Source organism: Streptococcus porci DSM 23759 (assembly GCF_000423765.1).
Classification (GTDB): Bacteria; Bacillota; Bacilli; order Lactobacillales; family Streptococcaceae; genus Streptococcus; species Streptococcus porci.
In genome coordinates, this window is record NZ_AUIP01000001.1 from 114,624 (window position 1) to 171,831 (window position 57,208).

Genomic DNA, 57,208 nt, shown 5'->3' on the forward strand with positions numbered 1-57,208 from the left:
GATTTGGACAGCCTAACAGTAAAACGAATTCTAGATTGGTCTTCTCGTCCTTTCAGCATGCATGATTACACTAATATTGTTAGTCAACTATATCCTGAATTAATCACTCAAGTAAAAGCACAGGCAAGAAAAAATGCCGATGTGAAGTTACTTACTGATAAGTTACAAGAAACCATTCAGAACAAACTGGGTGAATTGCTATCAGAGCAAGCTAGAAGAGATTTACTGCAGGCAACAATGACCTATTATTATCTTTACGAACTCAAGGATGATAATGCCTACCAAGACTGGGCCCATAAAGGAGGCTTTTGATAAATGGCGCTAGAAACATTAGCAAAGGTGGCTGTTGAAGCCAGAGAGACAATAGGTGAGGTTGGTAAAAAAATTAGTGAATTCTCTGGAGATAAGATTGATTCAGATAAGAGGATTAATCCGATAGAAAAGACGTCGGATAAAGAATATTCTTATGACGGATTAAGTTCAATAGAGAAAATAATTGGACTAGCTTGGGGATATCCTAAAGGTATATTAGACAATATTTATAATTTTTCTGAATTAAAGCATTATCATGATTTAGGACTTATAGCAAAAAAATTCGGTGAAACTGTAGACGGGAAAGACCGTTTTATACTTGTTCCAAAAGATTTGGATATGAAACGGGTTGTGGATTCGCAAGGTCTAACAAATGAAGATAGAGCTAAACAAGGTAAATCACTAATAAAAGATGGTAAAATATTGGAAGTTCATCATATAGGACAAAAAGAAGGCGGTCACTATGCATTATTGACAAAAGCAGAGCATACTCAAAACGGTAATGACAAGATATTACATGATTACAGTAAATCAGGAGTAGATCACGGAAATTCTTTTTTATCTGAAAAAAAGGAAATATTTAAAACATTAGCGGAAGGGGTTTAACATGAGTATTATAGAAAAAATAAAAGAGATTCCAAATCTGTATAAGTCTAAATCTGCTACGTTGGAACAGGTTTCAAATTCAGAAGACAGATTAACCTTGAAATTTTCCGCTGAATTTACAGATTATTTGATGTGTTTTGGATCAATTAGTTTTTACAGTACAGAATGGATGGGGCTTAATACGGACGAATTCTGTGATGTTGTAGCAACCACTTTGGAAGCTCGTCAGTTATATAACCATTTTCCAACAGATAAATACATTATTGAAGATTTACACTATGATGATGTTTTTATTCTGTCGGATTCCAATGGAAAAATTTATAAGTGGACACCTACTTCTGAGAAGATGATTTATAATACTCTCAGCGAGTATCTAGATGAATGTGTTCAACGCGAAAATCAATAATTTATGGGAACTATATACCAGTTTACACCAGACACAAGATATAGAAAAATGCGACTTTTATGAGGTCGCATTTTTCTTTTATAAATTATTCCCATGTGGAAGTGTTTTTATGTATTTTTCCATAAATTCCCAATCTGGTTCAATTTTCCCTTTTGAATCAGATTTTGCTGGTAACTTTATCATAATCTTTGTTAAGTTTGTTTTGTATTTTCTTCCAAAAGAATAGCGATATAGTTCCCTAAATTAAAATGGCTGTTCAAAGTGTTCAGTCATTTTATCTTGTCTAAATTCTACATGTGTAATTCTATAACTTGCTTTAAAAAAGTTTATAGAACTGATTGTGATGATAAAAACGACACTCAAAAGTAATTTCGTGAGTAGCCTGTTTTGTGTGAAGACGAGAAAGACTTGCCCCTGATTATATTTTTTACAGTAAAATTTTAAAATTTTCACTGGTGTGACTTTTGATAAAAATGCTGAGCTAATTAGTATTTTCACCATAATGTTGTGCAGTTTTTCTAAAGTTAAACTTAGCTAATACCTCTCATAAAGTAATTAATTGAAAGAATCATTACATTTTTAGAAAACAAGAGACCTGCTCATTACTTGGCGAGCAGGTTTACTTTCTTAATTCCGATGGTTTCATTCCAAATTCTTCTTCAAATTTTTTATAGAAAAAGGTGCGGTTGGAGAAACCAACTTGTTGTGCGATGTCTTGTATGGGAAGTTGGGTGGATTTGATGAGGAGCTTGGCTTTAGAAAGTCGTTTCTGGTGCAACAGTTGGGTAAAGGTCTTGCCACTGCGAGCTTTAACCAAGTTGCTTAGGTAGTTTTTATTAAAATTGAGCTTATGCGCAGCCTGGTTTAAGCTCAGATTGGTAAATTCTTGATCGATAAGCTCTAGGATTTTGGTATAGGGATCACTAGATTGATTTAACAGTTCTTCTTGATTGACTTGAGAAAGCGTCCGGGCTAAATGATACATGAGGATGGAAAGATAGTTTGTGATAATTTTGTCAGAAAAGTCTTCTGGAAAGAAGTATTCTTCAAGTAGCTGGTTGAGAATTGGCAGGACTGCTCTCGTTTTTTCAGCAGGAAAAATGGCAAAATTGCTCTGCTTTTTCTCCGAAAGGGTCTCATTAAGAAGAAGTTGGTAAATCAAGGAATTGTGGCTTTGGAGCTGAGTTAGCCAGTCCAAAGAAATGGCCTTATCTCGAAAAAGGATGTTGATGAGAATGTCCTCCTCACCGAGTGCTTTTATAAAATGTACGCTATCGGTGTCCATAAGGATAATATCACCAGCCCTGAAGTCATAAGGTTTACCATTGATAACTTGTTGGCAAGTCCCGTGGTAGACATAGTTAATTTCTAAAAACTGATGAGAGTGAGCAGGGTAGTCCGCAAATCGGCTATGTTTGCTGATGAAAACATCTTTATTGGTACCAAAAATCTGTTGGCTGATGACAGGAATGCCCTTACTGTTCACTTGCTTTAGTTCTGGGAAATCAGAGACAAAGTGGTGCTGACTCTTTTGTAATTCTTCATGCTGAGTATTGGTAAAGAGGAAATGGTCTAATCTATTCATATCTTTCTCTAATCTGTAAATTTGATACATTTATACTGTTCATAAGATATTGTATCATAAGTCGTCAGGATGGTAAAATTAAAGATGTAAACGATACCAAATAGAAAGTAGGACGAAGACATGGCTTATCACGTTGCCATTGATATTGGTGCTTCAAGCGGTCGCGTCATTTTAGCAGACACGACTGAAGGATTGAGGCTGACTGAGTTGCACCGCTTCAAAAATGGCTTTACTAAAGTAGGCGAACACGACCGCTGGAATGTCACGCGTTTAGTGACTGAGATTCTAAGTGGATTAGAAAAAGTTAAGGCAGCTGGCATTGAGACCTGTACCGTTGGTATTGATACTTGGGCAGTTGATTATTGTTTGCTGGATGATCAGGGAAATCTTCTTGCAGAACCCATTGCCTACCGTGACGCCAGAACTCAAGGTCTTATGGAGCAGGTATTTGAAACAATTCCTAAGGAAATAGTCTATGAAAAAACAGGGATCCAGTTTCTGAACTTTAACACTCTCTATCAGCTGTTTGCTGAAGATAAGGACATGCTTGGACAGGCTCAGGATATTCTGCTGATTCCAGATTACATCGCTTATCATTTGACAGGAAAGAAGGTCGGTGAGGTGACTAACGTCTCAACGACTCAGTACCTCAATATTCACAGTCGTGATTACGATAAGGATTTACTGAATGTGGTGGGGCTTTCTCGCGATAAATTGCCAGAGCTGATGGAGACTGGGCAAGTTATCGGTGAGCTGAGACCAGAGCTTTATGAGAGCTATGATTTACCTCAGGCGACGGTCATTGCGGTGGCGACTCACGACACGGGTTCTGCTGTTGTCGGCGTTCCCGCTACAACTGAAAATTGGGCTTACTTATCCAGTGGAACCTGGTCTCTGATTGGAGTTGAAAATGCGCAGCCTATTACCAGTCAAGCAGCCTTTGAAGAAAATTATACCAATGAATGGGGAGCGTACAAGACTTACCGTTTCCTCAAAAACATCACAGGTATGTGGGCGATTCAGGAGATTGCTCGCATGTTAGATAATAGGTATTCTTTTGCAGAAATGGCAGAGCAGGCCTATCAAGTCGAGCCGTTCTTGCAGTATATCAATCTTAACGATGACCGTTTTACTAATCCAGATAACATGATTGAAGAAATTCAAGCCGCGTGTCGTGAGAGCAACCAAATCGTTCCCGAAAGCGTTGGTGAATTAGTCATGTGTGTTTACTCTAATCTTGCCCTTGCCTATGCTCACGAATGGAAAGTCTTGGAAAGCTTAACAGGCAAAGAGTTGGAAGTTCTTCATATCGTTGGAGGTGGCAGCAATGTTAAGTTACTTAATCAATTAACGGCGGATCTTATCGGAAAACCAGTTATCGCTGGTCCTGGTGAAGCGACAGCTATTGGAAATATCATGGTTCAGATGATTGCATCTGGAGAATTGAAAGATTTGGTAGAAGCGCGAGCTTGGTTAGCTAAAAACCAAAGACTAGAAGGCTTTGAACCACAAGCTATCGCAGACCGTGACCATTTGAAGAAATATCAAAAAATCGTATAAATGTTAAGGAGACAATTATGACAACAGTTGAACAACGCTATCAAGAAGCCAAAGCAAAATACGCAAGTATCGGCGTAGACACAGACGCCGTTTTGAAACAGTTACAAGATGTGAAAATTTCTATGCACTGCTGGCAAGGAGATGACGTCAAAGGTTTCTTGACACCGGAAGGTGAATTGACAGGTGGTATCATGTCAACTGGTAATTATCCGGGTGCTGCCCGTACGCCAGACGAACTTCGTGCTGACCTTGAAAAAGCTTATTCGCTAATTCCGGGTAATCACAAGCTCAACCTTCATGCCATTTATTTGGACACGGAAGAAGCAGTTGACCTTGACCAAATCGAGCCTAAACATTTTGAAAAATGGGTGGCTTGGGCAAAAGAACAGGGTCTTGGACTTGATTTTAATCCAACTTTCTTCTCACATCCAATGATGAAAGATGGCTTCACACTATCTCACCCTGATAAAGCGGTGCGGGATTACTGGATTGAACACGGGAAACGTAGCCGTCGTGTGGCTGAATATTTCGGTAAAGAACTGGGTCAGACTTGCTATACTAACTTCTGGGTTCCAGATGGTTTCAAGGACAATCCTGTTGACCGCCTTTCACCACGCAAACGTCTCATGGAATCGTTGGACGAAATCTTCTCAGAAGAAATTGATGAAGCCTATAATGTTGATACTGTTGAGAGCAAACTCTTCGGGCTAGGGGCAGAGGCTTACACGGTCGGTTCTCACGAATTTTACATGGGTTATGGCTTGACTCGCAACAAGGCTATCTTATTGGATGCTGGTCACTTCCATCCAACAGAAGTTATTTCAAATAAACTATCTTCACTATCACTCTTCAGCAAGAAAAACCTCATGCTCCATGTGTCTCGCCCTGTCCGTTGGGATTCTGATCACGTGGTGATTATGGATGATGAGTTGCAAGATATTGCCAAGGAAATTGTCCGCAATGACTTACTTGATAAAACCGTTATCGGACTTGATTTCTTCGACGCGACCATCAATCGTGTTGCTGCTTGGGTTATCGGTACTCGTAATACACAAAAAGCACTCTTGAAAGCCATGCTGGAACCAACCGCTGACTTGAAAAACTTTGAAAATAACTTTGATTTTACAAGCCGTCTTGCTTATACAGAAGAACTGAAAGACTTCCCATATGCTGATGTATGGAATTACTTCTGCCAGCAAAACGATGTTCCAGTCGGACTTGACTGGCTTAAAGAAGTTCAAGACTATGAAAAAACAGTTCTTGCAGGACGTAACTAAACAGCACCTCATGGCGAATTTTGTGAGCCAAGAATCGATAGTTTTGTAGTGGTGAAAATAGTAGCTCAGCACGGTTGAGAAACGATACGGGACTGTTAAAACTGTTAGCAACGAAAGATCGAAGCTAATCGCAGGCACCCGCACCACTTCAGAAAAATATCAAAAAGAAAGAGAGAAATATGACTAAATTTGTTGATTCATCATTTGTAAAAAACATGCGTGAAGTAACGCGCGAATCTTATCTGCGCTACTGGGATGAGCGCAATGGTGGTAACGTTTCTTACCGTCTATTGGCAGAAGAAGTAGAAGCTTTTGAAGATGTAACGGACGTTAAAGCCACATATGAACTTGGTTTTGACGCATCAGCTTTGGCAGGTTTTTACTATCTTGTTACTGGAACTGGTCGCTATTTCCGAAATGTCTACGACCGGCCAACCCTTGACCTTGGCTTAGTAAAAATCTCTGAAGATGGTCTGAAATATGACGTCGTTTGGGGTTTTGAAGATGGTGGTAAACCAACTTCGGAATTTCCAAGCCATTTGATGAGCCATATCGAGCGACTTAAAGTCAATCCAGATCAGCGTGTGGTTTTCCATTGTCACCCAACAAATCTCATTGCAATGTCCTTCACACAAGAACTGTCAGAGCGTCATTTGTCTCGTATTCTGTGGAAAATGCAGGCTGAATCAATCGTTGTCTTCCCAGAAGGAATAGGAGTTATTCCTTATATGACTCCAGGGACAAATGCTATCGGTGAAGCGACTGCAGGCAAAATGTCTGAATTTCAAGCGGTTCTTTGGCCTCATCACGGACTCTTCGCTTCAGGAGTGTCACTTGATGAAACATACGGCCTAGTCGAAGTGATTGAGAAAGCAGCCATGATTTTCTCACAAGTAGGAGCACAAGGCGGAAAAATCCTTCAAGAAATTACAGATCAAGAATTACAGGAAATTGCCAATTACTTCGGTCAAACCCCTCATGCAGGATTTCTTGACTTGTAAAAAGCAGAGCTGACAACAGTAACCGAAATACGACCTCATCGTAGATACTTTTAAACCTATCCTAGTATGTGATTCTTATAACAAATCTTGATTTTAAAATAATATTATAATATAATAAAAACAAAAAGGAGTTTTTCTATGTCAACCTTTTACGTACCTTCTGTCAACCTTATTGGTCGAGGTGTCATCAATGAATTTGGTTCTCAAGTTTCTGAACTAGGTTTCAAAAAAGCCTTGGTTGTAACAGACCATTTCATTGCTTCCAGTGACATCTTACCAAAAGTGACTGCTTCATTGACTGCGGCAGCTATTGACTTTGTTGTCTTTGAAGATGTAGATCCAAACCCTTCTACCAAAAACGTCTATGATGGCCTTGCTGTTTTAAAAGAAAATGACTGTGACTTTATCGTGTCAGTTGGTGGTGGTTCTCCGCAAGATGCTGCCAGCTGTATCTCAGTCATGGCAACCAATGACAAGACGCCACAAGAACTTGAGGGGCTTCACAAATCTGACAACAAAGGTCTGCCAGTTGTAGCTATCAATACAACGGCTGGTACTTCAGCTGAAATTACCATTAACTATGTGATTACCGATGAAGAACGCAAGGTTAAAATGGTTATGGTGGATAAAAACAGTCTAGCCCTCATGTCTGTCAACGACCCTGAACTCATGCTGTCTAAACCGGCTGCCTTGACAGCTGCTACTGGTATGGATGCTTTGACTCATGCGATTGAGGCGTTAGTAACACCAGGTGCCTACGATGTCACCAAAAAACTATCTATCGGTGCTATTGAGCTAATCAACGAATATCTGCCACGTGCAGTAGAAAATGGTCAAGACATTGAAGCGCGTGAAGCCATGGTTAATGCCATTTTCCTTGGTGGTATGGCCTTTAATAATGCAGGGCTAGGTTATGTACACTCTATGGCTCACCAGTTGGGGGCTGTTTACCACTTGCCACACGGCGTCTGCTGTGCTATGCTCCTTCCAGTTGTAGAACGTGAAAACGCCAAACGTGTGCCAGCAGCTTTTCGCAACGTTGCCAAAGCTTTTGGACTTGTGACGGAAGGAAAATCTGATGAAGAATGCGCAGCTTTTGCTATTGAAAACATCGAACGTTTGTCAGAAACAGTAGGGATTCCTAAGAAATTGACTGAGTTGGATATTAAGGAAGAAGAGTTTGACTTCGAGTACCTCTCTAAAAACGCTCTCATCGATGCTTGTGCACCAGGCAATCCTTTCATGCCAACCCTTGAAGAAACTATTGCTTTCTATAAAGAGTTATTCTAATAGGCCAATCAAAAACGAGGTGAGGTTACTCTCCCTCGTTTTTGATATCGAAACAACCACAATATCTAGTAAAATTTCATTGACATTACCCTATATATTGTGTTAACATTAATTTTCGGAGGTGAGTACAATCGTGATTATATTAGCTGGCATGATTGGAGTAGGAAAGACAACTTATACTGCCCGTCTGTCTGAGGCCTTGGGAACGGAAGCTTTTTACGAGCCGGTGGAAAATAATCCCATTCTGGATAAATACTATGAAAATCCGGATAAGTATGGTTTTGCTCTGCAAATTTATTTTCTCAATAAGCGCTTCAGGTCCATTAAAGAAGCCTATTATAACAATGACAACGTTTTAGACCGCTCCATTTATGAGGATGCGCTCTTTACTTACATCAATTCTCTTGAGGGAAATATTAGCCAGGAAGAGTATGAGATTTATCTTGATCTTTTAGATAATATGATGGAAGAACTGGATGGAATGCCCAAGAAAGCACCAGATTTGTTGGTTTATCTTGATGGATCTTTTGACCATATTATGAAAAATATCAAAAAGCGCGGTCGTGATTTTGAGCAACCAACAGATGAGAATGGTCTTTTAGATTACTACCGACTCTTGCATGGACACTATGGGGATTGGTATGATAATTATGCCTATAGTCCAAAGATGAAGATAGATACAGATCATTTTGATGTGACGAAAGATGAAGACTGGGAAAAGGTCTTCATTCAAATCAAAGAGATGCTCAGTAGCTTAGAAAGATAAGAGAAAAGACAAGGTTTTGATTGACCTTGTCTTTTTCCTTATGCAATTTTTATTTAACAAAAGCGTTGATTTCAGCTTCGATGTTGGCAACTTTTTCTTCTGCGACAGCAAGTGTTTCACCAACTGTTGCAATATAGAATTTAATTTTTGGTTCGGTACCTGAAGGACGAACGGCAAACCAGCTATCATCAGTCAATGTGTATTTAAGAACGTCAGATGGTGGTGTTGTCAATTCAGTTGTTGTTCCATCAAGAGCAACTGCTTTTTGTAAAGCAAAGTCTTCGAAGAGGGCAATGTCAGTCTTGTTGAATTGCTCAGGTGCATTATCACGGAATTTAGCCATGATTGCCTTGATTTGCTCAGCGCCATCCTTACCTGATAGTGTAACAGAAATGGTTTTTTCTGCGAAGTAGCCGTATTCTTGGAAGATTTCATCGATACCGTCAGCTAAGGTCATGCCACGTGAGCGGTAGTAGGCAGCAATCTCAGCCACCATAAGGACTGCTTGGATGGCGTCTTTATCACGAACAAATGGCTTAACCAAGTAGCCAAAGCTTTCTTCAAAACCAAACATGTAAGTATGATTGTGTTTTTCTTCAAATTCTTGAATTTTCTCAGCGATGAATTTGAAACCAGTTAAGACATTGAACATGGTTGCGCCGTAGCCTTCAGCAATCTTAGTAACCAGTTCAGTTGATACGATTGATTTAGCAAGGGCAGCATTAGCTGGAAGAGTTCCAGCTTGTTTGTGAGCTTCAAGGATATACTTAGCAATAAGGGCACCGATTTGGTTACCTGAAAGGTTCCAGTATGTTCCATCAGCTTGACGGACTTCAACCCCTACACGGTCAGCATCTGGGTCAGTTGCAAGAAGAACGTCAGCACCGACTTCACGACCCAATTCTTCAGCAAGAGCAAAGGCTGCTTGACTTTCAGGGTTTGGTGAAGCAACAGTAGAGAAGTCTGGGTCAACAGTGGCTTGAGCTTCTACGATTTGAACGGATTCAAAGCCAGCTTCGGCAAGGGCACGACGGGCAAGCATTTCACCTGTACCATGAAGTGGTGTATAGACAATCTTCATGTCTTTACCAAATTCTGCAATCAAGTCTTTATTGATATTGATTGCTTTGAGTTCATCAAGGTAGAGGCGGTCGGTTTCTTCACCAAGAACAGTAATGAGTCCGTTAGCTTTGCTTTCTTCCAACTCAGCCAATTCAACTGCAAATGGATTGTCAATGCCACGAATGTAGTCTGTCAAAGCAGAAGCATCTGCTGGTGGCATTTGTCCGCCGTCTTCACCGTAAACTTTGTAGCCGTTGAACTCTTTTGGATTGTGGCTTGCAGTAACCATAATACCAGCGACTGTACCATAGTGACGAACTGCAAATGAGAGTTCAGGTGTTGGGCGTAGACTTTCAAAAACGTAAGACTTGATGCCGTGTGCAGCCAGTACTTGAGCAGATTCAAAAGCAAATTCTGGAGAGAAGTGACGAGTGTCATAAGCGATAGCAACACCACGTTTTTTAGCTTCTTCCCCTTTTGATTCTACCAGTTTAGCCAAACCTTCAGTTGCTTGACGCACAACATAGATATTGATACGGTTTGTACCAGCGCCAATATAGCCACGCATACCAGCAGTACCAAACTCAAGGTTTGTATAAAAAGCATCTTCTTTTGTTTTTTCGTCCATGCTCTCCAATTCTGCACGAAGGTAGTTTGGAAGTTCAGAAAAATCAAGCCATTTTTGGTAATTTTCTTGATAAGACATAGCGTTCTCCTTTAAGTATTTTAAATCGCTTTCATTATACCATTTTCATGTAAAAAAATCACGAATTTTCGTGATTTTTCATCATTTTTTTAAATTTTCTAGACGTGGAACGATAACTGTTGTCAAAAAAGCGGAAATTAGCATCTCAGCAATGGCATTTGTTCCTAAAACAGTTGCTAACATAGCCTGGATATTTCCATTGTAAACATTTGAAAAGAGGAGAAAAATACCACTGAGGACAAAGATAGTATTGGTCATGGAACCAATAGCACCAGCCAGCAAGAGTCCAGAACGACTTTTTAAAAGTTTGTAGACAAAGTAAGGCGTGATTCCAATCAGAACTCGGGGTACAATAGCAATAATCAGGGAGTTGAGGTTTCCATTTTCAACCAAAGGAGAGAAGAGATAGCTGGTTGGAATTTGAAAAATTGTATTATGCGTTACGCTGATGATACCCATTAAGCCGCCCAAAGTGGCTCCAATCCTAGGTCCGTAAAGAATAGAGGCTACGATAACTGGAATGTGAACCAAGGTCGGTTTGATGGGGAAAGGTAGGATGTTAAATAAGATAGAACTGAGGATGTTAATGACAATCATGACAGCAAAGAACATAGCCACGGTAGCCGTTTGATTTGATTTTTTTCTATTCATTGAGTGCCTCCTTAATGCTTTCTATTATCGAACCGAGGTCAGCTAAAGCGCCCCGCCCCACGTCTCCACAAGCCAGAAGGGCTGATTTTGGCGTGATTTCCTGATAACCAACTTCTTTTAAGATGGACAGGTTGCGCTGAGTTAGCGGATTGTCGTACATCTTGGTATTCATGGCTGGCGCGATTAGTTTGGGAAGGTCAGCCGGCAAGGCTAGGGCGGTAGCTGTGACCATGTTATCAGCTCTGCCATGGGCTAGAGAAGCGATAGTGTTAGCAGAAGCAGGTGCCAGAATGAAAAGGTCAGCTTCCTTACCAAGGTCAATGTGATTGATACGCTCTGCTCTTTTTTCCTCCATCACATCCAAATGGACGGGATTTTTAGAGAGAACCTGTAGGGTCAGAGGTGTGATGAATTTGGTAGCTGCTTCAGTCATGAGGACATGGACTTCGTAACCACGTTTAGATAGTTGACTAGTCAAATCAGCCGCCTTGTAGGCAGCGATAGAGCCAGAGACAGCAAGTAAAATCCGTTTAGCCATGGGAAATCACCCTTTCGTAAATCATTTCAGCGATATTTCTCTTGCTATCCGCTCTAGTTTCACTCGTTTGATCAACAAGATAGGCCACATGTTGCTCTGAACTAATGTCCCTAAGATCGTTAGCGACGATAAACTCTGCATGGTTTTTGGCAAGACTGGCACGCGCCACCTCAAATAGCTCTGCCTTTTCCACATTGACTAAAAGCTTAAAGCCAATCAGGCAAATATCGGGATTCCACTCCTTGACAAGGCTGATGACTTTGGGCGTTTTTTTGAGAAAGAGAACTTGATAGTCGGAAGTCGAGGAAATTTTGGTCTCGCTATTTCTTTTTGACAAAAGCTGAGCTGGTGAGTCAACTTGCTCCAGTTCTTCCAGAGTGGTCATATAGACGGGGGTGTAGTCTGATACCGCCATGCTATGGATGAGGACGTCGTGACTCATTACCAGAGGTTCTAAAGCTTTCAGAAGACTGTCTACGTTGCTGATGAGGTGTATCTTTAGGTTATCGTGTGCAGTAGGCTTAACAGCATGCTTTGTCGTAATCAGAGTCACCTGATGACCACCATTTAAAAAACGCTCTGCAATAATTTTGCCAAGATTCCCAGTCGAATGATTGGTAATACCGCGAACACTATCAATGTTTTCAGTTGTGCCGCCAGACGTAATCAAGATTTTCATTGCAATATTATACCAAAAAAGCTTTGGTGAGTAAATAATTTAGACAATTATGAAGTAGGATCGTTCACTAATAATTGTCAAAAAAAGACTATCTGAATATAGCAGACAAACTCTATTTTGCCACTTCCTTAGAATCAGACGCTAGCAACTTCTTGTTAGAGTGCCATGCTTACATTCAAGCCTAAGTCTTAAAAATTTTAAACCACATAAAGGTTGGTTTTGGTGGCTCTCAACACAGTGGAAGTGATAAGTCGTATCTTGGTACAAGCAGATGCCAGTGAGGCTAGCAAGTTTTTTATAGCAGTGCTAGAAGCTAGAGACAACCAATGAGCCGAGAGCAAGTAGTCTAAGATGATGTGCAAGATGTGATTTAGTGAAGATTTTAGTTATGCTTGGCTTGGTAGTCTAACCCCCAAGCCTTCATCGAATCTAAAATCGGCTGAAGAGATTGTCCTAGCTCAGTCAGAGAATATTCTACTCGGGGCGGGACTTCTGGATAGACCTTGCGTTTCACAATGCCTTTTGCTTCAAGGTCCCGCAGGTTGCTGGTCAGGACCTTCTGGCTAATGGAGCCAATGGAACGTTGTAATTCGCTAAAGCGTTTGGTACCATCCATCAGATCGCGTAGGATGAGAATGTTCCACTTGCTACTAATCAGTAGTAAGGTTGTTTCAATAGGGCAAGCTGGCAAGTCTAATGGTAATTTTTTACTGGTCATGGTTTCCTCCAAAAATTTTTTTCAAAAAACTTTAGTCTAATTTTCCTTGAAAGTATACATTTCTTACCTTAAAGTAACTACCCTACTTTAAGGTGCATACTTTCCAAAAGATACTGTTAGTGTTAGTATAATGACAGAGCTGAAAAAATGCAAGAAAAGAATAGAGAGAGGGCTGCTATGATAGAAGATAGAAAAATAGTCAAGGCCAAAAAATTGCTTGCAGAAGCGGATGCAATTGTGATTGGAGCGGGTGCTGGTCTGTCCAGTGCTGCGGGCTTGACCTACTCAGGCCAACGTTTTGAGGAACATTTTGCCCCTTTTATCCAGGTCTATGGGCTGACAGATATGTATTCCGCTGGATTTTATCCCTTTGCGACTGAGGAGAAGAAGTGGGGCTACTGGAGCCAGCACCTCTACCTCAATCGCTATCAGACAGACAGCTTGCCACTCTATCAGGATTTGTATGAAGTAGTGGGAGATAAGAATTATTTTGTTATTACCACCAATGTAGATAGTCAGTTTGAAAAGGCGGGATTTGACAAAGAAAAACTCTTTGAAGTTCAGGGAAATTACGGGGAGTTTCAATGCTCGGTGCCTTGTCATGATGGCGTTTATAATAACCAAACAGCCTTGGAAATCCTGCTTGCCAACCGTCAGGGTTTGGAGGTTAGAACTGAAGATATTCCCAAATGTCCTAAGTGTGGGGCAGACATGATGAGCCGTTTGAGAATTGACCATCGTTTTGTCGAAGATGCTAATTGGCACAGGCAAGAAAAGGCTTATCTGGATTTTTTGCAGGGCAATGCTGACAAGAACATTGTCTTTTTGGAACTGGGTGTTGGCTTCAACACGCCAACTATTATCAAATTCCCCTTTGAACGTTTGAATGAGGCTCTGCCAGCTGCTAGTCTGATTCGGCTTAATCTGGAAGATCCAGAACGTGAGGGTATTATCACCATTAACCAAGATATGCAGGAGGTTATCAGAGCATGGAAAGACTAGAAAAATTGATTAGCTATCTTGCACCTGACATAGACCTGCCTCGGACTCAGGAAGAGCAGGAATGGGTCTTGCGAGCCTTGATGAACATCTGGGAGCCCAAGGTCATGCCTGCAGAGTTTTGGACTTTGCAAGATGCCTATTTACAGGAAACATTAGCTCAGAAAAGGGTGACAGGCCTTTCTGACTTACAGGAAGTGGAGCCACAGATTTATCTCTGGCAGGGAGACATTACTAGCCTAGAAGTTGATGCGATTGTCAACGCAGCAAACAGTCAGCTCTTGGGGTGTTTTGTGCCTCATCATCGTTGTATTGATAATGCGATTCATTCGCAGGCGGGGCTTCAGCTGCGGTTGGCTTGTTATCAGCTCATGAAGACTCAAGGGCACTTGGAAGCAACAGGTCAGGCCAAGATTACACCAGCCTACAATCTGCCAGCCAATTATGTCATTCATACAGTTGGGCCGATTATTCAGGCGGAGGTCAGTCCTCAAGATGAGGCATTGCTCGCCTCCTCTTATCAAAAAAGTTTGGAATTAGCAGTGGAAAAGGGGCTGACCAGTATTGCCTTTTGTTGCATCAGTACGGGTGAGTTTCGTTTTCCACAAAAACGTGCAGCGGAAATTGCAATCAAAACTGTGAGAGCGTTTGTCTATGACCACCCACAATTACAGGTCATTTTCAATGTCTTCAAAGATGAGGATAGAGAGATTTATCAAGAATTGCTAGGAAGTAGATAGTCAAAAATATTGACTATTTTTCTTTTTCTGCTATAATAGTAAAAAAAATTGACTAATAAGGGGGGAGTTCCTATGAAGGCTGTTGTGGTTTCACAGGCTGGTGGGCCAGAGGTTTTGGAAGTAAAAGAAATTGCCAAACCGCAGGTGAAAACAGGCTGGTGTTTGGTAAAAATCAAAGGATTTGGTATAGTCATTTGAATTAACTTTGATACATCGTCACTTTCGGCTTGCCGTACTCTAGTACAGCCTGCACCTCAGTTCCTTGTCTGAAAGCTAATTCATTCGACTATATCAATCATTCGGAGATTTTTACTAGACAGGGTCTGTCACCAAGTGTAGTATTTCCGCGGATTTTGGGGATTGAATTGGTCGGTGTCATTGAGGAAACGACGGAGCCAGACAGGTTACCAGTCGGGCAAAAGGTTGTATCTATCATGGGCGAGCTGGGTCGAGCCTTTGACGGTGGTTATGCAGAGTACGCTCTGGTGCCTAATCAAATCCTCTACCCTATCCAGACGGATTTGGGCTGGGCGGAACTAGCTAGCGTCCCTGAAACTTACTACACCGCCTACGGTTCCATGAAAAATCTCAAGCTGGAAGCGTCAGATCGAATCTTGGTGCGTGCGGGGGCTAGCGGGGTTGGACAGGCCTTTGTCAAATTGGTGCGGAGCCAGTTTCCAGACCTGTCTATCTACGCTTCTGTCCGCAAGCTAGAAAAGACCGATCAACTGTTGGCCTCTGGTTTCAGCCAAGTCATCCTCGAAAAAGAGGGGTGTTTGCAGACGGATTTGACCTTCAGCAAGATTCTTGAGCTGGTTGGTCCTGCTACTCTAGCGGATTCCTTAGCTCATCTGGAGGAGGGTGGTATTGTCTGCTCGACGGGGCAGCTGGGGGGCAAGTGGTATCTGGAGGACTTTGACCCCATTGAGCAGTTGCGGCAGAATGTCTATTTGACTACGTTTTATTCGGGCAATGTCAATCAGGACAAGTTGCAGGAGATGTTTGACTACCTAGCTCGTTATCAGGTGCCAGTTGGGCCTGAGAAGATTTTTAGTTTGGATACCATACAGGAGGCTCACCGCTATTTAGAGGGGGTGGAGGCTTTTGGCAAGGTGATTGTGCTCAATAGGGAGGAAGATGATGACAGAATTGAGACAGCGGAGTAAGATACTTGCTCGGATTTTTTACAATCAGGATGGTCTATATGAGGACTATGCAAGGAGGCATGGGCTAAACGGCAAGTCCTTATCCATTTTGATGTTTATTTATTATATATCCAGAGGTGTGACGCAGAATTGGATCAGTAAGAAGACTTACTCTAGTAAGCAAGTGGTCAATGCCACCATTAAGAAATTTCTGGACAAGGGCTATGTCTTTTTTGAGGAAAATCCAGCAGACAAACGGCATAAGAAGGTCAAATTGACCGAGGAAGGTCGTGTCTATGCCAGTCGGATTTTGGACCCTTTAGAAGAGGCAGAAAAAACAGCCCTGTCCCAGTTCAGCTTGGAAGAACAGGAGCAGTTACTAGACCTCTTTGGTCGCTATGGACAGGCCTTGACAGAAATCATAGGAGGAGAAACCAATGATTGATTACCAAAATGTGTCCTTGACCTATCAGGTCAACGGACCAATCTTGAAAAATTTGACCTTTGACATTCAAGAGGGAGAATTCTTTGTCCTGATTGGACCAAGCGGGAGCGGAAAAACAACGACGCTGAAGCTGATCAACCGCCTGATTGAGCAGACAGACGGAGATATTCGGATTCAGGGCAAGCGGCTGAAAGACTTTGACCTGCGTGAGCTACGCTTGGAAACAGGCTATGTCCTTCAGCAGATTGCTTTATTTCCAAATATGACAGTGGCTGAAAATATTGCCCTTATTCCTGAGATGAAGGGCTTGAACAAGACTGGAATCTTAGCCAAAACCAGGGAACTCTTGACCAAGGTAGGCTTGGATCCAGACAGTTACCTGGACCGTTTGCCCAAGGACTTATCTGGAGGAGAAAAACAGCGGATTGGGATTCTGCGAGCGATCATTGCCAATCCCAAGGTCTTGCTGATGGATGAGCCTTTCTCAGCCCTAGACCCTATTAGTAAAGGGCAGTTGCAGGACTTGATCAAGGACTTGCATGAAGAATTTAAGATGACAACGGTTTTCGTCACGCATGATATGGACGAAGCGGTTAAGCTGGCAGACCGTATCTGCTTGATGAAGGCAGGAGAAGTGGTCCAGTTGGGCACACCTGATGAACTTCGTAACCAGCCTGCCAACGACTTTGTCATCGAATTTATGAAAAATAGGGGAGGTGCCTAATGGATCAGTTGATTACAACTTTTATCGAACGCAAGGACGAGTGGGGAATCGCTCTTTTTGAACACCTGCGGATTTCCCTTCTGGCCTTGATTATTGCTATTGCCATTGCGGTGCCTCTGGGCTTGGTCTTGTCCAACAAGAAAAAGCTGACCGAGTGGAGCTTGCAGGTGACAGGCGTTTTCCAGACCATTCCATCCCTGGCACTGCTGGGGCTCTTCATTCCTTTTATGGGTATCGGAACGCTGCCTGCGGTGGTGGCCCTGGTTATTTATGCCATCTTCCCCATTTTACAGGGGACTTTGACGGGGCTTTCGGAAATTGATCCCTCGCTGGAAGAGGCTGCGACGGCTTTTGGAATGACCAAGCTAGAAAAATTGCGTAAGTTTCAGTTGGCTCTGGCCATGCCTATTCTCATGTCTGGTATTCGGACGGCGTCCATTATGATTATTGGAACGGCAACGCTTGCTGCCTTGGTCGGTGCAGGCGGTCTAGGCTCCTTTATCCTCTTGGGAATTGACCGCAATGACTCGGCCCTGATTTTGATTGGGGCGGTGTCGTCGGCAGTCTTGGCAGTCCTCTTTGGCTCAGTCATCAAGTTCTTGCAGGACAAGAAGCCTCGCACCATTCTGGCGGCTCTCTTAGTGACACTTTTGGCAGTCGGAGCTAGCTATGTTCCGCTCAACCAATCGTCATCGAAAAAGCTAGTCATCGCTGGGAAATTGGGGGCAGAGCCTGAAATTCTTATCAATATGTACAAGCTTTTGATTGAAGACCAGACGGATATCGAGGTGGAGCTGGAGCCAAACTTTGGCAAGACCAGCTTCCTCTATGAAGCTCTCAAATCAGGCTCGATTGATATTTACCCTGAGTACACTGGTACCATTACGACCACTCTTTTGATTAGTCCACCGTCTGACCTGTCCAATAATCCTAAGGAGGTTTATACTTACGCTAAAGAAGCGATTTTGGAGCAGGATGGTCTGATGTATTTAGCACCAATGGCTTTCCAGAATACCTATGCTTTGGCTGTGACAGAAGACTATGCTCAAGATTATGGTCTTGAAAAGATTTCGGATTTGGCAAAAGTGCAGCAGACAGCTGTCGCAGGCTTCTCTTTGGAGTTTAATGACCGTGAGGATGGGAATGTCGGTCTGACCAATCTTTACGGGCTCAATCTTAATGTCAAAACCATGGAGCCTGCCCTTCGCTACGAAGCCATTAAAAATGGAGATGTGCAGCTAGTTGATGCCTACTCAACGGATAGCAAGATTGTTTCTTACAAGCTGAAAATCCTGGAAGACGACAAAGAGCTCTTCCCACCCTATCAGGCCGCTCCGCTATTGACCAAAGAAACCTTAGACAAATATCCCGAGTTGGAGCAAGTCCTAGGGGTCTTGGCAGGCAACATCTCGACCGAGGAAATGACCCAGATGAACTATGCGGTCGATGTGGAAGGCAAGTCGGCAGAGCAAGTGGCGAGGGAATACCTCGAGAAAGAAAATCTACTAAAATAGGAGAAAATTATGATTAATCAACTAGAAAATGCCAAAAATCTTTACCTTCGTGGCATTCGCGATGGCGAAATCAAGGAAGTTCATGAAAACTATATAGGAGTCAGCTACACCCAGCACAGTACGGGTGTGCCTGATGAGAAGGAGGGCTTTGCGGCTTTCTTTGAGGACTTTTTCAAACGCAATCCCAAGCGGGAAATCAATATTATTCGTGCCATTGAAGACGGAAATTTTGTCTTCGTCCATGTCCACCAGAAACTCAATGACGGTGAGGCTGAGTGGGTGACGGCGGACATTTTCCGTTCAGATGAAAACGGTCGTATCGTTGAGCATTGGGATGTCATTGATGCCTATCCCAAAACCATTGGCCAAACAGACCCGATTTATGCCGACTTTGAGTTGACAGACCTAGACAAGACCGAGGACAACAAGAAAATCGTCCGTCGTTTCTTGGTCGATGTCCTTCAAAATGGGGAAATCGAGAAGTTTGACGACTATGTGGCAGCGGACCTGATTCAGCACAACCAAGAGATTACCCAGGGCGGTGCGGCCTATAAGGACTATCTTGTCGACAATCAAGTCAACTACGACTTTGTCTTCAAGGTGATGGGACAGGGTGACTATGTGGTGGCTTACTCGAAAGTCTGGATTGCAGGTCGGGACTACGCCGACTTTGACATCTACCGCCTCAAAGATGGTAAGATTGTCGAGCACTGGGACAATAAGGAAGTCATGCCAGACAAAAAAGATTTAACAAATCTAGGGAAGTTTTAAGAGGGGAAAAAGAGAAGCAGGCAGATTGAACAGCTCCCTGTCAAGTGGACAATGAAATAATAAAAGATTAGGCGACTGCCTTGTTCCTCATTTCAAGAGGTGCGAGGCCGTTGTTGCGTTCTTGAAAACGTTGATGATTATAAAAATAGATTATTTCTACGAAGTGTATGCGAGCGCAGAAGCCTATGAAGACCACCGCTTAAGACCACATTTTAAACGCTACATTCTAGAGACTCAGGACTTGGTGGAAGAAAAAATCTTACTGGACTTAGAAAACAGTATCGCTATCTCGAAAGGGCAATTAAGAAGCTTACTATCTTGATTTTGACAATGATGTCAAAACGGAGCAAAAACTCCTAGAAGAAAGTGATTGCATTGTTCTCCAGTTCCCAATTTATTGGTACCAAACGCTTCCATGCTAGGATTGAAGAGATTTTAAAACCTATCACGATTATTCAGTATTTGACAGCTCTAACATTTTTGGAAGCTTTTATTATAACTGGTAATTTAAACATGGCTCAAGACTTGCTAGCACATAAAATTAATGAGTATCTTAGACTATTGTAATTACAATATGACTCTCTCGTATGATTCTATTTGATCGAAATAGTGTATAATAGCATTGCAAGAAAAGGAAAGGATATCGATATGTGATTAATCTTGAAAAATATCATCAGCTGGCCCTGCAAAAGCAGGGAGAGCATCGCAAGTTTTTAGCTGGTTTGAAAAAGAAGGCGCCTAAGGATTTGGACAGGATTGTTCAGCAGGTTCATCGTGAAGTCTTTCTTGAAATTGATTGTACAGAATGTGCCAACTGTTGTCGCAATCTGGGGCCACTTTTTACCGAAGCGGATATTACGCGAATCGCCAAGCATTTTCGCATGAAATTGCCAGCGTTTGAGGAGGCATTCCTGAGGACAGATGAAGACGGAGATAAGGTTTTTCAAGCTATGCCATGTCCTTTTTTAGGAGATGATAATCTTTGCAGTATCTACGATGTGCGCCCCAAGGCTTGTCGAGAATTTCCCCATACAGATCGTAAGAAAATTTATCAGATCAACAACCTAACCATCAAAAATACCCTTTTTTGTCCTGCAGCTTATCTCTTTGTCGAGAAACTAAAAGAACGCCTCTAGCAAAAATGGGAATATTTTGATAAAATAAGAAAAAAAGCGGAGGTATCTTATGATTGTCACAACATCAGGAAATGTTGACGGACGCCAAGTAACATCCTATAAGGGAATTGTCTTTGGCGAGGTGATTACAGGTATCAATATGTTCAAGGATATTGGTGCAGGTTTGCGTAATATCTTTGGTGGGCGCTCAGGTTCTTATGAAAATGAGCTGACGCAGGCGCGTGAGTCTGCCTTAGCAGAAATGGAGGAACGTGCTCGTCAACTAGGAGCTGACGCTATTATTGCTGTTAAGATGGACTATGAAGTTCTTGGAGCAGATAATGGGATGCTTATGGTGACTTGCAGCGGAACAGCGGTCTCGCTAACCTAAAATTAACCATGGAAAGATTGGGAAACCAATCTTTTTCTTTATCTATGATAAAATAGAAGAAAATAAGAGTTAGAGGACAGGAAATGATAGACAGAAGAGAAGACAACCAGTTCAAATTGGTTTCAAAATATCAGCCGTCTGGTGATCAACCGCAGGCCATTGAAGCTTTAGTAGATAATATTGAAGGTGGGGAGAAAGCCCAAATTCTCATGGGAGCGACGGGTACTGGTAAGACCTATACCATGAGTCAGGTTATTGCTCGCGTCAACAAGCCGACTCTGGTTATCGCTCATAATAAGACCCTTGCTGGTCAGCTCTACAGTGAGTTCAAGGAATTTTTTCCTGAAAATGCGGTAGAATACTTTGTGTCTTACTACGATTACTACCAGCCAGAAGCCTATGTCCCATCTAGTGATACTTATATCGAGAAGGATAGTTCAGTTAATGATGAAATTGACAAGCTCCGCCATTCAGCCACATCAGCCTTGTTAGAGCGAAACGATGTTATCGTCGTGGCGTCGGTATCTTGTATCTATGGTTTAGGTTCGCCAAAAGAATATGCCGATTCAGCCGTTTCCTTGCGTCCTGGGCAAGAACTTTCCCGCGATCAGTTGCTCAATCAACTGGTAGATATTCAGTTTGAGCGCAATGACATTGATTTTCAACGAGGGCGTTTCCGTGTACGCGGTGATGTGGTGGAGATTTTTCCAGCCAGTCGCGATGAACACGCCTTTCGTGTGGAATTTTTCGGGGATGAGATTGACCGCATTCAGGAAATCGAAAGTTTGACTGGGCGACCGATGGGGCAAGTCGACCATTTGGTGCTTTTTCCAGCCACTCACTTTATGACCAATGAAGAGCACCTAGAACAGGCTATCCAAAATATCATGGATGAGATGGAGGTGCAGGTCAAAACGTTTGAAGCGGAAAATAAATTGATTGAAGCACAACGCATTCGACAGCGGACAGAGTACGACGTTGAAATGTTACGTGAAATGGGCTACACTAACGGCGTTGAGAATTATTCTCGCCATATGGATGGGCGTTCTGAGGGTGAGCCACCCTACACACTTTTAGACTTCTTCCCAGAAGATTTTCTGATTATGATTGATGAGAGCCACATGACTATGGGGCAAATTAAGGGGATGTACAACGGCGACCGTTCTCGCAAGCAGATGTTGGTAGATTATGGTTTCCGACTGCCAAGCGCTCTAGATAATAGGCCCTTACGCCGAGAAGAATTTGAGAGTCATGTTCACCAGATTGTATATGTTTCTGCCACACCGGGTGACTACGAGATGGAGCAAACAGATACCATCATTGAACAAATCATTCGTCCGACAGGGCTTCTTGATCCAGAAGTTGAAGTCCGTCCAACTATGGGACAGATGGATGACTTACTTGGTGAAATCACTCTGCGGGCTGAAAAGGGAGAACGAACCTTTGTCACCACCTTGACCAAGAAAATGGCAGAAGACCTGACAGATTATTTCAAAGAAATGGGAGTCAAGGTCAAGTATATGCACTCGGATATCAAGACCTTGGAACGTACGGAGATTATCCGTGATCTTCGCTTAGGTGTTTTTGATGTTTTGATTGGAATCAATTTGCTGCGCGAGGGGATTGATGTCCCAGAGGTTAGTCTAGTGGCTATCCTTGATGCGGATAAGGAAGGTTTTCTACGCAACACACGTGGACTAATCCAGACCATCGGTCGGGCGGCCCGTAACTCAGAAGGTCATGTGATTATGTATGCTGATCATATTACTGATTCCATGCAGAAGGCCATTGACGAAACAGCCCGTCGTCGCGAGCTTCAGATGGCGTACAATGAGGAGCACGGCATTGTTCCACAAACCATCAAGAAAGAAATTCGAGATCTCATTTCTATCAGCAAAGCAGAGGACAGCGATGTGGCAGAGGCGACTGTTGACTACTCTAGCATGAATAAAGCAGAGCGCCAAGAAGCCATTAAGAAACTGCAAAAACAAATGCAAGAAGCAGCTGAAATATTGGACTTCGAGCTGGCTGCACAGATTCGAGATATGATTATCGAGCTAAAGAACATGTAGAAAATAGGAGTGGTTGTCATGACTTTGAGAACAGCTCAAATGTGTCAGGCAGTTGGCTTTTTTGTCCTTGCCAATCTTTTTATGCTGATGGGATCTGATTTTCCACCATCAAAAGGATTTATCTGGATAAGTTTAACAGCCTTGCTTCTAGCACTCATTCAGTATGTTTATTCTGGCCACCTCCTTCCGAAAATTGATCAATCTAGCATGCTATTGATAACACTAATTTTTTATGCCAGTTTAGGGACTCTTGTTGCGTATCTTTTCATATCCTTTAATGCTCAAGTACAAGGAGACAATAGCGGCAAGGGACTTTGGATTAGTATCATTTCACTTGTATTTACTGGCTACGGATTAGTTTTCTGGAGTCTTAATAAGCTGATAAAGCCATATATAAAAGACTTTTAGAAATTCACCTGAACAAAGAAGCTGGATAAAAGTCCTAGCCTTAACATGATTTCAGATAGGCGCCTTGGCGCGGTGGTAGATTAGAATGCTAAAATAATGGATAGTAATCCTTCGAATCAACTGTTCGGAGGTGAGTTCAAAAGGTCTGAAAGGCCTTTTGAAAATGGGAGATATAAGCTGACGGTCGTCAGTTCACATCATTCAAGGTCTGAGGTTAGACTGTTTCAGGTTGAACACCTGAAAAGGGGGAAGTGGACAATTTTCTGACTTTTGTCCACTCTCTTTTTTCTACTCCAACAAGTGCTATATTTCTTCCTTTATGGTAAAATAGACAAGATACTAGGAAAGTATGGAGGTGTCATTTTGGCACAGTTATATTATCGTTACGGCACCATGAATTCAGGCAAGTCCATCGAGATTCTCAAGGTTGCCTATAATTATGAGGAGCAGGGCAAGCCTGTCACTCTCATGACATCAAGCCTAGACACGCGCGACGGTGTAGGCTATGTTTCTAGTCGCATTGGCATGAAGCGCCAGGCCTATCCGATTAGTGCAGATACAGATATTTTTGGCTTTGTTAAATCGCAGAGCCCTAAACCTTATTGTATTCTGATTGATGAGTGTCAGTTTTTGACTCGGTCAAATGTCTATGATCTAGCACGTATTGTGGACGAGCTGGATATACCAGTTATGGCATTTGGATTGAAGAATGACTTCCGCAATGAACTTTTTGAAGGCTCAAAGCACCTGCTTTTATTAGCAGATAAAATCGATGAAATCAAAACCATCTGTCACTATTGTAAGAAAAAGGCGACCATGGTTCTTCGTATGGAGGACGGCAAGCCAGTTTATGATGGGGCTCAAGTCCAAATTGGTGGCAATGAGAGCTATACTTCGGTTTGCCGAAAACATTATTTCACCCCTCCCCAAGAAGCGTAGCTCTGCTATGTTCAGAAAAATAAAAAGAAAGAGATAAGAAAGTGAATATTTACGATCAATTACAAGCAGTGGAAGATCGCTATGAGGAGCTTGGAGAACTTTTGTCTGACCCAGATGTGGTCAGCGATACCAAGCGCTTTATGGAATTATCAAAAGAGGAGGCAGGTACGCGTGATGTGGTGACTGCCTACCGTGAATACAAGCAAATCCTCCAGTCTATCGCTGATGCCGAGGAGATGATTAAAGAGGCAGGCGGTGATGCCGACCTTGAGGAAATGGCGAAAGAGGAACTCAAAGAGTCAAAAGCTGCCAAGGAAGAGTACGAAGAAAAACTGAAAATCCTCCTTCTGCCAAAAGACCCTAATGACGATAAGAACATTATCTTGGAAATCCGTGGTGCCGCAGGTGGTGACGAGGCAGCCCTCTTTGCAGGCGACCTCCTCAATATGTACCAACGTTTTGCGGAGTCACAAGGCTGGCGCTTTGAAGTCATGGAGGCGTCTTACAATGGTGTCGGCGGTATCAAGGAAGTTGTTGCCATGGTATCCGGCCAATCTGTCTACTCAAAACTCAAGTATGAGTCAGGCGCTCACCGTGTCCAACGTGTTCCAGTGACTGAAAGCCAAGGCCGTGTTCATACTTCGACGGCAACCGTTTTGGTCATGCCAGAAATCGAAGAAGTGGAGTACGATATTGATCCAAAGGATCTTCGTGTTGATATTTACCATGCCTCAGGTGCTGGTGGACAGAACGTCAATAAGGTGGCAACAGCCGTCCGTATCGTCCATTTACCAACTAACATCAAAGTTGAAATGCAGGAAGAACGTACCCAGCAGAAAAACCGGGACAAGGCCATGAAAATTATCCGTGCCCGTGTTGCTGATCACTTTGCACAAATTGCTCAAGATGAGCAGGATGCAGAGCGAAAATCAACTATCGGTACAGGTGATCGTTCCGAACGGATTCGCACTTATAATTTCCCACAAAACCGTGTGACAGACCACCGTATTGGTCTGACGCTACAAAAACTGGATACCATTTTGTCTGGTAAGATGGACGAAGTAGTTGATGCCTTGGTCCTCTATGATCAAACTCAAAAACTTGAAGAGTTGAACAAATAATGACATATGCCCAACTTTTTTCTGCCTATGAGGCAGAGCTTTTGGCAGTCGGAGAGGAAGCAGAAAGCCTCTCTTTTGTCTATCGCACACTGAAAAATTTAGATTTGACGGCTTTTGTTTTTCAACTTCGCCAGGAAGTTTCTGATGAGGATAAAGAATTTATTGGGCAGATTTTCCAGCAGCTTAAGGCTCATACGCCTGCTCAATACATTATTGGTTTTGAGGATTTTCACGGGCTCCGATTTAAAGTGGATGAGCGTGTGCTCATCCCTCGTCCTGAGACTGAGGAGTTGGTGGATTTGATTTTGAAAGAAAATGGCAGAGCAGACCTGCGAGTTTTGGATATTGGTACAGGAAGCGGAGCTATTGCCGTTTCACTTGCTCAGGCTAGACCAGACTGGAAGGTCACTGCAAGCGACATTTCTGCTGAAGCTCTGGTACTTGCCAAGGAGAATGCGGAGAAAAACGCGACACCTCTTCACTGTGTCCAGTCAGATGTTTTCAGTCATATCACTGGGACATTTGACATTATCGTCTCCAATCCCCCCTACATTTCCTACGAGGATGTCCATGAGGTAGGGGTGAATGTTTTGGAGAGCGAGCCTCATTTGGCCCTCTTTGCGGAGGAAGATGGTCTAGCCATCTACCGTCAAATCATTCAAGAAGCGGTAGCTTTTCTGACAGAGACTGGGAGACTCTACTTTGAAATTGGCTATAAGCAAGGACAGCAAGTAGCGGATTTACTGCGCCAGCATTTTCCCAAAAAACAAGTCCGCGTGCTTAAAGATACTTTCGGTAAGGATAGGATGGTGGTCTGTCATGACTAATTTGAAGGAGATTTTGGAAGCAGGTGGAGCAGTTGTTTTGCCAACCGAGACGGTCTACGGGCTATTTGCAAAGGCTTTGGATGAGAAAGCAGTCAATAAGGTCTACGCTCTAAAAAAACGTCCCCGTGACAAGGCAATGAACCTCAATGTTGCGTCGTTTGAAGATATTTTAGCTTTTTCTCAGAATCAGCCTGCTTTTTTGAAAAAACTCTATCATGCCTTTTTGCCAGGTCCTCTGACCATTATCCTCCAGGCAAATGATGAGGTACCTAGCTGGATTAACTCTGGACTTGAAACCATTGGTTTTAGGGTGCCAGACCACCCAGTCACACAAGAGATGATTAAGGCTTTTGGAGTTCTAATCGGACCCTCGGCCAATATCTCGGGAAAAGAGAGTGGTCAGGTTTTTAAGGACATCCTAGCTGACTTTGAATATCAGGTGACTGGCTACGAAGATGACCAAGTCCTGACAGGTCAAGATTCGACCATTTTGGACTTGTCTGGCGATTTTGCCAAAATCCTGCGTCAAGGTGCTGTCACCAAGGAAGAACTCGTGTCATCTATACCAGAGATAACGTTTGAGGAAGACTGATGAAAGTAACCAAAGTAAAGGCTTTTAGCGCTTTATCTTATAGAATTTGGAAACTCTATCGCCTCTCTTTCCCAAAAGAGGAACGTTTGCCTTACTGGTTTTTACTCTTTCAAATCCTGCGTACCAAGGCTGATTTTCAGGCTTATCGTGACGGGAAAAAGGTCATCGGATTTTCTTACAGCATTGCTGGAAAGTCAGCAGATTTTCTACTTTTTCTAGCGGTTTCTCCTGAGTTTCAGTCTCAGGGCTATGGCACAGCTATGTTACAAAATGTGAAGAATAGCGCTGGGGAAAAACCCTTGATTGTGGCCATTGAACCGCCATTTGAACTTTGTGATAATGCAGAGCAACGCTTGAGACGTCTGGCTTTTTACGAAAAAAATGGTTTTCAGTTGACAGAGCATTTCTATCAGGAAAATGTAGAAACCTATCAGGTCATGACGACCAAGTTGCCTTTTAAGGCTAAGGCTTTTGCTGAAGATTTGTGTCGTTTTTTTGGTAACTATATACGGACGAAAGTGGTGTAAGATGAGAGCAAGTGTCGTTTTGCTAGATAAGAGTAGTCAATTTATGGTTTTAATTAAGCGGGTTAAATTAGGCAGAACTTATTATGTCTTACCGGGTGGGACGGTGGAAAGTGGAGAAAGTTTTCAGCAGGCCGCCATTCGTGAAATCAAGGAAGAGCTCAATATTAGCCTATCGGACACAATGCTTAAAAGTAGTCAAACCTGTGAGGATGGATACGTGTTTCTCGCTCAGACAGATGTGGAGGTTTCGCCTTTACAAATTTTTGGCGAAGAGTTTGGGCGAGTAAGCCAAGATAATCACTACCAGCCATTATGGTTGTCCTTGTCAAAGGCAAAGAAAATGACTTTTTACCCGGAGATTGACTTAGAGGGATTTTTGGAGGTGTGATATGCTAAGACCCTTAAGGATAAGTGACGCTAAAAATATCAATCGTATCAATGAGTTGGCGCTGGGTTATCTTTTTCCTTTGGAGAAGACTGAGAGTCAGCTGACAAAGTTTTTATCTGACGACCAACACCTCTTGATTGGAGCTATTGATGAGAGAAACGGTGTGGTTGGTTACGTTCATGCACAGATTTATGAGACGACGTACTCAGAGACTGGGCTAAATATTCTGGCACTAGCTGTCTTGCCCGACTATCAGGGAAAGGGGTTTGGACACAGGCTCATGGCGGAGCTAGAAAATCAGGCTAAGCAAAGAAATCTGGCCTTTATACGCCTTAACTCTGGAAGCCATAGAACTCAGGCGCATGCTTTTTACAAAGCCATAGGTTATCAAAACGACAAGACTCAGGAACGTTTTTTGAAGGAGATATGATGGCAAAAATTGGAGTGTTATCTGATATTCATGGGAATGTCACAGCACTAGAAGCCGTAATTGAAGATTCTAGAAATCAAGGTGTGACCGAATATTGGCTATTGGGTGACTTGGTTTTACCTGGACATGGGGATAGAGACTTGCTTGACTTGGTAGCTAGCTTGGATGCTTCTGTGTCAGTTAGAGGAAACTAGGATGACTGTTTTTTGGAAGCACTTGATGGCCAGTATGGTTTAGAGGATTGTGAAGAAGTTTATTTGCTGAAATTGTCGCAATATTTGTCTCGTAACATTTCGTCTAAGCACATTCAGACGATTCGAGAAACGCCTCTTCATGTCATTAGAGAAGTTGAGGGCATAAGTTTCAGCATCTCCCACAATCATCCTGACAAGAACTGGGGTGGAGATCTCATTCATCATGCGCCACAAGAACGAATAGATGAACTTTTTGAAAAATATCCCTGTGATGTTGCAGTTTATGGGCATATTCACGAGCAAATGTTGCGATATAGCAGTAAGGGACAAATGCTGATAAACCCTGGTTCGGTGGGAAATCCTTATTATCCTTGGGATGCCTTACGAAAGGATTTTCGTGCCCAGTATGCTATTTTAGAAGTGAATGAACATGGGGTGAGCATCAATTTCAGGAAAGTTTTCTATGATAGAGAAAAAGAAATTGAACACGCACGACAAAAAGAACTTCCATTTTTTGAACTCTATACTGAGCAAATTCGCACCAGTATAAACCAAACGCATAATCGTACCCGACTAGAGGAGATTATTGCCAGAGAAGCTTATATAAAAGACTTACAATAAAGAGGAGAAAATCATGATTTTTGACAAAGAAGATTATAAAGCATTTGACCCAGAACTTTGGGTAGCGGTTGAGGCAGAGGAGACACGCCAGCAGAATAATATTGAACTTATCGCCTCTGAGAATGTGGTCTCTAAGGCTGTCATGGCAGCACAAGGTTCTGTTTTGACCAATAAATATGCGGAAGGTTACCCTGGAAAACGCTATTACGGTGGTACAGATTGTGTAGATGTGGTGGAAAATTTGGCCATCGAACGCGCAAAGGCAATTTTTGGCGCTACCTTTGCCAACGTGCAAGCTCATTCAGGTTCACAAGCCAATGCGGCTGCCTATATGGCTTTGATTGAGCCTGGTGATACCGTTCTGGGAATGGATTTAGCTGCAGGCGGTCACCTGACTCATGGCTCACCAGTCAATTTCTCTGGGAAAACTTACAACTTCGTTGCTTACGGAGTTGATAAAGAGACTGAGGAATTGGATTACGATGCTATTTTAGCCCGTGCCAAGGAAGTGCAACCCAAACTAATCGTTGCTGGTGCATCAGCTTATTCACGCATCATTGATTTTGCAAAATTCCGTGAGATTGCCGATAGCGTTGGTGCTAAACTCATGGTCGATATGGCTCATATCGCTGGTCTTGTAGCAGCGGGGCTCCATCCAAACCCAGTTCATTACGCAGATGTAACCACATCAACAACTCACAAAACACTCCGTGGTCCACGTGGTGGATTGATTTTGACAAATGACGAAACGCTAGCTAAAAAAATAGATTCAGCTGTTTTCCCTGGTATGCAGGGTGGTCCCCTTGAACATGTCATTGCGGCAAAAGCGGTGGCTTTCAAGGAAAATCTTGACCCTGCTTGGAAAGATTATGCTGCTCAGGTCATCAAGAACTGTCAAGCCATGGCTGATGTTTTTGCTCAAGACGACAATTTCCGAGTAATTTCAGGCGGAACAGACAACCACGTTTTCTTGGTTGATGTCACTAAGGTCATTGAAAATGGCAAAGCTGCTCAAAATTTGTTGGATGAAGTTAATATTACCCTTAATAAAAATAGTATTCCCTTTGAAACCCTATCACCCTTTAAAACCTCTGGTATTCGTATCGGAACAGCAGCCGTAACCAGCCGTGGTTTCAAAGAAGAAGAATGTCGCCAAGTTGCTCAACTGATTATTAAAGCCCTTGAAAATCACGACAAGGAAGAAGTCCTTAATCAAGTGCGAGCAGATGTGCGTAGTCTGACTGATAAGTTTCCATTATACTAAAGATTTGGCTTAGTCCAAATCAAAAAAGAGGAGGACACATGCTAGATTTGTATCTAAAAAAAATAATCATTCATCAGTTTACACCTGATGATACTGAACTCATTTTAGCGGAGGAACCGCTTGTTTTGACACCTCGGATTGATGAGTATTTCCGGAAAAAGCTTTCTAAGGTCTTTTCAGACGAAGCAAAGCGGGGCAGATTTGAGGAGGACAGTGTCTTTCTTTCCTACTTGACGGAAGACTTGATGGAGACCTCACTTAAGATTGCTCAGCTTTGGAAGGAAGAGTTTGTCGTATCAGAAGATCAAAAAACCAATGACTTGGTTTTTATCCAGTTTGACCGTGATGGCCAAGAGTACTTTGCCTTCTTGCGTGTCGGTTTACGTGAAAACTTTGCCCATGTAACAGGCGACAGCTCAGCACCCATCAAGCTGACTCAGAATAATCTGCCGTCGGCCGCTCAGACGCCAGATGAAGCTCTGCTTATTAACCGAAAAACGGGACAATATTATTTGATTGAGAAACGAATCAAGCACAACGGTTCTTTTGCCAACTATTTTTCTGAAAATCTTTTGCAGGTCAAGCCTGAGCAGTCAGTCAAAAAAGCTATCAAACAGGTAGAACAGGTTGCACAGAAAGTGGCCGATTCCTTTAATCAAGATGATTTTGCTTTTCAGTCCAAGATGAAATCAGCCATATTTAAAAATTTGGAAGAAGATGAGGAGTTATCTCCCGAAAAGTTGGCCAATCAGCTCTTTGACAATAATTTAACAGCTCGTTTAACCTTTGTTGATGAGCTGAAAGAAAGCATTCCAGAGCCGATTAAGGTTTCTGACATTGACCATTCGCGTCAGATTAAGAAATTGGAAAGCCAGAAGTTGTCACTGTCTAATGGCATTGAATTGATTGTGCCAAATAACGTTTATCAAGATGCAGAGAGTGTTGAATTCATCCAAAATCATGACGGAACCTACTCTATTCTCATCAAAAATATACAGGATATTCAAAATAAATAATGATAAAAAAGTTAATTAGGCTGTGGTTTTTACTTGCCTTACTCCTAGTGGGCTGGTGGGCTTACCGAACCAATCAAGCTGTTCAGACAGTTTTGTCCTATCGCAGTATGGTTCAAGAAGTTTTATCGGAAAATGACACCAAGGCCAATGAAGATCTGGTTTTGGCCATGATTTATACCGAGACCAAGGGACGTAAGGTTGACCTCATGCAGGCCAGTGAAAGCTCCACAGGGCAGATCAATACCATCACCGATAGCAGAGAAAGTGTGAGACAAGGTGTAACTGTATTGTCGGACAATTTAGAAATAGCCGAGCAGCGAAAAGTTGATAACTGGACGGCTGTTCAGGCTTATAATTTTGGGCGCTCTTATATTGATTATGTTGCTGACAACGGTGGACAAAATACCATTGAAGTGGCCAAGGCTTACTCTCGTGATGTCGTTGCGCCGAGCCTTGGTAATACGAGTGGAGAGACCTATAACTATTACCATCTCATTGCCTTACTCAACGGTGGAACAGAACTTTATCGTAATGGTGGTAATTACTACTATTCTCGTCAAGTTCAAGCCAATCTCTACCTCATTAAATTCTTCAGTCTTTTCTCATGACAGGTGTGCTGAACAAGAAAAAGGAACATTATGAAAAAATTATTAGCCTATTTCAAAGGCTACCTTAAAGAGACCGTTTTAGGGCCAGTCTTCAAGCTTTTAGAGGCTTCATTTGAACTCTTTGTGCCATTAGTGCTGGCGCGAATTTTAGACCAAGCTATACCACATCAGGATAAAAATCATCTCTATATGATGATTTTTCTGCTTTTTGTCCTAGCAATAGTTGGCTGTGTAGTAGCCATCACCGCCCAGTATTTTTCAGCCAAAGCAGCGGTTGGCTACACTCAAAAATTGAGCCAAGAGCTATTCTCCAAAATCATGTCCCTACCTCAGGCGGAAAGAGATAAGATTGGGACCGCTAGTCTGGTATCTCGTATGACCAGCGATGCCATGCAGGTCCAGTCTGGAATCAATATGTTCTTGCGACTCTTTCTGCGCTCACCCTTTATTGTCTTTGGAGCCATCTTCATGGCGCTGACCATCAATCATAGTATTACCCTTTGGTTTGTACTCATGGTAGTGGTGCTCTTTCTCATTGTTGGTCTCATGAGCCGGTTACTAAGCCCCCTCTACCTAAAGCTACGTCAGCAGTTGGACAAGATTGTTTCGCTAACCCGGGAGCAAATGCAGGGCATAAGGGTTATTAGAGCCTTTAATCAGACAGAACGTGAGATAGATGGATTTGCACAAGCTAACCTTGACTACACCAATCAGCAAATGAAAACAGGCAACTTGTCCATTCTAGTCACACCATTAACTTATTTGGTCGTGAATGTGACTCTCGTCATTGTTATCTGGCACGGTGAATTACAGATTGCAGGGGGTGTATTGACACAAGGTGCCTTGGTTGCATTAGTCAATTATCTCTTGCAAATCTTAGTGGAATTGCTCAAGTTGACTATGCTGGTCACAACGCTCAATCAATCCTTTATCTCAGCTCAGCGCATTTCCTCTGTTTTTGACTTGGCTTCAGAAGACCTGTTAGCAGATTTAAAAGAAGAACATTCTTCACATGCTTTAGTCGCTGATAAGGTCACTTTTACCTATCCCGATGCTGCTGAGCCCTCCTTATATAAGATTAACTTGACCCTAGAACAAGGGCAGTTTCTAGGCATAATTGGAGGAACGGGCTCTGGGAAATCAACCTTTGTCAAGCTAATTAATGCTCTCTATCGACCTAGCCTAGGCAGCTTTGCTATTTTTCAAAACCAACAAAGTCCAAAAAACCTAGAAAAGTGGCGTGATTTGGTGGCTGTTGTTCCGCAAAAAGCAGAGCTTTTTAAGGGAACAATCCGCTCAAACCTGTCTTTGGGATTATCGGAAGAAATCAGTGATGACCAACTTTGGCAGGCACTAGAGATAGCTCAGGCTAGTGATTTTGTGGCTGAAAAAGATGGGCAGTTAGATGCAGTAGTGGAGGCCTTTGGGCGTAATTTTTCAGGAGGTCAGCGTCAGCGTCTGACCATCGCACGAGCACTCCTGAGACGGGCACCATTCATGGTCTTGGATGATGCAACGTCCGCCCTTGACTACTTGACGGAAAGTAAATTGCTGTCAGCTCTGAGGGAAAACCTGACTGAAACCACCCTTATCTTGGTGTCACAGCGTCCAGGGTCATTAGCTCAAGCTGATAAGATATTAGTATTGGACAAGGGGATTCAAGCGGGTCTTGGAAGTCACCAAGAACTGCTGGCGGAAAATGCTATTTATCAAGAAATTTGCAAATCACAAGAAAAGGGGGCGTCGCATGCTTAAACGGTTAATGAAAGATTTATTAGCTAGTCCTTGGCTAATCGTCTCCATTTTTATATTGACCATCCTGCAGGTGGCCTTGACTATTTATCTGCCTATTTTAATTGGTGAGGCAGTAGATAGTGTGGTCAAGCCAGACGCTATGACCATTTTATCAGGTTTAATAGTGCAAATGCTGGTCGTCATTTTAGCTAATACGCTTGTTCAGTGGATTGCACCACGTCTTTACAATCGTTTGATTTTTACCTATATTGAAAATCTTCGTCAGGCAGTCATTAGCAAAATTCACCATCTTCCCATCGCCTATCTGGATATGCGCGGAGTTGGGGACATGGTCAGTCGTCAGACTACAGACGCCGAGCAACTCAGTAATGGGCTCTTTATGATTTTCAATCAGTTTTTAGTTGGTATCTTGACCATTTTGGTGACCATTGTAACTATGGCAAGACTTGATGTGGTTATGCTAGTCTTGGTTCTTACATTGACGCCTTTATCACTTTATTTGGCTCGTTTTATCGCTAAGAGATCCTATCATCTCTACCAAAATCAAACGAAATCTCGGGGGAGCCAGACTCAGTTGATTGAAGAAATGATTGGACAAGAGAGCTTAATTCAGTCTTTCAACGGGCAAGCGCAAGCCATTTCTCAGTTTGAAACTAGCAATGACACTTATGCTAAGCATTCACTGGGAGCGATTTTCTACTCCTCAACGGTTAATCCAGCGACCCGATTTATCAACGCTCTAATCTACGCCCTCTTGACGGGGGTAGGTGCTTATCGTATCATGTCAGGCACTTTCACAGTTGGTCAGCTCACCACTTTCCTCAACTATGTCAACCAGTACACCAAGCCCTTTAATGACATTTCGTCCGTATTGGCAGAATTGCAGAGCGCTTTAGCTTGTGCGGAGAGACTTTATGCTATTTTGGATGAGAAAAGTTTGATTGACGATGGACCAGCAGAGCTTGTTAATGATACCCTGAAAGGTCAGGTGAGTTTTGATCAGGTTTCCTTTGGCTATCCTGGCAGTCACCGAATCCTCATACAGAATCTCTCCATTGACATTCCAGCTGGCAGTAAGGTTGCTGTGGTTGGACCAACGGGTGCTGGCAAGTCAACCTTAATCAATCTACTCATGCGTTTTTACGATGTGACGGGAGGTCGAATAATGTTGGACGGAAAGGCTTTGACAGAATACAAACAAGCTGATTTTCGGAGTCAAATTGGTATGGTTTTGCAGGAAACTTGGCTGAAAAATGGCACAATTCACGATAATATTGCCTACGCCAAACCTGAAGCCACACGAGAAGAAGTGATAGCAGCAGCCAAGTCAGCTAATGCAGATTTCTTTATTCGCCAGTTACCACAGGGGTACGATACATTTTTGACTGATGGTGGTGATTCCTTGTCGCAAGGTCAGCGCCAGCTATTGACCATCGCTAGAATCTTCGTCAAACTTCCTCAGCTTTTGATTTTAGATGAAGCGACCTCTTCTATCGACACAAGGACCGAGCTTTTGGTTCAGGAAGCTTTTGAAAAACTCATGGAGGGCAGAACCAGCTTTATCATTGCTCACCGTTTGTCAACCATTCAATCTGCAGACCTTATTCTCGTCATGGTGGATGGTAATATCGTTGAGCACGGAAATCATGACCAACTCATGGCAACTCAAGGCGTCTATTATCAGATGCAGATGGCACAAGCAGCTTAAAAAACAAGGGAAAAAATTCTCTTGTTTTTTCTTTCAAAAAATGGTATAAAACATTTGACCTTTACTGACCAAAGGAGTATAATAATCTCATAAGGTTAAAGAAAACCTTAGAGAAAGAGGTGACGCAAATGTTTGGTCATTTTATTTTTAAAGAAAAAGTCAGTATTGGTCAGGAGTATTTTCCCGAACCTGAGATTATTAGAAAGCCTGTTTAGGAAATTTTTTTAATGAAAAGGTCAATATTGGTCAGAGTGCTCTGATGTGAAAATCTAGAACCTATATTCACAAAATTTATTTTGGTAATAGGAGAAAAACTGGCCGGGAGTTCACCAAAACGGCAGTTACAGCCGTGGTGATGAGACTGTTTCTCAAGAGGTGCCATAGTCGTGGGGATTTTCAAGACATTAGGTTTAAAAATTAGGTATGGATAGATCTAGCAGTCGCTAGCGTCTCCACCACTTAAGGCAGACTGACACAAAAATTCTTATAGATACCAGTTATCGCCAAGAAGAAGGTCACTAATAATCAGATTCGTCTGATAAAAATTTTTAACAAAAAGGTCAGTATTGGTCAAAACCCGAGAACTGATCATAAAAGGAGAAAAAAGATGAAAAACAATAACTTTGATAATTTTAACAACATGGACGACATTTTCAACCAACTCATGGGCAATATGGGTGGCTACCGTTCTGAAAATCGTCGTTATTTGATTAACGGGCGTGAGGTGACTCCCGAAGAGTTTGCCATCTATCGTCAAACTGGGAAACTGCCACAAGCTGAAGGAGCGCCAGCTTTTTCCCAAGAAAAAGGCGGAGCTACTATCAAAAATGATGGTATCCTAGCTAAGCTAGGTACAAATCTGACAGAGGAAGCTCGTCAAGGCAAGCTGGATCCTGTCATCGGTCGTAATAAGGAAATTCAAGAGACAGCTGAAATTCTGGCACGTCGCACTAAGAATAATCCGGTTCTAGTTGGTGACGCTGGAGTCGGGAAAACGGCTGTCGTCGAAGGCCTAGCGCAAGCTATTGTGTCTGGTGATGTGCCAGCCTCTATCAAGAATAAGGAAATCATCTCAATTGATATTTCTGGACTTGAGGCAGGCACACAGTACCGTGGAGCTTTTGAGGAAAATATTCAAAATCTCATTAGTGAGGTCAAGGAAGCGGGCAATATCATCCTCTTCTTTGATGAAATCCACCAAATCTTGGGCGCAGGCTCAACCGGCGGCGATTCTGGTTCCAAGGGACTTGCAGATATTATCAAACCAGCCCTTTCACGTGGGGAACTGACTGTAATCGGTGCTTCGACACAGGACGAATACCGTAATACCATCATGAAAAATGCAGCCCTAGCTCGACGTTTCAATGAGGTTAAGGTAAACGCTCCATCGGCTGAGGACACTTTGGCTATTCTTAAAGGCATTCGCTCTCTCTATGAGGAGCACCACAATGTTCTCTTGTCTGATGAGGTACTTAAGGCAGCTGTGGATTATTCCATCCAGTATATTCCACAGCGCAGCCTTCCTGACAAGGCCATTGACTTGGTAGATATGACAGCCGCTCACTTAGCGGCTCAGCATCCTGTTACAGATATTAAGACTATTGAGGCAGAAATAGCGGAGCAAAAAGCTCGTCAAGAGGATTTTGCAGCTAAAGAGGATTACGAAAAAGCCCTTCAAGCCAAAATTCGCATTGAAGAACTGGAAAAACAAAAAGCCAATCACACCGATAGCCAAAAAGTTACCGCCTCTATCAACGACATCGCCGAATCCGTTGAACGTTTGACTGGCGTGCCTGTATCGCAAATGGGAGCTTCAGACATTGAACGTCTCAAAGAAATGGCACACCGATTAGAAGGTAAGGTCATCGGACAAGACCAGGCCGTAGAAGCAGTAGCTAAAGCTATTCGCCGTAACCGCGCAGGCTTTGACGAAGGCAATCGTCCGATTGGTTCCTTCCTATTCGTCGGTCCAACTGGTGTTGGAAAAACAGAACTTGCGAAACAGCTAGCGCTGGATATGTTTGGTACTAAAGATGCCATCATTCGTCTGGATATGTCAGAATATAGCGACAAGACAGCTGTTTCTAAGTTGATTGGTACGACCGCTGGTTACGTGGGATACGATGACAATAGCCATACCCTGACCGAGCGTGTGCGTCGTAATCCTTACTCTATTGTGCTTTTGGACGAGATAGAAAAGGCAGATCCACAGGTCATCACCCTCTTACTTCAAGTGTTGGATGATGGTCACCTGACAGACGGTCAAGGAAATACCGTCAACTTCAAAAACACCGTGATTATCGCCACTTCCAATGCAGGCTTTGGTTTTGCTTCTTCTGAGGAAATGGCAGAGCTGCCTATCATGGACCGCATCGCCCCATACTTCCGCCCAGAATTTCTCAATCGCTTTAACGGTGTTATCGAGTTCCACAAACTCAGCAAAGATGATTTGAAAAAAATCGTTGCCCTTATGTTGGAGCAAGTCAACCAAACTCTGGCGAAAAAGGACATCACATTGACCGTAGCAGATGATGTCATCAACTACTTGACTGAAGCAGGTTACGATGAAACCATGGGTGTACGCCCCTTACGCCGTGTTATTGAAAATGACATCCGTGACAAAGTGACCGATTACTACCTTGACCATACAGAAGCAAAAAACTTACTTGCTCACATGGTGGATGGACAAGTAGTGATAAAAGAAGCCTAAGGCAAAAGAAAAGTGACTTTCAAAATCGAAAGTCACTTTTCAAGTTCTCTTAAATAGTTTTCTGTCTTCATCAACATCAAATCGTTATTATAAATTTTATATAAATCTCTGGCCTCTTGATAGTAGTGGCGTACTTTGTCAATATCCATAAAATGTCTACCAGCATTTCCTATGATAACCAATAAATGAGCCAGTTGGTAACTGGGGCTCGTGCTCCTTACAAGTCTTAATCGTTTCTAGGGCAATTTCTGCCGCCTCCAAGTACCTTTTTTTGATTGCAAGTAATGAGCATAGTTATAGCGAACACGAAGATAGTCAAAAAGGTGCTCTTGATTTTGATCTGTTCTGTTTTGGACTATCTCGACTTAGACAAAAAGATTTATGAATTATCAGGGGAGAGTCACAACGTTGTTGCTCTAGTCAAGGTTATTTTGGGAAATCCAACAATTATCCTGGCCGATGAACCGACAGCTTCAATTGATCTAGAGACAGAAAAAGCTATTATGTCAATTCTCCTTGCCCTCCGCATTGATAAACGAACGATCACTATCGCAACGCATAACCCCTCAATTTGGGAAATGGCTGATGAGTTTTTTTCGATTGATGAGTTAACTAGTTGCTAAAAAGTTCTCATTCTTGAGAACTTTTTTGTATTTTAGCTTTTCAAGGGCTGAGAAAAAGGGTATAATAGGATTATTGATAAATTTTTAGAATATTTTGAAAGTAGCTCTGCTATTTTCCATAGGAGACACGATATGGGATATACAGTCGCAGTTGTCGGTGCCACTGGTGCCGTAGGAACTCAGATGATAAAAATGCTGGAAGAATCAACTCTTCCTATCGACAAAGTCCGTCTTTTGGCGTCTGCTCGCTCAGCGGGTAAGACTTTGCCCTATAAGGGTGAAGAACTCACAATTGAAGAGACGACCGAGACAGCATTTGATGGTGTTGATATCGCCCTTTTCTCAGCTGGAGGCTCAACCTCTGCCAAGTATGCTCCTTATGCGGTAAAAGCTGGCGCAGTTGTGGTTGATAATACATCATACTTCCGTCAAAATCCAGATGTGCCGCTGGTGGTGCCAGAAGTTAATGCGCACGCCATGGATGCTCACAAGGGCATCATTGCTTGTCCTAATTGCTCAACTATCCAAATGATGGTAGCACTTGAGCCAATCCGTCAAAGATGGGGGCTGGATCGTATCATCGTCTCAACTTATCAGGCAGTTTCTGGAGCTGGTGCGACAGCTATTCAGGAAGCGCTGGGGCAGTTGCATGAAGCCGTTGTTGATGGAGTGAATCCGAAAGACTTAACAGCTAAAATCTTGCCATCAGGTGGTGATAAAAAGCACTATCCGATTGCTTTTAATGCCCTACCACAAATCGACCTCTTCACGGACAATGACTACACTTATGAAGAGATGAAGATGACCAAAGAAACCAAGAAAATCATGGAAGATGATTCTATCAAGGTTTCAGCAACTTGCGTTCGCGTGCCTGTATTGTCAGGACACTCTGAATCTGTCTATATTGAGACAAAAGATCCAGCTCCAATTTCTGATGTGAAAGAAGCTATTGCGAAGTTCCCTGGTGCCGTTCTGGAAGATGATCCAAGCCAACAACTTTATCCTCAAGCTGTTAATGCGGTTGGACGCCGCGAGACCTTTGTTGGTCGTATTCGTAAGGATTTGGATGCAGAAAACGGAATCCACATGTGGGTGGTTTCAGATAACCTTCTTAAAGGAGCTGCTTGGAACTCAGTTCAAATTGCAGAAAGTCTTCACGAGCGTGGCTTGGTTCGTAAGACAGAAGAAATGGTCTTTGAACTCAAATAAATGGTATATGAGGCTGAATCTATTTTCAGCCTTTTTATCAAAACATGGAAAATGTGAGAGTATGATTTCCCGAAAACTCATCAATGATTTAGGAGTTTAGATTATGTCAATTCAAGATTTAAAAAATGTAAAAATAATAACTGCCATGATTACCCCTTTCAAAGAGGATGGCTCTATCAACTTTGAAGCTCTGCCTGATTTGGTAGAACACCTACTAGCACACCACACAGAAGGTATTTTGTTGGCGGGAACAACCGCTGAGAGTCCAACGCTGACTCATGATGAAGAATTACAGCTTTTCGCTGCGGTGCAAAAAATCGTCAATGGACGCGTGCCTTTGATTGCAGGTATTGGTACAAATGATACCCGTGACTCCATTGAGTTTGCCAAAGAAGTTGCAGCTTTTGGTGGCTTTGCGGCAGGACTTGCTATTGTCCCTTATTACAACAAACCGTCTCAAGAAGGAATGTATCAGCATTTCAAAGCTATTGCAGACGCGTCTGACTTGCCAATTATCATCTACAATATCCCAGGTCGTGTCGTGGTAGAAATGACCCCTGAAACCATGCTCCGCCTTGCCCAGCACCCTAATATTATCGGTGTCAAAGAGTGTACCAGCCTTGCCAATATGGCTTACCTGATTGAAAACAAACCGGAAGATTTTCTGATTTACACAGGTGAGGATGGGGATGCTTTTCACGCGATGAACCTTGGAGCAGACGGTGTCATTTCGGTTGCTTCTCACACTAATGGTGATGAAATGTATGAGATGCTTACTGCTATCGAGAATAATGACATCAAGTCAGCGGCAGCTATTCAACGCAAGTTTATCCCTAAAGTCAATGCTCTCTTCTCATATCCAAGTCCAGCCCCTGTTAAAGCGGTGCTTAATTATATGGGATTTGCTGCAGGTCCGTTGCGTCTGCCACTTGTAGCAGCACCAGAAGAAGACGCCAAGCGTATCATCAAAGTAGTCATTGATGGTGATTATGAAGCCACTAAAGCAACCGTGACAGGAGTAGTGAGACCTGATTATTAAAAGGAGTTTTCAATGGTAAGAGTTAGGCGAGCTGAATTGAAAGATGTGGCTGAGATTATCGCTATTTGTAGCGCTGGTTGGCAAGAGACTTACAAAGACTTAGTGTCTCAATCCTGCATTGACCAAGTGATAAAGGAGTATTACAATACTGTCAGTGTGACCAAAGAGGTTACTGAAAATTCTCCCAATTTTCACGGCTACTGGGTGGCAGAGAAGGACGATCAAGTTTTGGGTTGTATTGGTGGTGGCGTTGACGGAGAAAATGCAGGGCATGTCTATGTCTTCTACGTCCATCCAGCCATGAAAGGTCAAGGGATTGGAACAGCTTTACTGAATGCTTTTACAGCCTATCAAAAGGAAACCTATGGCATCACCGAGCAGTGGGTGACTTCTCTGATGGAAGGTAATCTTATCGGTCAAGCCTTTTATGAAAAATCAGGTTTTGTTTTTGATTACGCTACCGAAGACAAACAAGCAGAGCATTCAAATAGAAGTTTTCACCTAAAACGCCCAGTCTAGTCGAAAAAACTTGACAAATCATGAAAACATTTGCATAATGAATGTAAAGATGAAAACCAATGAAAAGAGGTGTCCATATGCAAATTATCAAACGTGACGGACAGATTGCTGAATTTGATCCTGATAAGATTTATCAAGCTATTATCAAAGCAGCGCAGACTGTTTATGTGATTGATGAAGACTGGCGTCAAAAGCTAGCGCAGGTGACCAAAAAAGTTGTTATTGATTTACAAGAAGCGCAAGCAGAGCGTCCAACTATTAGCATGATTCAATCCTGCGTGGAAAATCGTCTCATGGATGCTGGCTATATCAACATTGCAGAGCACTATATTTCCTATCGTCTGCAACGTGATTTAGAGCGCAATGGTTATGGAGATAGAATTGTCGTACATTTGCGCTTTGAACAGATTAAATAAGATTAGGAGCTAAGGCTCCTTTTTTCGACTTTGACGAGAAAGTGTAAAAGAGGATTGTAATGAATACGATTGACCTTAATCAACCAGTTTTTGAGCTTGTGCAAAATAACCCCGAATTGAAAGACATTCTAATTGACCTTGGCTTTAAGCCTTTGGGAAATCCAGCCATGCTGAATACAGTGGGAAAAGTAACCAGCTTGAAAGCAGGTTCTAAAATGATTAAAATCCCCTTAGAAACAATTAAGTATACCTTAGAATGCCATGGCTATGATACGATTGGAGGATAGCATGACTGATAATCGCATTGAAATCTTAAAAGATATTCTTCTGGACTTACACAATGGTGCGACTCCAGAAAGTGTTCAGGCTCGTTTTGATAAACACTTTAAAGGCGTATCAGCCTTGGAAATTTCCATGATGGAGCATGAATTGATGTTAGCTGACACAGGAATCACCTTTGAAGACGTGATGAGTCTATGCAATGTTCATGCTAATCTTTTTAAAGGGGCTATTTCAGAGGTTGAGGTGCCAGATGCTGAGCAAGAAGGACACCCTGTCTATGTCTTTAAGCAGGAAAATTTGGCGCTACGCTCTGCTATGCTCCGAATTCGTCGAATTCTTGAAAATGTTGCTAAGCCAGAAAATAATGAGTTTAAGGATGACTTGCTTAAAGGGCTTCGCCATCAGGTTGCCTTATTAGGGCAGTTTGATAATCATTATGTTCGTAAAGAGAAGCTCTTTTTCCCAATTATTGAGCGTTATGGGCATGATGCTCCACCTAAGGTTATGTGGGGAGTTGACGATGACATCCGTGCCCTGTTTAAGCGATTCAAGCTCCAGATTGACCGATTTCCAGAAGCAGGTATAGAAGAAGTGGCTCATCATTTTGAACAATTTGCTAAAGAGTTTGAAGAAATGATTTTTAAGGAAGAAGCGATTCTTCTTATGATTTTACTTGAAACCTTTACTCAGGATGATTGGCTGGCTATCGCTGCGGAGAGTGACACTTATGGTTACGCCATTATCAAGCCAACAACTACTTGGCTTCCATATCGTGAGTCTTTTGAGAAAAGCAGTGCTGACTCAGATGATGTGAAAGATGTCTCAAATGTTCAAGTCATCGAGACATCTGAAGGAACCTTCACAATTACCTTTACCCCTAAAGAGAAGAACCTTCAAGTAGATAGACACACACAGCAAGCCTTCGGCAATGGTTATCTCTCTGTCGACCAAGCTAACCTCATTCTCAACCATCTGCCACTAGAAATCACCTTTGTCAACAAGGAGGACATTTTTCAATACTATAACGATAGTGTCCCTGCAGAGGAGATGATTTTCAAGCGCACACCATCGCAAATTGGTCGTCACGTAGAACTCTGCCATCCTCCAAAAATTCTAGACAAAGTGAAGAAAATCTTCCAACTCTTGCGCACAGGACAAAAAGATAAGATCACTATGTGGTTCAAGTCAGAAAGTCTAGGGAAATTCGTCCATGTCACCTACGCAGCTATCCATGATGAACAAGGTGATTTTCAAGGCGTCCTTGAATATGTCCAAGACATTCAAGATTTTTTTGAATTGGACGGGGACGTCATGAGAGAAATTCGCTAATAAATTAAAATCTCGCCAAGTGATGAGATTTTTTGTATAATAGACTTTATGATTTCAGGAATTATCAATTTAAAAAAAGAGGCAGGCATGACTAGCCACGATGCGGTTTTTAAGCTCCGCAAAATTTTAAAAGAGAAAAAAATCGGTCATGGGGGAACACTTGATCCCGATGTGACAGGTGTTTTGCCCATTGCTGTGGGAAAGGCTACTCGTGTTATCGAGTACATGACTGAGGCTGGCAAGGTCTATGAGGGAGAAATTACCATCGGATTTTCGACCACGACTGAGGATGCTTCGGGTGAGGTCGTTAAGACCACATTAGTTTCCGACTTGACCGAGGATGAGATTGATGTAGCTATGGGCAGATTCGGCGGCAATATCACACAGATACCTCCTATGTATTCAGCGGTTAAAGTCAATGGTCGTAAGCTCTACGAATATGCTCGCGCAGGTCAAGAAGTGGAAAGACCAGTACGTCAGGTGACAATTACTGAGTTTGTTCGGACATCTCCAGTATCTTTGGAAAATGGCAAAGCTGTTTTCGCATTTCGTGTGATTTGCAGTAAGGGAACTTATGTGCGTACCTTAGCTGTTGATTTGGGTGCTGCGCTTGGATATGCTAGTCATATGTCGGCACTCCAAAGAACTGCTTCAGCCGGTTTGGAACTCAGCTCGGCCTTGACTTTGGAAGAAATTACAAAAAAAATAGCTGAAGATGATTGGAGCTTTATGCTCCCTATTGAGTATGGTCTTGTCGATTTACCAGCTGTAGAGTTGACCGAGGAAGAAGTAACTGAGATTTCTTTTGGTCGTCGAGTTGCTCTAGAGACTAGCGCAGACTTGATCGCAGGTTTTCACAAAGGTAAGGTGATTGCCGTTCTGGAGTCTCGCGACGACCTCTTTAAACCTAGAAAAGTATTGATTTAAGATGAAAATTGTAACCATAAAAGACCACCATGATTTGGTGGCAAGCCAACCCACACCCACGGTTTTGGTCTTGGGCTATTTTGACGGGCTTCATTTGGGGCATAAAGCCCTCTTTGATAAGGCAAAAAAAATAGCAGAGCAGAAAAAAATCTCCATTAGTGTTTTAACCTTTTATGAATCACCAAAACTGACCTTTGCACGCTTTACCCCTGATCTCTTGCTCCATCTGACTTATCCCGAAAAGCGCTATGCAAAATTTGAAGAATACGGGGTTGATATACTGTATTTGACTAATTTCACTAGCGATTTTGCCAAGACTTCCTCAGATGATTTTATTCGTCACTATGTTGAAAAATTGCAAGCGCAAGACATAGTAGTTGGTTTTGACTATCAATTTGGCCATAACAAAACAGACAGTGACTACCTAGCTCGAAATACTAAAGCAACGGTTCATACGGTAGCAGAGGTTCAACTGCAGGGAGCGAAAATTTCATCCAGCCGTATTCGTGAAGCCATTGTCAATGGCAATATGGAGCTGACGAACCAGTTACTGGGCTATACCTTTTCAACGCGGGGAATTGTGGTTCATGGAGATGCTCGTGGCCGTACCATCGGTTATCCGACAGCAAATTTAGCTCCTATTGATAGAACCTACCTGCCCTCAGATGGTGTTTACGTCACTGATGTCTGTGTAAAGGGGCAGCGTTTTCGTGCCATGACCTCAATCGGTCAAAATGTTACCTTTGGTGGAACAGAGTTGCGCCTTGAGGCTCACATTTTTGACTTTGAAGGCGAGATCTACGGCGAGGAAATTGAAATTTTTTGGTTGACAAAAATTCGCGAAATGGTGAAATTCTCAGGAATCGATGACCTGATTACTCAGCTGGAAAAAGATGAAGAATTTTCAATAAATTGGGCATAAATTATCAAAAAAGTCTAGAAATTTACCCTAAAATTTTGTATAATATGGTGTAAAGAGTTAAGGATAGAGGCGGTTTTGACATGATTACCCTATATTTATCGCCTAGCTGTACCAGTTGTCGTAAAGCGAGGGCATGGTTATTAAAGCATGACGTTGAGTTTCGCGAACATAACATTATCACAAGTCCTCTGACACGTGAGGAATTGTTAGACATTTTATCTTTTACTGAAAATGGGACTGAAGATATCATTTCAACACGGTCTAAGGTTTTCCAAAAGCTTAATATTGATGTAGATGAACTTTCTGTCTCTGAATTAATTAAGTTGATTGCTGAAAATCCTAGTCTTCTTCGTCGTCCTATCATCATGGATAAAAAACGGATGCAGATTGGCTTTAATGAGGATGAAATCCGTGCTTTTTTACCGCGCGATTACCGCAAACAAGGGTTGCGACAAGCAACTATTCGGGCAGAAATTGAGGGAAAACATGCATAAGAGTTATTCTTATCCACTTGATTTGACTTGGAGCACTGATGAACTAACTTCAGTGCTCTCTTTTTTGAACCAAGTAGAATTAGCCTACGAGGCTAAGGTAGAAGCTGAAAAATTACTGGAAAGCTATGCCATTTTCAAAAATATTGTCAAAAGCAAGTCACAAGAAAAACAAATTGACCGCGAATTTGAGGCTAGCAGTGGCTACTCGACTTATCGGGCGGTACAGGCTGCAAAGAGCAAAGGGAAGGGCGTGATTTCACTTGGAAAATAAGTTTTCCTTTGCACAAACTTTGATAAAAAAAGCTGGTGCATTGGCTATTCAGCAAATGAATCAAGTTTTTGACGTGACAGTAAAAACTCGCCAAGATGATATAGTGACTTCGGTTGACACGACTATCCAGACTTTTTTGATTCAACAGATTAAAGACAAGTACCCAGAAGATTGTTTTTTAGCAGAGGAGGAGAGCTGTCAGTCCCCTCTTTCAGAAGGGCGTATTTGGGTAATTGATCCCATTGATGGTACCTTAAACTTTGTGACGCAGAAATCTGATTTTGCCATCATGCTTTCCTATTTTGAAAATGGCGTGGGACAGTTTGGATTGATTTATGATGTCATGGCTGATAAACTCTACTCAGGAGGTGGCATTTTTCCAGTCACTTGCAATGGTGAGAAACTCTCAGCCTTCGATGGTCGGCCGCTTAATCAATCTATTGTAGCTTGTAATACTGGAATGCTCCTGAAAAATAGTCACAATGTGGCAGAGTTACTCAAAAATGTTTTAGGTATCAGAAACTACGGTTGTGCTGGGCTCAGTATGGCAAAGGTTCTGACCAATCAACTCTGGGCTTATTTTTCAAATGTCTACCCTTGGGACTATGTAGCTGCTAGTATTATGGGCAAGTCATTGGGTTATGAATTGATGAGTTTAGATGGACGAGATGTTGATTTTAAGAGCCGTCAAATGGTCGTCTTTTTCCCAAGTCAGTATAAAACAGAACTTCAGTCACAATTAAGTTCAAAAGAATGAAACTGAACCTTTGGCAGTTTCATTTTTTTTGCTTAAATATACTGATTTTAGTATAATAGTAGCATGTATTTACCTGAAAAATTTATCGAAAAATATGGCTACCTCTTGGGGGATGAGGTTGATGAGTTTTTGGCAACATTTGAGAGGGATCCTGTTTCAGCTTACCGCCTCAACCCGCTCAAGAGCGGTCAAAAAATTTTTTTAGATGCCATACCTGAGACACCTTGGGGATATTACGGAAAAGTTTCTGGGAAAAGTGCAGAGCATGTCACGGGACTTGTCTATTCCCAAGAACCTGCTGCTCAGATGGTTGGCCAAGTTGCTGCACCCGAAAAAGGCATGCGAGTGCTTGACCTTGCTGCAGCCCCAGGCGGCAAATCTACTCACCTGCTCAGCTATTTGCAAAATACAGGTCTATTGGTCAGCAATGAAATCTCTACCAAGCGCAGTAAGATTTTAGTAGAAAATATCGAACGCTTCGGAGCCAGAAATGTTGTGGTAACTAATGAGTCTGCAGACCGTTTAGCAAGAGTTTTTGAAGCTTACTTTGATGTCATTGTCTTTGATGGGCCTTGCTCTGGTGAGGGAATGTTCCGTAAGGATCACCAAGCCACTCAATACTGGCATGAGTCTTACCCAGCAGAATGTGCTGATTTGCAAAAATCTATTCTAAGAGATGCAATGAAGATGCTGACACCAGGCGGACGTTTGGTTTATTCCACCTGTACTTGGGCACCTGAAGAAAATGAAGAAGTTGTCAAATGGCTACTTGCTGAATATGATATGGAGTTGATTGACATCCCCAAACTTAATGGCATGCTTGAGGGGATTGACATGCCTGAGGCGGCTCGCATGTATCCCCACCATTTCAAAGGGGAGGGACAGTTTGTGGCACACCTTCGCGATAGGCGCAAACCAGAGTCAAAAAAAGTTAAAAGTCCAAAATCAAATCTAACACGCGAGCAAGTGCAACTCTGGCAAGATTTTGCCCAAAAGCATATAAAAATCCAGTTATCAGGAACTTTGCAAACCTTTGGAGATAATCTTTATCTCTTACCCAAAGAGCTACCTGATATGAAAGGGATAAAAATTGCTCGCAATGGCCTGTTTTTGGGGACCTTCAAGAAGAAGCGTTTTGAACCATCTTTTGCACTGGGGTTAGCTCTTTCACCCGATGATGTAGAACAGTTTGTAAAAATTGATATAGAACAGTTTGAGTTTTATGTAGCTGGAAATACCATCAATTTATCTGAAAACTTACCAAATGGGTGGTATCAAGTCGTCATAGAAGGCAATGGCATGGGCTTTGGTAAGGTTGTCGGAAGAACTTTGAAAAATTACTTTCCCAAAGGTCTACGTTTTAATGTCTAAGTGTTATGGAATACAATTTTAAACATTCTTCTGGATAGCATGACTTTTCATGTGTTATCATGTAATTGGAGCGCAACTCCACAGTTGTTTTCAGAAAAAATGAAAAGGAAAAACAATGACAAATAAGAAAAAATCTAAGTGGCAAGTCCTTGCCCTAATAGGCTTGTCAAGTGTTACCCTCTCAGCATGTTCTAGCTGGATAGATCGTGGTGAATCTATCACTGCGGTGGGGTCAACAGCATTACAACCACTCGTTGAAGCAGCGGCAGATGAATTTGGTTCAACTCATATTGGAAAATCTGTAAATGTCCAAGGTGGTGGTTCTGGTACTGGACTTTCCCAAGTTCAATCAGGTGCGGTTGATATTGGTAACTCGGATGTGTTTGCTGAGGAGAAGGACGGAATTGACGCGTCAGCCCTTGTTGATCACCAAGTAGCAGTAGCTGGTTTGGCTGTTATCGTTAATAAAAAAGTCACTGTTGATAATTTGACGACAGAGCAACTGCGTCAGATTTTTACTGGCGAAATTTCCAACTGGAAAGAAGTGGGTGGAGATGATTTGGAAATCACCATCATCAACCGTGCAGCCTCGTCAGGTTCTCGCGCAACTTTTGATGACGTCATTATGGGTGGTCAATCAGCCAAGCAGAGTCAGGAACAAGATTCCAATGGTATGGTTAAATCGATTGTAGCGCAGACGCCTGGAGCAATTTCTTACCTAGCTTTTGCTTATATGGATGACTCTGCCAGCACCTTAAAATTAAATGGCTTTGCCCCAACACCTGAAAATGTGTCAACCAATGATTGGCCAATTTGGTCCTATGAACACATGTACACCAATGGTGATGCGACTAATCTGACCAAAGAATTTTTGGATTACATGGTTTCAAATGAGGTTCAAGAAGGTATTGTTGAAAGTATGGGCTATATTTCTATCAATGATATGAAAGTTACCAAATCAGCAGATGGTGTTGTTACGGAGAAGGAGGACTGATATGAAAAATGAAGAATTAGCCAAAAAACTCTTGTCGCCTTCAAAAAATTCACGATTAGAAAAATTTGGTCGAACCATCACCTTCATGTGCTTGGCTCTGATTGTTTTCATCGTTGCTATGATATTGATTTTTGTAGCACAAAAAGGGTTGTCAACATTCTTCGTTGACGGGGTGAGTTTGTCAACCTTCCTTTTTAGTGGTACTTGGAATCCAAGCCAAGATGAATTTGGAGCTCTGCCTATGATTATGGGTTCATTCATCGTTACCATTTTGTCAGCCTTGATTGCAACACCATTTGCCATTGGAGCGGCCGTTTTCATGACTGAAATTTCGCCAAAATATGGTGCCAAAATCCTGCAACCAGCTGTTGAACTTTTGGTAGGTATTCCATCGGTTGTTTATGGTTTTATCGGTCTTCAAGTGGTTGTACCTTTTGTACGTTCACTCTTTGGTGGTACTGGTTTTGGTATCCTGTCAGGGGTTTTTGTTCTCTTTGTTATGATTTTACCGACAGTAACCTTTATGACAACAGACACCCTTCGCGCGGTGCCTCGTCACTATCGTGAAGCCAGTCTTGCTATGGGAGCCACTAGATGGCAAACTATCTGGCGTGTGACCTTAAATGCTGCTCGTCCAGGTATCTTTACTGCCGTCATCTTCGGAATGGCACGTGCCTTTGGTGAAGCTCTGGCTATTCAAATGGTGGTAGGTAACTCAGCTGTTATTCCAACGTCGCTAACAACACCAGCCGCGACTCTTACCTCTGTCCTTACCATGGGAATCGGTAATACAGTCATGGGAACTGTTCAAAATAATGTTCTTTGGTCACTGGCTTTGGTCTTGCTCCTCATGAGCCTTGCCTTTAATATGTTAGTTAAATTTATTACGAGAGAGAGAAAGAGAAATTATGCACGCTAAAAAAATGGATAAATTAGCGACAGGTGTTCTTTATGCCATTGCTGGTATCATCGTCACCATTCTGGCGTCGCTCATTCTTTACATCTTGCTCCGCGGTGTTCCTCATATCTCATGGGACTTCCTGACTGGCAAGTCATCATCTTATAAGGCTGGTGGTGGTATAGGGATTCAGCTTTACAATTCTTTCTTCCTATTGGTTATCACACTGATTATTTCAGTGCCATTGTCTATGGGAGCTGGGATTTATCTTGCTGAGTACGCTAAAAAGGGACGCTTGACAAATTTCATTCGTACTTGTATTGAGATTTTGTCGTCACTTCCATCAGTGGTTGTCGGTCTCTTTGGTTACTTAATCTTTGTTGTACAGTTTGAGTATGGTTTCTCCATCATCTCAGGTGCCCTTGCCCTTACGGTCTTTAATCTTCCCCAGATGACTCGTACGGTGGAAGATAGCTTGCGTACGGTCCATCACACGCAACGTGAAGCTGGTCTAGCTCTTGGTATTTCACGCTGGGAAACTGTTGCTCACGTTGTAATTCCCGAAGCTTTACCAGGTATCGTTACAGGTATTGTACTTGCTTCTGGGCGCATTTTTGGTGAGGCAGCAGCCCTGATATACACAGCAGGTCAGTCAGCGCCAGCTATGGACTGGAGCAACTGGAATCCGCTTAGTGTATCAAGTCCAATTTCACCATTTCGCCAAGCAGAAACACTAGCTGTTCATATCTGGAAAGTCAATTCAGAAGGAACCATTCCTGATGGAACACTTGTATCGGCGGGTTCAGCTGCAGTGCTCTTGATTTTCATCTTGATTTTCAACCTGGCTGCACGTCGTCTTGGAAAATTCCTCCATGCAAAATTGACCTCTGCTGAATAAAAGGAGATTACATGACAGAATACAATTGGGATGAACGCCATATCATGACCTTCCCAGAAGAAAAGACTATCCTTGCGACCAAAGACCTTCACGTTTATTATGGTCAAAAGGAAGCTATCAAGGGAATTGATATGCAGTTCGAGAAAAATAAAATTACGGCTCTTATCGGCCCATCAGGGTGTGGAAAATCAACTTTTCTCCGAAGCCTTAATCGTATGAATGACACTATAGATATCGCAAAGGTAACAGGCGAAATTATGTATCAAGGGATTGACGTAAACGCGCCGGAAATCAATGTTTATGAGATGCGTAAGCACATCGGTATGGTTTTCCAACGTCCAAATCCTTTTGCAAAATCTATCTACAATAACATCACCTTTGCTCATGAACGTGCTGGTCTACGCGATAAGAAAGTCCTTGATGAAATCGTTGAAACTTCTTTAAAACAAGCTGCGCTTTGGGATCAAGTTAAAGATAAATTACATAAGTCTGCTTTCACACTCTCAGGTGGTCAGCAGCAGAAGCTCTGTATTGCTCGAGCAATTGCGGTTAAACCGGATATTTTGCTCATGGATGAACCAGCGTCTAACCTTGATCCGATTGCAACAATGCAGCTAGAGGAGACTATGTTTGATCTTAAAGAGAATTACTCTATCATTATCGTGACTCACAACATGCAGCAGGCTGCTCGTGCTAGTGATTACACCGCTTTCTTCTATCTGGGAGATTTGATTGAGTATGATAAAACTAAAAACATCTTCCAGAATGCGACTCTCAAATCGACCAACGACTATGTTACAGGACACTTTGGATAGGAGAAAATGATGACAGAACCTATATTACAAGTGAAAGACCTTTCAGTTTATTATAATAAAAAGAAAACCCTGAAGAGTGTTACCATGGATTTTTATCCAAATGAAATTACCGCTCTGATTGGACCGTCTGGATCAGGAAAGTCAACACTCCTTCGTGCCATCAATCGCATGGGCGATCTTAACCCTGAGTGGACTTTAACTGGCTCAATCATCTATAATGGTCACAACATTTATAGCCCGCGTACCGATGCAGTTGAGCTTCGTAAGGAAATCGGCATGGTTTTCCAACAACCTAATCCCTTTCCTATGTCAATCTACGAAAATGTAGTTTACGGTCTTCGTCTAAAGGGGGTTAAGGATAGAGCGGTGCTGGATGAAGCAGTTGAGAAATCACTGATTGGATCCTCTATCTGGGATGAGGTCAAGGATAGACTTCATGATTCAGCCCTAGGACTTTCAGGCGGACAGCAGCAACGCGTCTGTATTGCTCGCGTGCTAGCGAATAGTCCTAAGATACTTCTGATGGACGAACCAACATCTGCACTTGATCCAATCTCTGCCGGAAAAATTGAGGACACTCTCTACGAGCTGAAGAAAAACTATACTTTGCTTCTTGTGACGCGTTCAATGCAGCAAGCTTCTCGTATCTCAGATCGAACAGGTTTCTTCTTAGATGGTAGCTTGATTGAATATAACAAGACTAAAGAAATGTTCCTTAGTCCAGCAAATAAAGAAACTGAAGACTACATTACCGGTAAATTCGGTTAAACTTTTACAGTTTATGAAAGGAAAACTAAATGCTACGTGCACAATTTGAAGAAGAATTATCAAAGCTTCACAATCAATTTTATGCGATGGGAACGGAAGTCTTGGCGCAAATCCACAATGCTGTTCGTGCCTTTGTGACTCACGATCGTGACATGGCTAAAGAAGTGATTGAAAGCGATGTTGTGGTCAATGAATTCGAGACCAAGCTAGAGAAAAAATCTTTGGAGATGATTGCTCTGCAACAACCCGTTTCAACTGACCTTCGAAACGTTATCATGGTTCTCAAAGCTTCAAGTGATGTGGAGCGCATGGGAGACCATGCTACTGCTATTGCTAAAGCAACTATTCGCATGAAAGGCGAAGAACGTTTGCCAACTGTTGAAGAAGAAATTCGTCAGATGGGGAAAGTTGTAAGACATATGGTTGAGGACGCTCTTGAAGTGTATATGTCTGGTGACGATGAAAAAGCTTACGAAGTCGCAGCCTCAGATGAAATCATTGATGAGATGTTCAAGAAAATTCAAGCGATGGCAGTTGATGGTATTCGTGAAAATCCCGATACTGTTTTTGCAGGTAAGGAATACTTCCAAGTCATCATGTATTTGGAACGTATTGGTGATTACGCTAAAAATATCTGTGAGTGGGTCGTGTACCTCAAGACAGGTAAAATTGTTGAACTCTAAAAAATGTGATATAATGAGTGGGTTAAACCTGCTCATTTTTTGTGACAAAATAGAGTAGTTACTATTCAAAAATGAAAGGAGTGTTCAATGAGCTGGCCTCGTTGAACATGGGAGAAAAATAGTTTACCCTCCCTTATATATATTATGTCAGTAGAACATTTAATTACTAAGTTTATTCCAGAAAATTATAATCTTTTTTTGGATATTGACCGCCCAAGTAAGACTTTCAATGGTAATGTTGCCATTGCAGGTGAAGCTTTAGAGAACCACATATCATTGCATCAGAAGGATTTAACCATCACTGCAGTCTTGCTTGATAATGAAAAGTTGAATTTTCAAATGGATGATGAAAATGAAGCGGTGCATATTGACCTACCAGAGACTGGCAGTTTGACCCTTGTTCTTGAGTTTTCAGGAGTGATTACGGATAACATGTCAGGTATTTACCCTTCCTACTATATTGTTGATGGGGTGAAAAAAGAGATTATCTCAACACAGTTTGAAAGTCACTTTGCTCGTCAAGCCTTTCCATGTATTGATGAGCCAGAAGCCAAAGCAACATTTGATTTTTCATTGAAATTTGACCAAGAAGATGGAGACCTTGCTCTGTCTAATATGCCCGAAATCAATGCTGATCGCCGTCAGGAAACAGGTGTTTGGACTTTTGCTACAACACCTCGCATGTCATCTTATCTTTTAGCCTTTGCATTTGGTCAGTTGCAGGGAAAAACAGCCTACACAAAAAATGGAACTCTGGTTGGGTCCTATGCGACTGTTGCTCATAAACCTAGCGAACTTGACTTTTCTTTGGATATTGCGGTTCGTGTGATTGAATTCTACGAAGATTATTTCGGTGTGCATTACCCGATTCCACAATCTCTCCATGTTGCTCTGCCTGATTTCTCAGCGGGAGCTATGGAAAACTGGGGACTGGTGACTTACCGCGAAGTCTATCTGCTTGTTGATGATAATTCAACAGTCTCAAGCCGTCAGCAAGTAGCTCTTGTTATTGCTCACGAAGTGGCTCACCAATGGTTTGGTAACCTTGTTACAATGCAGTGGTGGGATGACCTCTGGCTCAATGAATCCTTTGCCAACATGATGGAATATGTGGCAGTTGACGCAATAGAACCAAATTGGAATATTTTTGAAGATTTCCAAACCTCAGGTGTTCAAGCAGCTCTCAAACGTGACGCTACAGACGGTGTTCAGTCAGTTCATGTTGAAGTCAATCACCCTGATGAGATAAACACGCTATTTGATGCAGCCATCGTTTATGCTAAGGGAAGTCGTCTCATGCACATGCTCCGTCGCTGGTTGGGTGATGAGGCTTTCCGAGCAGGGCTTAAAATCTATTTTGAGCGTCATCAGTATGGCAATACCGTCGGTCGAGACCTTTGGAGTGCTCTTTCAGAGGCGTCCGGGCGCAACGTTGCTGCTTTTATGGATTCATGGTTGGAGCAGCCCGGCTATCCACTTGTGACCGTAAAAGTTGAAAATGATACGTTGACGATTTCACAAAAACAGTTCTTTATTGGTGAAAATGAACCTAAGAACCGCCTCTGGCAGGTACCACTCAACAGTAATTGGATTGGTTTGCCAGACACCTTGACAGAAGAAAGCATTAGCATCCCGAACTATAGCGCTCTTGTCGCCCAAAATGATGGTGCTCTACGCTTGAACACAGACAACACTGCACACTACCTAACTCAGTATGAGGGAGAGCTTTTTGACGCAATCATGGCAGATTGGGAAAATCTTGATAAGATTGCCAAGTTGCAAGTGATTCAGGAGCGTCGTCTCTTGGCAGAAGCTGGAGAGCTTTCGTACAGCAGTTTAGTTAGCCTAGTGGCGAATTTGACTGAAGAAACTGATTATACAGTCCTCGATGCTGTTGCTTTTGTATTAACGGGTCTCAAACGCTTCGTTGATGAAGAGAGTGCTGAAGAAGCGGCTTTGAAGAGGATTACTGCAAACGTTTTTGGCAAGAACTATGCCCGTCTTGGTTTTGAAAAGGCCGAAGGTGAGTCCGACGAAGATGAATTTATTCGACAATACGCGATTTCAAGTATGCTTTATGCTGAAAATGCTGACGCTATTGAAAAAGCAAAAGCTATTTTCGATGATTACAAAGATGATATCGAGAAGATTCCAGCTGCAATTCGTGCTGAGGTTCTGACGAACCAAGTCAAGCAAGCTGAAACGTCTGAATTAACAAAGCTTTTGATGGATACCTATGTGTCAACGACTGATGCCAGCTTCAAACGTCAGTTGGTGGCTGCTCTTGCTGAAACGAAATCAACTGATATGCTTGAAACTATTGTGGCGGCTTTCGAAAATAAAGATATTATTAAACCACAAGACTTATCTGCTTGGTATATGAATTTCCTACGCAAGCCTTTTGCCCAAGAAAGAGTTTGGGAGTGGGCACGTAAAGACTGGGAGTGGATTAAAAATGCTTTAGGTGGTGATATGAGCTTTGACGCTTTTGTCATCATTCCAGCAGCTATCTTCAAAACAGAAGAACGATTTAAAGAATATAAAGCATTCTTTGAGCCACAACTGACAGACATGGCGCTCAGTCGCAACATCTCAATGGGAATCAAAGACATTGCTGCCCGTATTAATCTGTTGACAGACAATAAAGCAGCTGTAGTAGCAGAATTGTTGAAATATTAAATTGAAGACTAGTTTTTACTAGTCTTTTTGATTACTTTAAGGAAAGTGGCGTATATTAATTTTAGAGAATTTTTTTAACGGTTTGCTACTGGGAAATATCCGAGTGTGTTATAATAGTTTTCAAGAAAGAGGTTACCCTATGATAAAAATTTTACTTGTAGAAGATGATTTGAGTTTGTCAAATTCGGTTTTTGATTTCTTAGATGATGGTTTTGCAGATGTCATGCAGGTTTTTGATGGGGAAGAAGGGATTTATGAAGCTGAATCCGGAATCTATGACCTGATTCTCTTGGATCTCATGTTGCCGGAAAAAGATGGATTCCAAGTTCTGAAAGAGCTACGTGATAAAGGGATTTCTACGCCAGTGCTAATCATGACTGCTAAGGAAAGTTTGGATGATAAAGGTCACGGATTTGAGCTGGGAGCAGACGATTATTTGACAAAACCATTCTATCTGGAAGAATTGAAGATGCGCATCCAAGCACTGCTCAAACGTTCTGGAAAGCTGACAGACAACAATCTCACTTACGGAGATGTCGTCGTTGACTTAACTACCAATGTGACAAAGGTTGATGGAGTCGAAGTTGAATTGCTTGGTAAAGAATTTGAACTTTTGGTTTATTTTTTACAAAACCAGAATGTGATTTTGCCTAAGACACAGATTTTTGACCGCCTCTGGGGTTTTGATAGTGACACGACAATCTCTGTAGTTGAGGTATACGTTTCAAAAATTCGTAAAAAATTGAGGGGCTCTGCTTTTGGAGACAATCTTCAAACCTTGCGAAGCGTGGGGTACATTCTAAAAAATGGTTAAAAAGTTCAAACTGTGGCGAAAAGACAAGGAAAATCCCAAAACTTTTTTCAGATTTTTCTCTGTTTTTACAGGGATTTTCTTTGTGATGACTGTCATTATCCTCCAGGTAATTCGAACGGGGATTTATTCTTCGGTTGACAGTAGTCTGGAAAGTGCGGTTGATTCGGTTAATAGTTATGTCAATATGGCAATGTCTCGTAGCCTCTACTTTGAGAATAATGAGACCGGAGTTGTTATCGAATCAGTTCCTAACAAAGAAAAACCTAATGATAAGTTAATGAATGTGGATGCTCTCTTTTTTGATGAGAATGGAAATCTT

The 57,208-nt window shown here is 42.3% G+C and carries 59 protein-coding genes and 5 pseudogenes (2 of these 64 only partly in view); 57 read left to right on the forward strand and 7 right to left on the reverse strand.

All coding sequences use genetic code 11. The features are described from left to right. The 3 genes in view from G576_RS0100640 to G576_RS0100650 are tightly spaced (at most 3 nt apart) and all read left to right on the forward strand, a layout consistent with a single transcriptional unit that may run on beyond the window. On the forward strand, positions 1-312 hold the final stretch of the coding sequence (locus tag G576_RS0100640) for an ATP-binding protein (RefSeq protein ID WP_027972905.1). Its footprint begins 3,066 nt before the window's first position; only the last 312 of its 3,378 coding nucleotides appear in the window; its start codon lies off the left edge, out of view; the stop codon is at positions 310-312. A 3-nt stretch (positions 313-315) separates the two neighbouring features. Beyond that, complete coding sequence (locus G576_RS0100645) at positions 316-918, forward strand: HNH/ENDO VII family nuclease (RefSeq protein ID WP_027972906.1); 603 nt, start codon at positions 316-318, stop codon at positions 916-918. A gap of 1 nt (position 919) precedes the next feature. Then, positions 920-1,324 (forward strand): SMI1/KNR4 family protein, encoded by a 405-nt coding sequence (locus tag G576_RS0100650; RefSeq protein WP_027972907.1) that lies wholly within the window; start codon positions 920-922, stop codon positions 1,322-1,324. Positions 1,325-1,943: 619 nt separating this feature from the next. Here the strand turns inward: G576_RS0100650 and G576_RS0100660 are convergent. Then, positions 1,944-2,909: an AraC family transcriptional regulator gene (locus G576_RS0100660; protein WP_027972908.1), complete on the reverse strand. Its 966-nt coding sequence runs from the start codon at positions 2,907-2,909 to the stop codon at positions 1,944-1,946. A gap of 120 nt (positions 2,910-3,029) precedes the next feature. On the opposite strand from G576_RS0100660, the gene rhaB reads away from it, so the two are divergent. The 5 genes from rhaB to G576_RS0100685 all read left to right on the forward strand — a co-directional run bounded on the left by rhaB (position 3,030) and on the right by G576_RS0100685 (position 8,803). Further along, positions 3,030-4,469, forward strand: a complete 1,440-nt coding sequence (gene rhaB, locus G576_RS0100665) for a rhamnulokinase (protein ID WP_027972909.1) — start codon at positions 3,030-3,032, stop codon at positions 4,467-4,469. Positions 4,470-4,486: 17 nt separating this feature from the next. Beyond that, positions 4,487-5,746, forward strand: a complete 1,260-nt coding sequence (gene rhaA, locus G576_RS0100670) for an L-rhamnose isomerase (RefSeq protein WP_027972910.1) — start codon at positions 4,487-4,489, stop codon at positions 5,744-5,746. 179 nt (positions 5,747-5,925) lie between these two features. Beyond that, complete coding sequence (gene rhaD, locus G576_RS0100675) at positions 5,926-6,747, forward strand: rhamnulose-1-phosphate aldolase (RefSeq protein WP_027972911.1); 822 nt, start codon at positions 5,926-5,928, stop codon at positions 6,745-6,747. A 138-nt stretch (positions 6,748-6,885) separates the two neighbouring features. Then, positions 6,886-8,037, forward strand: a complete 1,152-nt coding sequence (locus G576_RS0100680) for an iron-containing alcohol dehydrogenase (RefSeq protein WP_027972912.1) — start codon at positions 6,886-6,888, stop codon at positions 8,035-8,037. Positions 8,038-8,170: 133 nt separating this feature from the next. Further along, positions 8,171-8,803 carry a deoxynucleoside kinase gene (locus G576_RS0100685; RefSeq protein ID WP_027972913.1) on the forward strand — a complete coding sequence of 211 codons (633 nt, stop codon included), beginning with the start codon at positions 8,171-8,173 and terminating at the stop codon, positions 8,801-8,803. Between the two features lie 49 nt (positions 8,804-8,852). On the opposite strand, the gene G576_RS0100690 is transcribed toward G576_RS0100685, so the two are convergent. The 5 genes from G576_RS0100690 to G576_RS0100710 all read right to left on the reverse strand — a co-directional run bounded on the left by G576_RS0100690 (position 8,853) and on the right by G576_RS0100710 (position 13,157). Further along, positions 8,853-10,571, reverse strand: coding sequence for a phospho-sugar mutase (locus tag G576_RS0100690; RefSeq protein ID WP_027972914.1), 1,719 nt, complete (start codon positions 10,569-10,571; stop codon positions 8,853-8,855). 81 nt (positions 10,572-10,652) lie between these two features. Continuing rightward, positions 10,653-11,222 (reverse strand): ECF transporter S component, encoded by a 570-nt coding sequence (locus G576_RS0100695; RefSeq protein WP_027972915.1) that lies wholly within the window; start codon positions 11,220-11,222, stop codon positions 10,653-10,655. Then, positions 11,215-11,760, reverse strand: a complete 546-nt coding sequence (gene coaC, locus G576_RS0100700; RefSeq protein ID WP_027972916.1) for a phosphopantothenoylcysteine decarboxylase — start codon at positions 11,758-11,760, stop codon at positions 11,215-11,217. Before coaC ends, G576_RS0100695 begins: the two co-directional genes overlap by 8 nt. Continuing rightward, entirely contained in the window at positions 11,753-12,439 is a 687-nt protein-coding gene (locus G576_RS0100705) for a phosphopantothenate--cysteine ligase (RefSeq protein WP_027972917.1), read from the reverse strand. The genes coaC and G576_RS0100705 overlap by 8 nt, the downstream gene beginning before the upstream one ends. 382 nt (positions 12,440-12,821) lie before the next feature. Next, positions 12,822-13,157 carry a winged helix-turn-helix transcriptional regulator gene (locus G576_RS0100710; RefSeq protein ID WP_027972918.1) on the reverse strand — a complete coding sequence of 112 codons (336 nt, stop codon included), beginning with the start codon at positions 13,155-13,157 and terminating at the stop codon, positions 12,822-12,824. A gap of 177 nt (positions 13,158-13,334) precedes the next feature. Here G576_RS0100710 and G576_RS0100715 point away from each other — a divergent pair, with 177 nt between their 5' ends. From G576_RS0100715 to G576_RS0100850, 27 genes and pseudogenes are all read left to right on the forward strand, one after another. Beyond that, positions 13,335-14,159 carry an SIR2 family NAD-dependent protein deacylase gene (locus tag G576_RS0100715; protein WP_027972919.1) on the forward strand — a complete coding sequence of 275 codons (825 nt, stop codon included), beginning with the start codon at positions 13,335-13,337 and terminating at the stop codon, positions 14,157-14,159. Further along, positions 14,147-14,896: a protein-ADP-ribose hydrolase gene (locus tag G576_RS0100720; RefSeq protein ID WP_027972920.1), complete on the forward strand. Its 750-nt coding sequence runs from the start codon at positions 14,147-14,149 to the stop codon at positions 14,894-14,896. The genes G576_RS0100715 and G576_RS0100720 overlap by 13 nt, the downstream gene beginning before the upstream one ends. Positions 14,897-14,968: 72 nt before the next feature. Continuing rightward, a pseudogene (locus G576_RS12010) lies at positions 14,969-16,062 on the forward strand (zinc-binding dehydrogenase). After that, positions 16,037-16,486, forward strand: a complete 450-nt coding sequence (locus G576_RS0100730; protein ID WP_027972921.1) for a MarR family winged helix-turn-helix transcriptional regulator — start codon at positions 16,037-16,039, stop codon at positions 16,484-16,486. The pseudogene G576_RS12010 and the gene G576_RS0100730 overlap by 26 nt, the downstream one beginning before the upstream one ends. Next, the gene (locus G576_RS0100735) at positions 16,479-17,210 is read left to right on the forward strand and encodes an ATP-binding cassette domain-containing protein (RefSeq protein ID WP_027972922.1); all 732 of its coding nucleotides are present in this window, start codon (positions 16,479-16,481) and stop codon (positions 17,208-17,210) included. The genes G576_RS0100730 and G576_RS0100735 overlap by 8 nt, the downstream gene beginning before the upstream one ends. After that, positions 17,210-18,724 (forward strand): ABC transporter permease/substrate-binding protein, encoded by a 1,515-nt coding sequence (locus G576_RS0100740; RefSeq protein WP_027972923.1) that lies wholly within the window; start codon positions 17,210-17,212, stop codon positions 18,722-18,724. Before G576_RS0100735 ends, G576_RS0100740 begins: the two co-directional genes overlap by 1 nt. A gap of 9 nt (positions 18,725-18,733) precedes the next feature. Then, positions 18,734-19,495 (forward strand): nuclear transport factor 2 family protein, encoded by a 762-nt coding sequence (locus G576_RS0100745; RefSeq protein WP_027972924.1) that lies wholly within the window; start codon positions 18,734-18,736, stop codon positions 19,493-19,495. A gap of 133 nt (positions 19,496-19,628) precedes the next feature. Continuing rightward, complete coding sequence (locus G576_RS13470) at positions 19,629-19,817, forward strand: putative quinol monooxygenase (protein ID WP_027972925.1); 189 nt, start codon at positions 19,629-19,631, stop codon at positions 19,815-19,817. A 40-nt stretch (positions 19,818-19,857) separates the two neighbouring features. After that, a pseudogene (locus tag G576_RS13830) lies at positions 19,858-19,917 on the forward strand (hypothetical protein); the annotation flags it as partial. A 231-nt stretch (positions 19,918-20,148) separates the two neighbouring features. Further along, a complete protein-coding gene (locus G576_RS0100760) occupies positions 20,149-20,631 on the forward strand; it encodes a YkgJ family cysteine cluster protein (RefSeq protein ID WP_027972926.1) in 483 nt (160 codons plus the stop codon). 49 nt (positions 20,632-20,680) lie between these two features. Next, positions 20,681-21,001 (forward strand): putative heavy metal-binding protein, encoded by a 321-nt coding sequence (locus G576_RS0100765; protein WP_027972927.1) that lies wholly within the window; start codon positions 20,681-20,683, stop codon positions 20,999-21,001. Positions 21,002-21,084: 83 nt separating this feature from the next. Then, complete coding sequence (uvrB, locus tag G576_RS0100770; RefSeq protein WP_027972928.1) at positions 21,085-23,073, forward strand: excinuclease ABC subunit UvrB; 1,989 nt, start codon at positions 21,085-21,087, stop codon at positions 23,071-23,073. Between the two features lie 18 nt (positions 23,074-23,091). Then, on the forward strand, positions 23,092-23,481 hold the full coding sequence (locus G576_RS0100775; RefSeq protein ID WP_027972929.1) for a hypothetical protein: 390 nt from the start codon (positions 23,092-23,094) through the stop codon (positions 23,479-23,481). Positions 23,482-23,844: 363 nt separating this feature from the next. Further along, positions 23,845-24,420 carry a thymidine kinase gene (locus tag G576_RS0100780; RefSeq protein ID WP_027972930.1) on the forward strand — a complete coding sequence of 192 codons (576 nt, stop codon included), beginning with the start codon at positions 23,845-23,847 and terminating at the stop codon, positions 24,418-24,420. Between the two features lie 41 nt (positions 24,421-24,461). After that, positions 24,462-25,541, forward strand: coding sequence for a peptide chain release factor 1 (gene prfA / locus G576_RS0100785; protein ID WP_027972931.1), 1,080 nt, complete (start codon positions 24,462-24,464; stop codon positions 25,539-25,541). After that, on the forward strand, positions 25,541-26,368 hold the full coding sequence (gene prmC / locus G576_RS0100790; RefSeq protein ID WP_027972932.1) for a peptide chain release factor N(5)-glutamine methyltransferase: 828 nt from the start codon (positions 25,541-25,543) through the stop codon (positions 26,366-26,368). The genes prfA and prmC overlap by 1 nt, the downstream gene beginning before the upstream one ends. Continuing rightward, on the forward strand, positions 26,361-26,960 hold the full coding sequence (locus G576_RS0100795; RefSeq protein ID WP_027972933.1) for an L-threonylcarbamoyladenylate synthase: 600 nt from the start codon (positions 26,361-26,363) through the stop codon (positions 26,958-26,960). Before prmC ends, G576_RS0100795 begins: the two co-directional genes overlap by 8 nt. Then, a complete protein-coding gene (locus G576_RS0100800; RefSeq protein ID WP_037618124.1) occupies positions 26,960-27,487 on the forward strand; it encodes a GNAT family N-acetyltransferase in 528 nt (175 codons plus the stop codon). The genes G576_RS0100795 and G576_RS0100800 overlap by 1 nt, the downstream gene beginning before the upstream one ends. Position 27,488: 1 nt before the next feature. Next, positions 27,489-27,875: an NUDIX domain-containing protein gene (locus G576_RS0100805; protein ID WP_027972935.1), complete on the forward strand. Its 387-nt coding sequence runs from the start codon at positions 27,489-27,491 to the stop codon at positions 27,873-27,875. Between the two features lies 1 nt (position 27,876). Then, positions 27,877-28,305 (forward strand): GNAT family N-acetyltransferase, encoded by a 429-nt coding sequence (locus G576_RS0100810; RefSeq protein ID WP_027972936.1) that lies wholly within the window; start codon positions 27,877-27,879, stop codon positions 28,303-28,305. Beyond that, positions 28,302-29,120 (forward strand): annotated as a pseudogene (locus tag G576_RS12020) (metallophosphoesterase family protein). The gene G576_RS0100810 and the pseudogene G576_RS12020 overlap by 4 nt, the downstream one beginning before the upstream one ends. 13 nt (positions 29,121-29,133) lie before the next feature. Beyond that, on the forward strand, positions 29,134-30,384 hold the full coding sequence (glyA, locus tag G576_RS0100820) for a serine hydroxymethyltransferase (protein WP_027972937.1): 1,251 nt from the start codon (positions 29,134-29,136) through the stop codon (positions 30,382-30,384). A 38-nt stretch (positions 30,385-30,422) separates the two neighbouring features. Beyond that, on the forward strand, positions 30,423-31,400 hold the full coding sequence (locus G576_RS0100825) for a nucleoid-associated protein (protein ID WP_027972938.1): 978 nt from the start codon (positions 30,423-30,425) through the stop codon (positions 31,398-31,400). Further along, positions 31,400-32,008 carry a lysozyme family protein gene (locus tag G576_RS0100830; RefSeq protein ID WP_027972939.1) on the forward strand — a complete coding sequence of 203 codons (609 nt, stop codon included), beginning with the start codon at positions 31,400-31,402 and terminating at the stop codon, positions 32,006-32,008. The genes G576_RS0100825 and G576_RS0100830 overlap by 1 nt, the downstream gene beginning before the upstream one ends. A gap of 30 nt (positions 32,009-32,038) precedes the next feature. Beyond that, the gene (locus tag G576_RS0100835) at positions 32,039-33,763 is read left to right on the forward strand and encodes an ABC transporter ATP-binding protein (protein ID WP_027972940.1); all 1,725 of its coding nucleotides are present in this window, start codon (positions 32,039-32,041) and stop codon (positions 33,761-33,763) included. Further along, a complete protein-coding gene (locus G576_RS0100840) occupies positions 33,756-35,471 on the forward strand; it encodes an ABC transporter ATP-binding protein (protein ID WP_027972941.1) in 1,716 nt (571 codons plus the stop codon). Before G576_RS0100835 ends, G576_RS0100840 begins: the two co-directional genes overlap by 8 nt. Before the next feature lie 607 nt (positions 35,472-36,078). Continuing rightward, on the forward strand, positions 36,079-38,181 hold the full coding sequence (locus tag G576_RS0100850; RefSeq protein WP_027972942.1) for an AAA family ATPase: 2,103 nt from the start codon (positions 36,079-36,081) through the stop codon (positions 38,179-38,181). 32 nt (positions 38,182-38,213) lie between these two features. Here the strand turns inward: G576_RS0100850 and G576_RS14110 are convergent. Beyond that, positions 38,214-38,513, reverse strand: a pseudogene (locus G576_RS14110) (hypothetical protein); the annotation flags it as partial. Between the two features lie 18 nt (positions 38,514-38,531). On the opposite strand from G576_RS14110, the pseudogene G576_RS12030 reads away from it, so the two are divergent. The 22 genes and pseudogenes from G576_RS12030 to G576_RS0100965 form a co-directional block, all read left to right on the forward strand. Further along, positions 38,532-38,804, forward strand: a pseudogene (locus G576_RS12030) (ABC transporter ATP-binding protein); the annotation flags it as partial. A 132-nt stretch (positions 38,805-38,936) separates the two neighbouring features. Beyond that, the gene (locus G576_RS0100865) at positions 38,937-40,013 is read left to right on the forward strand and encodes an aspartate-semialdehyde dehydrogenase (RefSeq protein ID WP_027972943.1); all 1,077 of its coding nucleotides are present in this window, start codon (positions 38,937-38,939) and stop codon (positions 40,011-40,013) included. A 103-nt stretch (positions 40,014-40,116) separates the two neighbouring features. After that, positions 40,117-41,052 carry a 4-hydroxy-tetrahydrodipicolinate synthase gene (gene dapA, locus G576_RS0100870; RefSeq protein ID WP_027972944.1) on the forward strand — a complete coding sequence of 312 codons (936 nt, stop codon included), beginning with the start codon at positions 40,117-40,119 and terminating at the stop codon, positions 41,050-41,052. 12 nt (positions 41,053-41,064) lie between these two features. After that, positions 41,065-41,571: a GNAT family N-acetyltransferase gene (locus tag G576_RS12035; RefSeq protein WP_051177934.1), complete on the forward strand. Its 507-nt coding sequence runs from the start codon at positions 41,065-41,067 to the stop codon at positions 41,569-41,571. 77 nt (positions 41,572-41,648) lie between these two features. Continuing rightward, positions 41,649-41,987 carry an ATP cone domain-containing protein gene (locus G576_RS0100880; RefSeq protein ID WP_027972945.1) on the forward strand — a complete coding sequence of 113 codons (339 nt, stop codon included), beginning with the start codon at positions 41,649-41,651 and terminating at the stop codon, positions 41,985-41,987. 59 nt (positions 41,988-42,046) lie between these two features. Further along, entirely contained in the window at positions 42,047-42,274 is a 228-nt protein-coding gene (locus G576_RS0100885; RefSeq protein ID WP_027972946.1) for a DUF1858 domain-containing protein, read from the forward strand. 1 nt (position 42,275) lies between these two features. Next, positions 42,276-43,598 (forward strand): DUF438 domain-containing protein, encoded by a 1,323-nt coding sequence (locus tag G576_RS0100890; RefSeq protein ID WP_027972947.1) that lies wholly within the window; start codon positions 42,276-42,278, stop codon positions 43,596-43,598. A gap of 48 nt (positions 43,599-43,646) precedes the next feature. Then, positions 43,647-44,525 (forward strand): tRNA pseudouridine(55) synthase TruB, encoded by an 879-nt coding sequence (gene truB / locus G576_RS0100895; protein ID WP_027972948.1) that lies wholly within the window; start codon positions 43,647-43,649, stop codon positions 44,523-44,525. A 1-nt stretch (position 44,526) separates the two neighbouring features. After that, positions 44,527-45,447, forward strand: coding sequence for a bifunctional riboflavin kinase/FAD synthetase (locus G576_RS0100900; protein ID WP_027972949.1), 921 nt, complete (start codon positions 44,527-44,529; stop codon positions 45,445-45,447). Positions 45,448-45,527: 80 nt separating this feature from the next. Then, positions 45,528-45,941 (forward strand): Spx/MgsR family RNA polymerase-binding regulatory protein, encoded by a 414-nt coding sequence (locus G576_RS0100905; protein ID WP_027972950.1) that lies wholly within the window; start codon positions 45,528-45,530, stop codon positions 45,939-45,941. After that, positions 45,934-46,212: a UPF0223 family protein gene (locus G576_RS0100910; protein ID WP_027972951.1), complete on the forward strand. Its 279-nt coding sequence runs from the start codon at positions 45,934-45,936 to the stop codon at positions 46,210-46,212. Before G576_RS0100905 ends, G576_RS0100910 begins: the two co-directional genes overlap by 8 nt. Then, on the forward strand, positions 46,202-46,969 hold the full coding sequence (locus G576_RS0100915; RefSeq protein WP_027972952.1) for an inositol monophosphatase family protein: 768 nt from the start codon (positions 46,202-46,204) through the stop codon (positions 46,967-46,969). The genes G576_RS0100910 and G576_RS0100915 overlap by 11 nt, the downstream gene beginning before the upstream one ends. A gap of 63 nt (positions 46,970-47,032) precedes the next feature. Beyond that, positions 47,033-48,340: an RsmF rRNA methyltransferase first C-terminal domain-containing protein gene (locus G576_RS0100920; protein WP_027972953.1), complete on the forward strand. Its 1,308-nt coding sequence runs from the start codon at positions 47,033-47,035 to the stop codon at positions 48,338-48,340. Positions 48,341-48,455: 115 nt separating this feature from the next. Beyond that, positions 48,456-49,334, forward strand: coding sequence for a phosphate ABC transporter substrate-binding protein PstS family protein (locus G576_RS0100925; RefSeq protein WP_027972954.1), 879 nt, complete (start codon positions 48,456-48,458; stop codon positions 49,332-49,334). A gap of 1 nt (position 49,335) precedes the next feature. Further along, positions 49,336-50,253: a phosphate ABC transporter permease subunit PstC gene (gene pstC, locus G576_RS0100930; RefSeq protein WP_027972955.1), complete on the forward strand. Its 918-nt coding sequence runs from the start codon at positions 49,336-49,338 to the stop codon at positions 50,251-50,253. Beyond that, on the forward strand, positions 50,243-51,130 hold the full coding sequence (gene pstA, locus G576_RS0100935) for a phosphate ABC transporter permease PstA (protein WP_027972956.1): 888 nt from the start codon (positions 50,243-50,245) through the stop codon (positions 51,128-51,130). The genes pstC and pstA overlap by 11 nt, the downstream gene beginning before the upstream one ends. An 11-nt stretch (positions 51,131-51,141) precedes the next feature. Beyond that, positions 51,142-51,945, forward strand: coding sequence for a phosphate ABC transporter ATP-binding protein PstB (gene pstB / locus G576_RS0100940; RefSeq protein WP_027972957.1), 804 nt, complete (start codon positions 51,142-51,144; stop codon positions 51,943-51,945). A gap of 9 nt (positions 51,946-51,954) precedes the next feature. After that, positions 51,955-52,713, forward strand: coding sequence for a phosphate ABC transporter ATP-binding protein PstB (gene pstB, locus G576_RS0100945; RefSeq protein WP_027972958.1), 759 nt, complete (start codon positions 51,955-51,957; stop codon positions 52,711-52,713). Between the two features lie 29 nt (positions 52,714-52,742). Further along, a complete protein-coding gene (gene phoU, locus G576_RS0100950; RefSeq protein WP_027972959.1) occupies positions 52,743-53,396 on the forward strand; it encodes a phosphate signaling complex protein PhoU in 654 nt (217 codons plus the stop codon). A 141-nt stretch (positions 53,397-53,537) separates the two neighbouring features. Then, a complete protein-coding gene (locus G576_RS0100955) occupies positions 53,538-56,075 on the forward strand; it encodes a M1 family metallopeptidase (protein ID WP_027972960.1) in 2,538 nt (845 codons plus the stop codon). Positions 56,076-56,214: 139 nt separating this feature from the next. Next, positions 56,215-56,889 carry a response regulator transcription factor gene (locus tag G576_RS0100960; RefSeq protein WP_027972961.1) on the forward strand — a complete coding sequence of 225 codons (675 nt, stop codon included), beginning with the start codon at positions 56,215-56,217 and terminating at the stop codon, positions 56,887-56,889. Then, positions 56,882-57,208, forward strand: the beginning of a protein-coding gene (locus tag G576_RS0100965; protein ID WP_027972962.1) for a sensor histidine kinase. The gene runs 981 nt beyond the window's last position; only the first 327 of its 1,308 coding nucleotides appear in the window; it begins with the start codon at positions 56,882-56,884; the stop codon falls past the right edge of the window. Before G576_RS0100960 ends, G576_RS0100965 begins: the two co-directional genes overlap by 8 nt.

Excerpts from the sequence above, each read along its gene's own strand:
- G576_RS0100645 (WP_027972906.1), top strand. The coding sequence starts at position 316 with ATGGCGCTAGAAACATTAGCAAAGGTGGCTGTTGAAGCCAGAGAGACA.
- G576_RS0100650 (WP_027972907.1), top strand. The coding sequence starts at position 920 with ATGAGTATTATAGAAAAAATAAAAGAGATTCCAAATCTGTATAAGTCT.
- G576_RS0100660 (WP_027972908.1), bottom strand. The coding sequence starts at position 2,909 with ATGAATAGATTAGACCATTTCCTCTTTACCAATACTCAGCATGAAGAA.
- rhaB (WP_027972909.1), top strand. The coding sequence starts at position 3,030 with ATGGCTTATCACGTTGCCATTGATATTGGTGCTTCAAGCGGTCGCGTC.
- rhaA (WP_027972910.1), top strand. The coding sequence starts at position 4,487 with ATGACAACAGTTGAACAACGCTATCAAGAAGCCAAAGCAAAATACGCA.
- rhaD (WP_027972911.1), top strand. The coding sequence starts at position 5,926 with ATGACTAAATTTGTTGATTCATCATTTGTAAAAAACATGCGTGAAGTA.
- G576_RS0100680 (WP_027972912.1), top strand. The coding sequence starts at position 6,886 with ATGTCAACCTTTTACGTACCTTCTGTCAACCTTATTGGTCGAGGTGTC.
- G576_RS0100690 (WP_027972914.1), bottom strand. The coding sequence starts at position 10,571 with ATGTCTTATCAAGAAAATTACCAAAAATGGCTTGATTTTTCTGAACTT.
- G576_RS0100695 (WP_027972915.1), bottom strand. The coding sequence starts at position 11,222 with ATGAATAGAAAAAAATCAAATCAAACGGCTACCGTGGCTATGTTCTTT.
- coaC (WP_027972916.1), bottom strand. The coding sequence starts at position 11,760 with ATGGCTAAACGGATTTTACTTGCTGTCTCTGGCTCTATCGCTGCCTAC.
- G576_RS0100705 (WP_027972917.1), bottom strand. The coding sequence starts at position 12,439 with ATGAAAATCTTGATTACGTCTGGCGGCACAACTGAAAACATTGATAGT.
- G576_RS0100710 (WP_027972918.1), bottom strand. The coding sequence starts at position 13,157 with ATGACCAGTAAAAAATTACCATTAGACTTGCCAGCTTGCCCTATTGAA.
- G576_RS0100715 (WP_027972919.1), top strand. The coding sequence starts at position 13,335 with ATGATAGAAGATAGAAAAATAGTCAAGGCCAAAAAATTGCTTGCAGAA.
- G576_RS0100720 (WP_027972920.1), top strand. The coding sequence starts at position 14,147 with ATGGAAAGACTAGAAAAATTGATTAGCTATCTTGCACCTGACATAGAC.
- G576_RS0100730 (WP_027972921.1), top strand. The coding sequence starts at position 16,037 with ATGACAGAATTGAGACAGCGGAGTAAGATACTTGCTCGGATTTTTTAC.
- G576_RS0100735 (WP_027972922.1), top strand. The coding sequence starts at position 16,479 with ATGATTGATTACCAAAATGTGTCCTTGACCTATCAGGTCAACGGACCA.
- G576_RS0100740 (WP_027972923.1), top strand. The coding sequence starts at position 17,210 with ATGGATCAGTTGATTACAACTTTTATCGAACGCAAGGACGAGTGGGGA.
- G576_RS0100745 (WP_027972924.1), top strand. The coding sequence starts at position 18,734 with ATGATTAATCAACTAGAAAATGCCAAAAATCTTTACCTTCGTGGCATT.
- G576_RS13470 (WP_027972925.1), top strand. The coding sequence starts at position 19,629 with ATGATTATAAAAATAGATTATTTCTACGAAGTGTATGCGAGCGCAGAA.
- G576_RS0100765 (WP_027972927.1), top strand. The coding sequence starts at position 20,681 with ATGATTGTCACAACATCAGGAAATGTTGACGGACGCCAAGTAACATCC.
- uvrB (WP_027972928.1), top strand. The coding sequence starts at position 21,085 with ATGATAGACAGAAGAGAAGACAACCAGTTCAAATTGGTTTCAAAATAT.
- G576_RS0100775 (WP_027972929.1), top strand. The coding sequence starts at position 23,092 with ATGACTTTGAGAACAGCTCAAATGTGTCAGGCAGTTGGCTTTTTTGTC.
- prmC (WP_027972932.1), top strand. The coding sequence starts at position 25,541 with ATGACATATGCCCAACTTTTTTCTGCCTATGAGGCAGAGCTTTTGGCA.
- G576_RS0100795 (WP_027972933.1), top strand. The coding sequence starts at position 26,361 with ATGACTAATTTGAAGGAGATTTTGGAAGCAGGTGGAGCAGTTGTTTTG.
- G576_RS0100800 (WP_037618124.1), top strand. The coding sequence starts at position 26,960 with ATGAAAGTAACCAAAGTAAAGGCTTTTAGCGCTTTATCTTATAGAATT.
- G576_RS0100805 (WP_027972935.1), top strand. The coding sequence starts at position 27,489 with ATGAGAGCAAGTGTCGTTTTGCTAGATAAGAGTAGTCAATTTATGGTT.
- G576_RS0100810 (WP_027972936.1), top strand. The coding sequence starts at position 27,877 with ATGCTAAGACCCTTAAGGATAAGTGACGCTAAAAATATCAATCGTATC.
- glyA (WP_027972937.1), top strand. The coding sequence starts at position 29,134 with ATGATTTTTGACAAAGAAGATTATAAAGCATTTGACCCAGAACTTTGG.
- G576_RS0100825 (WP_027972938.1), top strand. The coding sequence starts at position 30,423 with ATGCTAGATTTGTATCTAAAAAAAATAATCATTCATCAGTTTACACCT.
- G576_RS0100830 (WP_027972939.1), top strand. The coding sequence starts at position 31,400 with ATGATAAAAAAGTTAATTAGGCTGTGGTTTTTACTTGCCTTACTCCTA.
- G576_RS0100835 (WP_027972940.1), top strand. The coding sequence starts at position 32,039 with ATGAAAAAATTATTAGCCTATTTCAAAGGCTACCTTAAAGAGACCGTT.
- G576_RS0100840 (WP_027972941.1), top strand. The coding sequence starts at position 33,756 with ATGCTTAAACGGTTAATGAAAGATTTATTAGCTAGTCCTTGGCTAATC.
- G576_RS0100850 (WP_027972942.1), top strand. The coding sequence starts at position 36,079 with ATGAAAAACAATAACTTTGATAATTTTAACAACATGGACGACATTTTC.
- G576_RS0100865 (WP_027972943.1), top strand. The coding sequence starts at position 38,937 with ATGGGATATACAGTCGCAGTTGTCGGTGCCACTGGTGCCGTAGGAACT.
- dapA (WP_027972944.1), top strand. The coding sequence starts at position 40,117 with ATGTCAATTCAAGATTTAAAAAATGTAAAAATAATAACTGCCATGATT.
- G576_RS12035 (WP_051177934.1), top strand. The coding sequence starts at position 41,065 with ATGGTAAGAGTTAGGCGAGCTGAATTGAAAGATGTGGCTGAGATTATC.
- G576_RS0100880 (WP_027972945.1), top strand. The coding sequence starts at position 41,649 with ATGCAAATTATCAAACGTGACGGACAGATTGCTGAATTTGATCCTGAT.
- G576_RS0100885 (WP_027972946.1), top strand. The coding sequence starts at position 42,047 with ATGAATACGATTGACCTTAATCAACCAGTTTTTGAGCTTGTGCAAAAT.
- G576_RS0100890 (WP_027972947.1), top strand. The coding sequence starts at position 42,276 with ATGACTGATAATCGCATTGAAATCTTAAAAGATATTCTTCTGGACTTA.
- truB (WP_027972948.1), top strand. The coding sequence starts at position 43,647 with ATGATTTCAGGAATTATCAATTTAAAAAAAGAGGCAGGCATGACTAGC.
- G576_RS0100900 (WP_027972949.1), top strand. The coding sequence starts at position 44,527 with ATGAAAATTGTAACCATAAAAGACCACCATGATTTGGTGGCAAGCCAA.
- G576_RS0100905 (WP_027972950.1), top strand. The coding sequence starts at position 45,528 with ATGATTACCCTATATTTATCGCCTAGCTGTACCAGTTGTCGTAAAGCG.
- G576_RS0100910 (WP_027972951.1), top strand. The coding sequence starts at position 45,934 with ATGCATAAGAGTTATTCTTATCCACTTGATTTGACTTGGAGCACTGAT.
- G576_RS0100920 (WP_027972953.1), top strand. The coding sequence starts at position 47,033 with ATGTATTTACCTGAAAAATTTATCGAAAAATATGGCTACCTCTTGGGG.
- G576_RS0100925 (WP_027972954.1), top strand. The coding sequence starts at position 48,456 with ATGACAAATAAGAAAAAATCTAAGTGGCAAGTCCTTGCCCTAATAGGC.
- pstC (WP_027972955.1), top strand. The coding sequence starts at position 49,336 with ATGAAAAATGAAGAATTAGCCAAAAAACTCTTGTCGCCTTCAAAAAAT.
- pstA (WP_027972956.1), top strand. The coding sequence starts at position 50,243 with ATGCACGCTAAAAAAATGGATAAATTAGCGACAGGTGTTCTTTATGCC.
- pstB (WP_027972957.1), top strand. The coding sequence starts at position 51,142 with ATGACAGAATACAATTGGGATGAACGCCATATCATGACCTTCCCAGAA.
- pstB (WP_027972958.1), top strand. The coding sequence starts at position 51,955 with ATGACAGAACCTATATTACAAGTGAAAGACCTTTCAGTTTATTATAAT.
- phoU (WP_027972959.1), top strand. The coding sequence starts at position 52,743 with ATGCTACGTGCACAATTTGAAGAAGAATTATCAAAGCTTCACAATCAA.
- G576_RS0100960 (WP_027972961.1), top strand. The coding sequence starts at position 56,215 with ATGATAAAAATTTTACTTGTAGAAGATGATTTGAGTTTGTCAAATTCG.